The organism is Syntrophorhabdaceae bacterium (genome assembly GCA_036504895.1).
In the GTDB taxonomy this organism is placed as follows: domain Bacteria; phylum Desulfobacterota; class Syntrophorhabdia; order Syntrophorhabdales; family Syntrophorhabdaceae; genus PNOM01.
Map to the genome: position 1 here is coordinate 1 of DASXUJ010000048.1, position 57,671 is coordinate 57,671.

52 protein-coding genes (1 of these 52 running past the window's edge) are annotated in these 57,671 nt (G+C 57.3%); 28 read left to right on the plus strand and 24 right to left on the minus strand.

Features of this window, described 5'->3' with window-relative positions; all coding sequences use genetic code 11:
* From VGJ94_05805 to treY, 3 genes are all read left to right on the plus strand, one after another.
* A partial coding sequence (locus VGJ94_05805) for a hypothetical protein (protein ID HEY3276114.1) occupies positions 1-497 on the plus strand: 497 nt, incomplete at its 5' end.
* Positions 498-658: 161 nt separating this feature from the next.
* Complete coding sequence (gene treZ, locus VGJ94_05810) at positions 659-2,518, plus strand: malto-oligosyltrehalose trehalohydrolase (protein HEY3276115.1); 1,860 nt, start codon at positions 659-661, stop codon at positions 2,516-2,518.
* Between the two features lie 52 nt (positions 2,519-2,570).
* Positions 2,571-5,585 carry a malto-oligosyltrehalose synthase gene (gene treY, locus VGJ94_05815; GenBank protein ID HEY3276116.1) on the plus strand — a complete coding sequence of 1,005 codons (3,015 nt, stop codon included), beginning with the start codon at positions 2,571-2,573 and terminating at the stop codon, positions 5,583-5,585.
* 11 nt (positions 5,586-5,596) lie between these two features.
* Here the strand turns inward: treY and VGJ94_05820 are convergent, their stop codons facing one another.
* The 6 genes from VGJ94_05820 to egtD form a co-directional block, all read right to left on the minus strand.
* Entirely contained in the window at positions 5,597-6,355 is a 759-nt protein-coding gene (locus VGJ94_05820; protein HEY3276117.1) for a CoA-transferase, read from the minus strand.
* 9 nt (positions 6,356-6,364) lie between these two features.
* Positions 6,365-7,342 (minus strand): CoA-transferase, encoded by a 978-nt coding sequence (locus VGJ94_05825; GenBank protein ID HEY3276118.1) that lies wholly within the window; start codon positions 7,340-7,342, stop codon positions 6,365-6,367.
* Positions 7,343-7,595: 253 nt separating this feature from the next.
* Positions 7,596-8,519 (minus strand): alpha/beta hydrolase, encoded by a 924-nt coding sequence (locus tag VGJ94_05830; GenBank protein HEY3276119.1) that lies wholly within the window; start codon positions 8,517-8,519, stop codon positions 7,596-7,598.
* A 35-nt stretch (positions 8,520-8,554) separates the two neighbouring features.
* Positions 8,555-9,388: an alpha/beta hydrolase gene (locus VGJ94_05835; GenBank protein HEY3276120.1), complete on the minus strand. Its 834-nt coding sequence runs from the start codon at positions 9,386-9,388 to the stop codon at positions 8,555-8,557.
* An 83-nt stretch (positions 9,389-9,471) separates the two neighbouring features.
* A complete protein-coding gene (locus tag VGJ94_05840) occupies positions 9,472-12,855 on the minus strand; it encodes an aminotransferase class V-fold PLP-dependent enzyme (GenBank protein HEY3276121.1) in 3,384 nt (1,127 codons plus the stop codon).
* 9 nt (positions 12,856-12,864) lie between these two features.
* Entirely contained in the window at positions 12,865-13,902 is a 1,038-nt protein-coding gene (gene egtD / locus VGJ94_05845) for an L-histidine N(alpha)-methyltransferase (protein HEY3276122.1), read from the minus strand.
* A gap of 349 nt (positions 13,903-14,251) precedes the next feature.
* Here egtD and VGJ94_05850 point away from each other — a divergent pair, with 349 nt between their 5' ends.
* The 10 genes from VGJ94_05850 to VGJ94_05895 all read left to right on the plus strand — a co-directional run bounded on the left by VGJ94_05850 (position 14,252) and on the right by VGJ94_05895 (position 23,686).
* Positions 14,252-15,001, plus strand: a complete 750-nt coding sequence (locus tag VGJ94_05850) for a cytidylate kinase-like family protein (protein HEY3276123.1) — start codon at positions 14,252-14,254, stop codon at positions 14,999-15,001.
* A gap of 28 nt (positions 15,002-15,029) precedes the next feature.
* Positions 15,030-15,344: a hypothetical protein gene (locus tag VGJ94_05855; GenBank protein HEY3276124.1), complete on the plus strand. Its 315-nt coding sequence runs from the start codon at positions 15,030-15,032 to the stop codon at positions 15,342-15,344.
* Complete coding sequence (locus tag VGJ94_05860) at positions 15,323-16,429, plus strand: V-type ATPase subunit (GenBank protein HEY3276125.1); 1,107 nt, start codon at positions 15,323-15,325, stop codon at positions 16,427-16,429. The genes VGJ94_05855 and VGJ94_05860 overlap by 22 nt, the downstream gene beginning before the upstream one ends.
* Positions 16,422-18,380: a V-type ATPase 116kDa subunit family protein gene (locus VGJ94_05865; GenBank protein HEY3276126.1), complete on the plus strand. Its 1,959-nt coding sequence runs from the start codon at positions 16,422-16,424 to the stop codon at positions 18,378-18,380. The genes VGJ94_05860 and VGJ94_05865 overlap by 8 nt, the downstream gene beginning before the upstream one ends.
* 93 nt (positions 18,381-18,473) lie before the next feature.
* The gene (locus VGJ94_05870) at positions 18,474-18,818 is read left to right on the plus strand and encodes an ATP synthase subunit C (protein ID HEY3276127.1); all 345 of its coding nucleotides are present in this window, start codon (positions 18,474-18,476) and stop codon (positions 18,816-18,818) included.
* Between the two features lie 10 nt (positions 18,819-18,828).
* Positions 18,829-19,137, plus strand: a complete 309-nt coding sequence (locus VGJ94_05875; GenBank protein ID HEY3276128.1) for a V-type ATP synthase subunit F — start codon at positions 18,829-18,831, stop codon at positions 19,135-19,137.
* Between the two features lie 12 nt (positions 19,138-19,149).
* Positions 19,150-19,803: a V-type ATP synthase subunit E family protein gene (locus tag VGJ94_05880; GenBank protein HEY3276129.1), complete on the plus strand. Its 654-nt coding sequence runs from the start codon at positions 19,150-19,152 to the stop codon at positions 19,801-19,803.
* Entirely contained in the window at positions 19,800-21,587 is a 1,788-nt protein-coding gene (locus VGJ94_05885; protein ID HEY3276130.1) for a V-type ATP synthase subunit A, read from the plus strand. The genes VGJ94_05880 and VGJ94_05885 overlap by 4 nt, the downstream gene beginning before the upstream one ends.
* Before the next feature lies 1 nt (position 21,588).
* Positions 21,589-23,013, plus strand: a complete 1,425-nt coding sequence (locus VGJ94_05890; protein ID HEY3276131.1) for a V-type ATP synthase subunit B — start codon at positions 21,589-21,591, stop codon at positions 23,011-23,013.
* Between the two features lie 25 nt (positions 23,014-23,038).
* Positions 23,039-23,686 (plus strand): V-type ATP synthase subunit D, encoded by a 648-nt coding sequence (locus VGJ94_05895; protein ID HEY3276132.1) that lies wholly within the window; start codon positions 23,039-23,041, stop codon positions 23,684-23,686.
* Between the two features lie 45 nt (positions 23,687-23,731).
* On the opposite strand, the gene VGJ94_05900 is transcribed toward VGJ94_05895, so the two are convergent.
* On the minus strand, positions 23,732-24,580 hold the full coding sequence (locus VGJ94_05900) for a methyltransferase domain-containing protein (GenBank protein HEY3276133.1): 849 nt from the start codon (positions 24,578-24,580) through the stop codon (positions 23,732-23,734).
* Positions 24,581-25,031: 451 nt separating this feature from the next.
* Here VGJ94_05900 and VGJ94_05905 point away from each other — a divergent pair, with 451 nt between their 5' ends.
* Positions 25,032-26,006 (plus strand): amidohydrolase family protein, encoded by a 975-nt coding sequence (locus tag VGJ94_05905; protein HEY3276134.1) that lies wholly within the window; start codon positions 25,032-25,034, stop codon positions 26,004-26,006.
* Positions 26,007-26,126: 120 nt separating this feature from the next.
* Here the strand turns inward: VGJ94_05905 and VGJ94_05910 are convergent, their stop codons facing one another.
* From VGJ94_05910 to VGJ94_05925, 4 genes are all read right to left on the minus strand, one after another.
* Positions 26,127-28,691 (minus strand): PAS domain S-box protein, encoded by a 2,565-nt coding sequence (locus tag VGJ94_05910; protein ID HEY3276135.1) that lies wholly within the window; start codon positions 28,689-28,691, stop codon positions 26,127-26,129.
* Positions 28,692-28,851: 160 nt separating this feature from the next.
* A complete protein-coding gene (locus tag VGJ94_05915) occupies positions 28,852-29,562 on the minus strand; it encodes an ATP-binding protein (protein ID HEY3276136.1) in 711 nt (236 codons plus the stop codon).
* Positions 29,563-30,252: 690 nt separating this feature from the next.
* Positions 30,253-30,423: a hypothetical protein gene (locus tag VGJ94_05920; GenBank protein ID HEY3276137.1), complete on the minus strand. Its 171-nt coding sequence runs from the start codon at positions 30,421-30,423 to the stop codon at positions 30,253-30,255.
* 159 nt (positions 30,424-30,582) lie between these two features.
* Complete coding sequence (locus tag VGJ94_05925) at positions 30,583-31,131, minus strand: hypothetical protein (protein ID HEY3276138.1); 549 nt, start codon at positions 31,129-31,131, stop codon at positions 30,583-30,585.
* 220 nt (positions 31,132-31,351) lie between these two features.
* Here VGJ94_05925 and VGJ94_05930 point away from each other — a divergent pair, with 220 nt between their 5' ends.
* Positions 31,352-31,723, plus strand: a complete 372-nt coding sequence (locus tag VGJ94_05930) for a DUF4870 domain-containing protein (protein HEY3276139.1) — start codon at positions 31,352-31,354, stop codon at positions 31,721-31,723.
* Positions 31,724-32,042: 319 nt separating this feature from the next.
* Here VGJ94_05930 and VGJ94_05935 read toward each other — a convergent pair whose 3' ends face one another.
* Together VGJ94_05935 and VGJ94_05940 are read right to left on the minus strand one after the other, a co-directional pair.
* Complete coding sequence (locus VGJ94_05935; protein HEY3276140.1) at positions 32,043-33,215, minus strand: MFS transporter; 1,173 nt, start codon at positions 33,213-33,215, stop codon at positions 32,043-32,045.
* Positions 33,216-33,492: 277 nt separating this feature from the next.
* Positions 33,493-34,407 carry a transposase gene (locus VGJ94_05940; protein ID HEY3276141.1) on the minus strand — a complete coding sequence of 305 codons (915 nt, stop codon included), beginning with the start codon at positions 34,405-34,407 and terminating at the stop codon, positions 33,493-33,495.
* 520 nt (positions 34,408-34,927) lie between these two features.
* On the opposite strand from VGJ94_05940, the gene VGJ94_05945 reads away from it, so the two are divergent.
* Positions 34,928-36,856, plus strand: a complete 1,929-nt coding sequence (locus tag VGJ94_05945) for an NADH-ubiquinone oxidoreductase-F iron-sulfur binding region domain-containing protein (GenBank protein HEY3276142.1) — start codon at positions 34,928-34,930, stop codon at positions 36,854-36,856.
* Positions 36,853-37,452: a 2Fe-2S iron-sulfur cluster-binding protein gene (locus tag VGJ94_05950; GenBank protein HEY3276143.1), complete on the plus strand. Its 600-nt coding sequence runs from the start codon at positions 36,853-36,855 to the stop codon at positions 37,450-37,452. Before VGJ94_05945 ends, VGJ94_05950 begins: the two co-directional genes overlap by 4 nt.
* 200 nt (positions 37,453-37,652) lie before the next feature.
* On the opposite strand, the gene VGJ94_05955 is transcribed toward VGJ94_05950, so the two are convergent.
* Both VGJ94_05955 and VGJ94_05960 read right to left on the minus strand, forming a co-directional pair.
* Positions 37,653-38,057 (minus strand): hypothetical protein, encoded by a 405-nt coding sequence (locus tag VGJ94_05955; protein ID HEY3276144.1) that lies wholly within the window; start codon positions 38,055-38,057, stop codon positions 37,653-37,655.
* Between the two features lie 220 nt (positions 38,058-38,277).
* Positions 38,278-39,216, minus strand: a complete 939-nt coding sequence (locus tag VGJ94_05960) for a hypothetical protein (GenBank protein HEY3276145.1) — start codon at positions 39,214-39,216, stop codon at positions 38,278-38,280.
* A 228-nt stretch (positions 39,217-39,444) separates the two neighbouring features.
* On the opposite strand from VGJ94_05960, the gene VGJ94_05965 reads away from it, so the two are divergent.
* The gene (locus VGJ94_05965; protein ID HEY3276146.1) at positions 39,445-39,660 is read left to right on the plus strand and encodes a DUF2945 domain-containing protein; all 216 of its coding nucleotides are present in this window, start codon (positions 39,445-39,447) and stop codon (positions 39,658-39,660) included.
* Between the two features lie 25 nt (positions 39,661-39,685).
* Here the strand turns inward: VGJ94_05965 and VGJ94_05970 are convergent, their stop codons facing one another.
* A complete protein-coding gene (locus tag VGJ94_05970; GenBank protein HEY3276147.1) occupies positions 39,686-40,090 on the minus strand; it encodes a hypothetical protein in 405 nt (134 codons plus the stop codon).
* 488 nt (positions 40,091-40,578) lie between these two features.
* Between VGJ94_05970 and VGJ94_05975 the strand changes: the two genes are divergently transcribed.
* The 10 genes from VGJ94_05975 (at position 40,579) to VGJ94_06020 (ending at position 52,093) form a co-directional block, all read left to right on the plus strand.
* The gene (locus tag VGJ94_05975) at positions 40,579-41,760 is read left to right on the plus strand and encodes a glycerol dehydrogenase (protein HEY3276148.1); all 1,182 of its coding nucleotides are present in this window, start codon (positions 40,579-40,581) and stop codon (positions 41,758-41,760) included.
* A 184-nt stretch (positions 41,761-41,944) separates the two neighbouring features.
* Complete coding sequence (locus tag VGJ94_05980) at positions 41,945-42,934, plus strand: hypothetical protein (protein HEY3276149.1); 990 nt, start codon at positions 41,945-41,947, stop codon at positions 42,932-42,934.
* Positions 42,935-43,081: 147 nt separating this feature from the next.
* The gene (locus VGJ94_05985) at positions 43,082-44,377 is read left to right on the plus strand and encodes a hypothetical protein (protein HEY3276150.1); all 1,296 of its coding nucleotides are present in this window, start codon (positions 43,082-43,084) and stop codon (positions 44,375-44,377) included.
* A gap of 11 nt (positions 44,378-44,388) precedes the next feature.
* Positions 44,389-45,519, plus strand: a complete 1,131-nt coding sequence (gene hisC, locus VGJ94_05990; protein HEY3276151.1) for a histidinol-phosphate transaminase — start codon at positions 44,389-44,391, stop codon at positions 45,517-45,519.
* Positions 45,506-47,809 (plus strand): xanthine dehydrogenase family protein molybdopterin-binding subunit, encoded by a 2,304-nt coding sequence (locus tag VGJ94_05995; protein HEY3276152.1) that lies wholly within the window; start codon positions 45,506-45,508, stop codon positions 47,807-47,809. The genes hisC and VGJ94_05995 overlap by 14 nt, the downstream gene beginning before the upstream one ends.
* Positions 47,806-48,282, plus strand: coding sequence for a (2Fe-2S)-binding protein (locus tag VGJ94_06000; protein HEY3276153.1), 477 nt, complete (start codon positions 47,806-47,808; stop codon positions 48,280-48,282). Before VGJ94_05995 ends, VGJ94_06000 begins: the two co-directional genes overlap by 4 nt.
* The gene (locus VGJ94_06005; GenBank protein ID HEY3276154.1) at positions 48,282-49,160 is read left to right on the plus strand and encodes an FAD binding domain-containing protein; all 879 of its coding nucleotides are present in this window, start codon (positions 48,282-48,284) and stop codon (positions 49,158-49,160) included. Before VGJ94_06000 ends, VGJ94_06005 begins: the two co-directional genes overlap by 1 nt.
* On the plus strand, positions 49,157-50,338 hold the full coding sequence (locus VGJ94_06010) for an MFS transporter (GenBank protein ID HEY3276155.1): 1,182 nt from the start codon (positions 49,157-49,159) through the stop codon (positions 50,336-50,338). Before VGJ94_06005 ends, VGJ94_06010 begins: the two co-directional genes overlap by 4 nt.
* Entirely contained in the window at positions 50,335-51,354 is a 1,020-nt protein-coding gene (locus tag VGJ94_06015; GenBank protein HEY3276156.1) for a hypothetical protein, read from the plus strand. The genes VGJ94_06010 and VGJ94_06015 overlap by 4 nt, the downstream gene beginning before the upstream one ends.
* Positions 51,355-51,451: 97 nt before the next feature.
* The gene (locus VGJ94_06020) at positions 51,452-52,093 is read left to right on the plus strand and encodes a nucleoside deaminase (GenBank protein HEY3276157.1); all 642 of its coding nucleotides are present in this window, start codon (positions 51,452-51,454) and stop codon (positions 52,091-52,093) included.
* A 29-nt stretch (positions 52,094-52,122) separates the two neighbouring features.
* On the opposite strand, the gene VGJ94_06025 is transcribed toward VGJ94_06020, so the two are convergent.
* The 8 genes from VGJ94_06025 to VGJ94_06060 form a co-directional block, all read right to left on the minus strand.
* Positions 52,123-52,386 (minus strand): hypothetical protein, encoded by a 264-nt coding sequence (locus tag VGJ94_06025; GenBank protein ID HEY3276158.1) that lies wholly within the window; start codon positions 52,384-52,386, stop codon positions 52,123-52,125.
* Positions 52,379-52,645, minus strand: coding sequence for a hypothetical protein (locus VGJ94_06030; GenBank protein HEY3276159.1), 267 nt, complete (start codon positions 52,643-52,645; stop codon positions 52,379-52,381). The genes VGJ94_06025 and VGJ94_06030 overlap by 8 nt, the downstream gene beginning before the upstream one ends.
* A gap of 79 nt (positions 52,646-52,724) precedes the next feature.
* A complete protein-coding gene (locus VGJ94_06035) occupies positions 52,725-53,705 on the minus strand; it encodes a WYL domain-containing protein (GenBank protein ID HEY3276160.1) in 981 nt (326 codons plus the stop codon).
* 81 nt (positions 53,706-53,786) lie between these two features.
* Positions 53,787-54,797 carry an XdhC/CoxI family protein gene (locus tag VGJ94_06040; GenBank protein HEY3276161.1) on the minus strand — a complete coding sequence of 337 codons (1,011 nt, stop codon included), beginning with the start codon at positions 54,795-54,797 and terminating at the stop codon, positions 53,787-53,789.
* 444 nt (positions 54,798-55,241) lie between these two features.
* The gene (locus VGJ94_06045; GenBank protein HEY3276162.1) at positions 55,242-55,793 is read right to left on the minus strand and encodes an HPP family protein; all 552 of its coding nucleotides are present in this window, start codon (positions 55,791-55,793) and stop codon (positions 55,242-55,244) included.
* Between the two features lie 184 nt (positions 55,794-55,977).
* The gene (locus VGJ94_06050; GenBank protein HEY3276163.1) at positions 55,978-57,003 is read right to left on the minus strand and encodes a TRAP transporter substrate-binding protein; all 1,026 of its coding nucleotides are present in this window, start codon (positions 57,001-57,003) and stop codon (positions 55,978-55,980) included.
* A 46-nt stretch (positions 57,004-57,049) separates the two neighbouring features.
* On the minus strand, positions 57,050-57,202 hold the full coding sequence (locus tag VGJ94_06055; protein ID HEY3276164.1) for a hypothetical protein: 153 nt from the start codon (positions 57,200-57,202) through the stop codon (positions 57,050-57,052).
* A gap of 30 nt (positions 57,203-57,232) precedes the next feature.
* Positions 57,233-57,671 carry the 3' portion of a GntR family transcriptional regulator gene (locus VGJ94_06060; protein ID HEY3276165.1) on the minus strand. The gene runs 302 nt beyond the window's last position, so only the last 439 of its 741 coding nucleotides appear in the window; the start codon falls outside the window, past its right edge — the gene reads right to left on this strand; the stop codon is at positions 57,233-57,235.

Here is a 57,671-nt window from a genome sequence, read left to right on the forward strand (position 1 = left end):
GGATCAGAATCCACGGCGATTATCATCTCGGCCAGGTCCTTTACACGGGAAAGGATTTTCTGATCATAGATTTTGAAGGCGAGCCCGCGCGGGGGCTAGCGGAGAGGCGTCTCAAATACTCGCCTTTCAGAGATGTGGCGGGCATGGTGAGGTCTTTCCACTATGCCGTCTATACCGCGCTGAGAGAGGTATCCGTCAGGGAGGAGGATGCGCGCCTGCTGCAGCCGTGGGCGGACCTCTGGTACCGGTATACGGCGGGTATCTTCGTCCGTTTCTATCTGGTTACCGCGGGCAACGCATCGTTCATCCCGGAAAATAAAGACGACGTTAAAACCCTGCTCAACGCATACCTCCTCGAGAAAGCGGTGTATGAGCTCGGTTATGCGCTGAATAGTCGTCCCGAACGGGTCGATATCCCCCTGAGAGGCATTCAAGAGATGTTGGGGGAAGAAAAGTCATCCCCTGCTTTGCCGCCCAAGCCGGAGGCCGCAGGTTGACAACGCAATAGCAAGACATTACATGATGGGGAAGGGAGTTGACAGACGGGATACCTGTCTCGCCGCGGCATGAGCCCTTTGAAAATAAGAATGTGCCGGGACCGATTGGGTTTTGGTAAAGGGACTCTTCTCCCTTCTCCGGTTCCATAAGGAAGGTGCTTTTGAAGGAATATGAGTGGCAGCTTGATATAGGGGCATCCGTCGTGAACAAGGGCGTTCGCTTCAGGGTATGGGTCCCCGAGGCAAAGAAGGTGACCGTAAAGCTCTTCACCGAGGCCGGCCCAAGAGAGATTGACCTGTCCCGGGAAGAATGGGGGTATCATGGGGGGCTGGCCGAAGGCGTTCGTGAGCAGGACCGCTATTTTTATGTGATCGACGGTATTTCGGAGCGGCCCGACCCGGCATCGAGATTTCAGCCTGAAGGCGTGCACGGACCTTCGCAGGTGATCGATCCCTCGGCGTACCAATGGCAGGACAGGGATTGGAAGGGGAGGCAGCTCAAAGACTTTATCATTTACGAGATCCATATCGGGACCTTCACACAGGAGGGCACCTTTGAAGCCGCGATCGGCTATCTCGATTACATGAAGGAGCTCGGCATAACCGCGATTGAGATCATGCCGGTTACCCAGTTTCCCGGCGAAAGGAACTGGGGATATGACGGGGTATTCCCCTTTGCGCCGCAGAATAGCTACGGAGGGCCATGGGCGCTCAAAAAGCTCGTGGACGCCTGTCACCGCAAAGGATTGGCGGTGATTTTCGACGTGGTGTATAATCATCTCGGCCCGGAAGGCAACTACCTAAGAACCTTCGCCGTCGATTATTTCACCGACCGGTATAACACACCGTGGGGAGATGCGGTTAATTATGATGGTCCTCTAAGCGATCAGGTACGACACTATTTCATCAGCAACGCCCTTTACTGGCTCAGCGAGTACCATGGCGATGCCCTGAGGCTTGATGCGATACAGGGCATCTATGATCTGAGCGCACACCATGTTCTCATGGAACTCGCGGAAGCAGTTGACTGCTTTAAAAAGGCTTCCGGGAACGAGGTCGCTCTGATCGCGGAGAGCGATCTCAATGACGTGAGGGTGATAAACCCTTGGGAAAAGGGGGGATACGGGCTCGATGCGGTGTGGAATGACGATTTTCATCATTCCCTTCACACCTTGATTACCCATGATCAACGGACCTATTACAAGGATTTCGGGGCCCTCTCCCAAATGGCCAAGGCCCTGGAGGAAGGGTTCGTTTATTCCGGCCAGCACTCCCCACACCGGCGCCGCAGGCACGGAAATTCCTCAAAAGAAATGCCCGCCAATCAGTTTGTGGTCTGTTCCCAAAACCATGACCAGGTCGGCAACACCCAGGTGAGGCCCGGCGCCGTGGAATCGCTGGAAGAGCTGAAGCTGCGCGCGGCCATGGTCCTTCTCTCTCCCTATATCCCCCTTCTCTTCATGGGAGAAGAATATGGGGAGAAAGCGCCCTTTTATTATTTCACGAGCTTTTTCGATCCCGCTCTCTCCGAGGCGGTGCGGAAATCGAAGGATGAGGAGGTCGCCACCCTCTGGGGGATGGAGGCGCCCGATCCCGAAGCGGAGAAGACGTTCCTCGATGCAAAGATACACCTCGACGGGCCGAGATCGCCTTCCGAGAACAGGCTTTACGACTTCTACAGGACCCTTATCAAGCTGAGGAAGGAGGTCCCCGTCCTTGCCCGCCCCGTGAAAGAACAGGCCGAGATAAGGGTATTCGAAAAAGAGAAGACCCTTATAATGAGGAGATGGATCCGCGACTCGACTGCGTTCCTCGTCTTCAATTTCAACGAAGACAATGTTGCCGTCGAACTGACGCTCCCCCCGGGCAAGTGGGAAAAGATCCTCGACTCATCCGCGCCCGAGTGGGGCGGTGACGGATCCCGTGCCCCTAAAGTCCTCGATTTCGAAGACGGAAAGGCTTTGATTGAAGCGGGGCGGACCAGCGCCTCCCTTTACGTGCTTACAGACGTCCGGGTGTAGAAGCCCGGTTCTTTCCAGATTACCATGAAGTTTCACCCATAGCGGAGCCGAAATGGAAGAGCATTCCAGCCTGAGAATTCCGGTTGCCACCTACAGACTGCAGATGAGCCATAGGTTCACCTTCACCGACGGCCAAAAGCTCGTCCCCTACCTTAATGATCTCGGCATTACCGACGTCTACTCGTCGCCGTGCTTCAAGACCGGAAAAGGCAGCATCAGCGGGTATGACATCGTGGACCCGAACATGCTGGGTCCGGAAATGGGCGGAGAGCCGGCCTTCGACCGGTTTATCAAAGAGCTTAAGGCCCATGACATGGGATTCATCCTCGATATCGTTCCCAACCACATGAATGTGGAGAGCGACGAGAATATGTGGTGGATGGGCGTTCTCGAGAATGGGCCAAGCTCCCCTTACGCGGGTTTCTTCGATATAGACTGGCACCCCACGAAACGGGAGCTTGAAAACAGGGTCCTCATCCCCATTCTGGGAGACCAGTACGGAGCGATCCTCGAGAACCAGGAGCTGAGGCTCGGCTTCGAAAAGGGGGCGTTCTTTCTCAGCTATTTCGACCACAGGCTCCCCATTCTGCCCGAGACCTATAAAGACATATTGAGTCACCGGATCGACGAGGCCCAGACCCTGCCCGGCCGGGACCACCCTGACCTCGCGGAGTTGATGAGCATCATCACCGCCCTCACCTGTCTGCCGTCGTATACGGACAAAGACCCGGAAAAGGTCGTCGAGAGGCACCGGGAGAAGGAGATCATCAAGAGGCGGCTCCAAACCCTTTGCGATCGGAATCCCGCCATACGCGCCTACATAGAAGGGAACGTGGCCATATATAACGGAACGAAAGGAGATGCGAAAAGCTTCAATCTCCTCGACGACCTTCTCGGCAAACAGGTATGGAGGCTCTCCTTCTGGAGTGTGGCTACCGAAGAGATCAACTACCGGAGGTTTTTCGACATCAACGGCCTGGCCGCGACACGCATGGAGAATCCGGAAGTATTCACAAAATGCAATGACCTTCTCTCCCGCCTGATCCGTGAAGGTAAGGTCACGGGCCTGAGGATCGATCATCCTGACGGCCTTTACGACCCTGCGCGGTATTTCAGGGAGCTGCAGGGACTCTGCTTCGTTGAAACCCGTCGGGGCCGGGCCGGGGGCCAAAGCGGGTCCGCGGCACCCGGAGACGACCCGGAAACAAGGGTCCGGAAGGAGTATGAGGACGCTGTCTCATCCGATCCGCGATTCAAACCATTCTATATCGTGGGCGAGAAGATCCTCGCCCGGGACGAAAAGGTGCCGGAGGACTGGGCGATCTTCAGCACCATCGGATATGTATTTCTGAACCCCTTGAACGGCATCTTCATCGAAACCGGCCACGGCAGGGCATTCGATCGGATCTACGAGCGGTTCATCGGCGAAAAGACCAAGTATGCGGACCTGGTATATGAAAAGAAGAAGCTGATCACCCTCACCTCCCTGTCGGCAGAGATCAATGCCCTGGGCCAATTTCTCAACAGGCTTTCCGAAAAGAACCGGCACACGAGGGATTTTACCTTGAACAGCCTAAGGACCGTGATCATGGAGGTGATCTCCTGCTTCCCCGTGTACAGGACCTATGTGACGGCGGCAGGGGTCGAGGAAAGGGACCGGCGTTACATCGCCCAGGCCGTCCGGGAAGGGAAGCGGAAGAACCCTGCCCTTAATGCGAGTATCTTCGATTTCCTCCACAGGGTGCTCCTGCTTAAACACCCCGCGGATATGAGCGAGGCTGATCGCGCCCAATTGATCGATTTTGTGATGAGATTTCAGCAGGTCACGGGTCCCGTCACGGCAAAAGGGATCGAGGATACGGTCTTTTATGTATACAATAAATTCGTCTCCCTCAATGAAGTGGGGGGAAGCCCCGACAAATTCGGTACGACCCTCGATGCCTTTCACCGGCAAAATATGGAGACCTCCATCGAGAGGCCCTACTCGCTCGTGACCACCTCAACCCACGATACGAAGCGCGGCGAGGATGCGAGGGCGCGCATAAACGTCCTCTCTGAGATCCCCGATGAATGGCGCACCCGTGTCACCAGATGGAGCAGGCTCAACAGGAAAAAGAAGCGTATGGCCGATGACCGGCCCGTCCCCGATTCCAATGAGGAGTACCTGCTCTATCAGACGCTCCTGGCCATATGGCCTCCGGGTGCCGAATTGCCCGGCAGCGAGGAGTATGCCCAATTCATACAGAGGATCAAGGAATACATGCTCAAGGCGATAAGAGAGGCGAAGATCAACAGCAGCTGGATCAGCCAGGAGCCTTCCTACGAGGAGGGGGTGCTTGGATTTGTGGAGGATATCCTCTCCCGTGCCTCTGCGAATCCTTTTGTGAAAGACCTGGTAGAATTTCAGGAGAAGATCTCCTATATGGGGATGTTCAATTCCCTCTCCCAGGCCCTCATCAAGATCACGTCACCCGGGGTACCCGATTTCTATCAGGGGTCCGAGCTGTGGGATCTGAACCTCGTGGACCCGGATAACCGGAAACCCGTAGATTTCAAAATAAGAAAAAACATGCTTTCACGGCTGAAAAGGCAGGCGGCACTCCATGGGGAGGACCGTTCACGCATGATAAAAAGCCTCCTCTCCACCTGGCCCACGGGCGCCATAAAACTGTACCTCACTTACACGGCGTTGGGCTTCCGGAAGGAGAAAGCCTCCCTTTTCAGGGACGGGGCCTATGTCTCTCTCTCATCCGAGGGCACCAGAAGCGAGAATGTGTGCGCCTTTGCACGATTCAAAGAGAAGAATGCCGTCATTACCGTCGTGCCCAGGTTCCTTACCCACCTCATCGATTCGCCCAGGGACCTGCCTCTCGGAAGAGTCTGGGAAGGGTCATGGATCACCCTTTCGGACGAGGTGACCGCCAATCTGTTCCGGGACGTTTTTACGGGCAGAGAAATTTTCGCAGTCGAGGAAGGGGGCCGCCGCGTCCTGGCCCTCGATCAGGTATTCGCCGGTTTTCCCGTCGCCCTGCTTGAAGGCATGGAAGGTGCGACCCGGGCCGGATAGAGGGGTTCAGATTAAAGCATGAGCCGCTGGGGGTCCACCTCTTCCCTGAGAATCCGGAGTTCCTCAGGCGAAGGGGGCCGCGCTTCCACTGCCCGCGATACGTCGAGGGGGAACCCCGTATTTTCTATAATTTTCTCTATCGGGACTCCAGGGTAGTACTCGGCGAGATAGGCCTCCTTTGTCTCGTCGTCGAACCTGAGGACGCCGAGGTCGGTCACCACTGCGAGGGCCCCTCCGCGCTCGAGTCCGAGGCGTTTTCTCGAATCGCCCCCTTCGTGCCATCCCACGCTCGTCCGGTAGTCAAGCCGATCGACGAACCTCCTGCGTTCATGCCGGATAAAGGTGACGACGCCCGAGGCAAAGGACGATACGTCACAGGCGCCGCCGCTTCCCGGGAACCGGGCGGAGGGCCTGAGATAATCGCCAAGGCTTGTGGTATTCAGATTTCCGAACCTGTCGATCTGGGCGGCGCCCAGGAAGGCGATGGTGTGGAGCCGCCTGTGGCCGACGATTGAAAAGGCTTCGATAAGGCCGGAATTGAGCGCGGTCCCGCTCATGACCCTGAGATCGGAGACCGCCATCGGGATTTCGTCGAGCAAGGGATCGATGCCGCCGGTCTCGAAGAAGATCACTGCCCGGGGGGAATAGATCCTTTTCGCCGCGGTGGCGGCGAGCATGGAGACCCCCGTGCCCGCGAAGAGAATATCACCGTTTTTTGTGAGCCGCCCTGCGCTCAAGGCCATCATCTCGTTGTCCGTATAATCTTTCATTCTTTCCCCTCATTTCCTGTCGAGGCCTACTGCGTAGCCCACAATGGGATTCGCCCGTATCCTCATGAGCTCTTTAGCCCCGGCCTTTTCAAGGTACGCCTCGTGAGAGGAGACGCCGTAGACCCAGTCGTCGAGGTATCTCTTCCACCCTGCGTTCTCATGTGCCATGGCCTTATAGAGCTTGAGGTGGGTCGGGTCGTAATCGTAAAACCCGTAACAGGCAGTTGGATGGGCGCCGTATTGCACCCGGACGATGGCGTCCACAAAGAAAGAAGGGAGTGAATTCTGGTCCGGGTCGAGGCGTATGAACGAGCGGGGGACGATCTCCTCGCAGGTGACGATCACCCTGTCCGCCGATTTCGCCTGCTCCACGTCGGCGAAGGTGAGGCCCTTTATCCTCACCGTCCCGTCTTCCCCCACGTACTGGGCGTGCATGAGGGCCACATCCGGGTTGGCGGCAGGCAGGAGCACCACGTTATCCTCCTTGTCGCTGAAAGGGTCCTCGGCGACAAGGCACTTCCTCCGGGCCACCTTCCTCTGCCTTCTCGTCTCGGGAGAGAAACCTTCCTTTGTGATGATATCGGAGCCGAGGCCCGACTTCGTAGGTATGAAGGGGAGGCCCAGGGCGCCCGCGAGAAAGCGCAGGCTCATCTGATAGTTTGAGTAATCCTCGAACTCGATGAGGCCCTCTTCGATGGCCTTCCGGAAACGGATGCACGTAGGAGCGTACCTGCCGTTGCCCCCGTAGGCGATCTCCAGGCGCTTCACGCACCCTGCGCCTATAAGGAGATCGAGGGCCTGGCCGTGGGAATGGCATATGAGGTGGAGGTCGGTCACGCCCTGGCGCGCGATCTCGTATGCGAGCGCCATGGGGTTCCGGTTGACGGTGAACCCCCCGAGGGTAATCTGGGAACCCTTCTCCACGAACCTCTTTACCGCCTCTTCGAGGCTCATCAGCTTGTCGGCTATTTCAGGATATTTGTTCATGTGAGTCGAATCCTCCCGCGGATGCCGTGACCCGGTCGGCAGGGCTATCCTGCTTGGTCCGGAAGACAGCGCTCCTTTCATTTTAGCGGTACACCTCCTTATTTCATATCAAAACCCTGATTGTCAAGAACAATGTAGTTTTACAGAAAGGGAGGCGCGGGGCAGTGAGGGGAGAAGGCTTCGGACAACAGTAACAGGCGCCCCTGCCGGATCGAACCGGAGAGCGCGCCCTGATTTCTTTGATGGGCGGCGCCTACTTTTCCTCGCCGAAGAAGGCGAGGATCTGGGCGGTAAGGGAAGCCGGCTGCTCGTCGGCTATCCAGTGGCCGCAGCGCTCGACCGATCCGCCCCGCACGTTGAGGGCCACTTCCTTCACTGTATCGACCATTACCGGGCCCAGGCTCTGCGCCCCTCCCAAGGCAAGGACCGGCATTGCCAGCTTCCGGGCAAAATAGATCTTATTGTCAGCCTTGTCCCTGGAAAAGGCACGAAAATATTCGAAACCGGCCCTCATTCCTCCGGGCGAGGAATAGGAGCGCACGTACTCGTCGATATCTGCTTCGGTAAAGGCCGCCGGATTATACGAAAGGGCGCGGAAGAAGCCCTCCGTCAGATAAGTCCGCTCCCGTCCCGCCACGAGCACCTCAGGCAGGTTCGGGACATTGTGGAAGGCAAAATGCCAGGCCCGCCCGCTTTTTTCGAATTCTTCGAAGATACTTGTCCCCGGAATGGGCGCGTCGAGGAGCACGAGACGACGGACCTGGGCGGGATGGGCCGCGGCATAGGCATAGGCGACCATGAGGCCGATGTCGTGGCCCACGAGCGATATCTTTTCATGCCCGAGGGAGCGCACCAGCTGATAGATGTCCTCCGCGAGGGTCCGCTTGTCGTAGCCGGCGGAGGGTTTGTCGGAGTCCCCCGCGCCCCGTAGATCGGGAACTATGACGGTGTGGTGCTTTGCAAGCCCGGGCATCACATGGCGCCACATATACCAGGTCTCGGCGAACCCGTGGAGCAGGACCACCGGCTCGTCCTGCCCGCCGGTCACATAGTGGAGGCGCACGTTGTTCGCCGTTGCCGTGTGGTGGGTGAAGATGCGGTTAAATTCCGCCCCGGCGGGGGGTTGGGCCGTGGAGGGAAAGGCGGCGGCCGCGATCGATTTTATGAACTTTATCATTTATCCTCCTTCCTTGCCACAATGCCGGGCATGCCTCAGGCCCTGATGAACTCCAGCAGGTCCGCGTTGATCCGGTCTTTGTGGGTGGAGCAGACCCCGTGGGGCGCCCCGGGGTAGATCTGAAGCTTCGCGCCCTCGATGATTTTGGACGAAAGGACCGCCGAAGAGCCGATGGGCACGATCTGATCGTCGTCACCATGGATAATCAGGGTCGGCAGGTGAAATTTCTTCAGGTCGGCGGTGAAATCCGTCTCGGAGAAGGCGCGGATGCAGTCGAGCACCCCTTTGTAACCCGCCTGCATGCCCTGGAGCCAAAAGGAGTCCCTTAAGCCCTGGGAGACCTTGGCGCCCGGTCTGTTGGCCCCGTAAAAGGGGACGGCGAGGTCGTGAAAGTACTGGGAACGGTCGGCAATGACCCCCGCCCGTATCGAATCGAAGGTCTCCATGGGCACCCCGCCGGGGTTGGCGGAAGTTTTGAGCATGAGGGGCGTCACCGCGCCGATCAGTACTGCTTTGGCCACGCGTTTCGTGCCGTGGCGGCCGATGTACCGGGCCACCTCACCGCCGCCCGTGGAATGGCCGACAAGGGTCACCCCTTTCAGGTCGAGGGCCTCCATAAGCGTGGCCAGGTCGTCGGCATAGGTATCCATGTCATTGCCGTTCCAGGGCTGGCTCGACCTGCCGTGGCTCCGGCGGTCGTGGGCGATCACGCGAAATCCATGGGCGCCCAGAAAGAGCATCTGGTCTTCCCATGCATCCGCCGAAAGGGGCCAGCCGTGGCTGAAGACCACGGGTTGTCCCTCTCCCCAGTCCTTGTAGTAGATTTTGATGGGGTTCGTCTTTTCTTTGCCTACGTCTATAAAGTTCATAAATCCTCCTTATCTCACGTGCCTCCGGTCGAGTACGCGTGGGCACGGGTTATTGCATCAAATTCCGGGATTATCACGGTCCCTTACCTGCACGAGACGAAGCGCACGTTGGCGAGGGAAGTCTCTATTGTCTCTTCCAGCAGGCGGACCACCTCCGCCACCTCATCTTCCTTATTTTCGATGCCGAGGGAAAACCTGAGGGAGCAGTGGGCCTCTTCTTTGGAGAGCCCCATGGCGAGCAGCGCCTGGGAGGGCTCGGGCGAGCCCGACTTGCAGGCCGATCCCGAGGAAAAGTAGACGCCTTGCGAATCGAGGGCATAGACCACCGACTCTCCCCGCAGGCCGGGAAGGGTCACATTGAGCGTATTGGGGAGCCTTTTTTCCGGATGGCCGTTTACACGGGCGCTCGGTATTATACGGCAGATCCCTTCACAGAGGAGGTCGCGCATAGTGCGCACCCGGCCCTCCATCTCCGGCAGGTCCTGGAGTGCGAGCCCTGCCGCCACTCCCATGCCCGCGATACCTGCCGTATTCTCCGTCCCTCCCCTTAAGCCGCCCTCCTGCTTTCCCCCGTGGATGAGGGGCGGGATCTCCATTCCCTTGCGGATATAGACGGCGCCCGTCCCCTTGGGTCCGCCGAATTTGTGGGCCGAAAGGGTGAGGAAGTCAACGCCCCATTCGTCAGCGTGTATTACCATCCTGCCTGCCGCCTGGACTGCGTCCGTGTGGAAAGGGACGCCCCGCTCCCGGGCAATGCGCGCAAGCTCGGAGATCGGCTGGAGAGAGCCTGTTTCGTTATTTGCGGTCATGACGCTCACGAGACAGGTGCGCTCCGTGATCGCCTGGGACAGCTCTTCCGGGTTGATTACTCCGTAATGATCGACCGGAAGATAGGTCACGGAAAAGCCCCGGGTTTCAAGCCATTGGCAGATGCCGGTCACGGAGGGGTGCTCGATCGTGCTCGTGATGATATGGGTCTTCTCCGGGGCGGACACACGGGCTATGCCGTGGATGACGAAATTGTTTCCCTCCGAGCCCCCGCTTGTAAAGACGAGGCGGCGCGGTGTGCAGCCCACGAGAAGGGAGAGGGCCTTCCTGGTTGCCTCGATCGCGTCATGGGCAACCCGGCCTGCCTTGTGGATGCTCGACGGATTTCCATAGGTCGTGAGGAATTCCGCCATGAACGTGCGCACCTGAGGGTGGAGGGGAGACGTGGCGTTGTGGTCGAAATATATGGACTTTCGGACGGTTTCAGGGACCTTTTCTTCGAGCATGTATTCGCCGGAGCCCGCCATTTCCCGTTTCTTCCCATCCCCGACCTTGAGCACATCGCACAGAAGTGCCTTATAGGTGGGGAACCCCGAGATAGGATCGTAGTTATTGAGGTCGGTGAGCTCATTGACCCATGCCTCCCGCCACTCGTGGGCATCGGGGGAGGCGCCCCCCGAGCCGCTTGCCTCCACCGCGCCCCGCACGATATCATCCGTTACGAGGGCGTACATGGAGACCTCTCCCCGGGTCGTACGTATGAGCACCTTTTCGCCGTGGACGATCCCCCGTTTTTCCGCATCGACCGTGTTTATCATTACCGTGGGCACGGGCTGCTCGCCGGCGAGAGACGGAATCGATTGATTGAGGGCGTGGAGGTCCACATTGTGGAAGGCGCCGGAATTGAAAACCAGGGGAAAGGTTTCCGCCAGCCGCGGGTCCGACGCGGGACTTTCGCGGGGCTCGACGTAGCGCGGAAGAGGCTCGTACCCGTACTCTTCGAGCACGGATGAGGCGATCTCGAATTTTCCCGAGGGCGTGGCGAAGCCCGGCTTCCCGTCATTGCGCAGCAGCCCCTTTTCCCATTTCCTGTACTCCATCATCTGCCCCTTGACCCGCACGAGCCCGCCGGCATTGCGTACATCTTCAGGGGTGAATCCCGAGCCGGAAAGCACGTAGGAGAGGAGCTCCTCTGCGGTTTGAGGGTAAAGCTCTCCGTAGCCGAGCCTGCGCGCCAGCTCGGCTTGAATGAAGAAGTCGTATCGGGCCTCCCCCACGGACTCGATCATCTTCTCCCTTATCCTGAAGGCCCCATCGTAGACCATGTACGATTCCGTCTCGTAATAGGTGGCCGCGGGAAGGACGATGTCCGCGTAGGCCATATCTCCGGTCCATTGGCGGTCCACGGACACGAAGAAATCGAGGGCGCCTAACGTCTTCTTCCAGAGGCTCGTGTGGGGCCACGAAGTGGTGAGCGACGCCCCGAGGCTCAGCAGGAACCGGATGGGGTAAGGGTCGTGTTCCAGTATGGCCTTCGGCAGCGCAATGGCATGGAACTCGCCGCGGTACTTGGTATAGAGGGGGAAGTCGTTATGGCCCGCCGCCTTTTCCACGCGCGGGTTCGCGAGCAGGTTCGCCCGGTTGATGGGAAACCTGGCGCCCTTCATCTTGAAACACTGGCCCCCCGGCATATCGAGCTGCCCTGCGAGGGCCCAGAGGGTGAGGACCGCACGTATGGTCTGAACCCCGTTGCCGTTATATTCGAGGCCCCTGTACATGACCGGGGCCGCGCCGTTGGCTCCGGCGATCCTCCGTGCCAGAGAGATCATCGTCTCCCCGTCCACCCCGGTAATCTGCTCCACGTAGTCAGGCCTGAAATGCTGGACGTAATCTCTGAATTCATCAAACCCATCGGTCCATTGCCGCGCGAAAGCCTCGTCATAAAGCTCCTCCTCTATGAGGACATTGCACATGCCGAGGGCAAGGGCGCCGTCCGTACCCGGCCTCAAGGGGACCCAGAGGGTATCCTGTTCGCGGGCAAGGGCGGTCCGCCGGGGATCGATCACCACGATCCCGGCCCCGCGGCCCCTGGCTGCCTGGATCCGAAGGAAATCGTCGGGCGGGCAGCTGGCGGCAGGGTTCTTCCCCCACACCACGATCAATTCCGCACGCTCGATGTCGGAGATCATATCTATGTATATGCTTCCGAAGGTCACATGGGGGGCGATCATGGCAAAGGCGACATAGCAAAGAGCTCCCACTCCCAGGGTATTGGGCGAACCGAAGGGGAAAAGCACGCTCGAAGCGGAGGAAACTGCGACCCCGGCGGGCTGAAACACGTCGCACAAAGCCCTGTCGAAACTCCCGCTTCCCGTGTAAATGGCGGCTGCCTCAGGGCCCGATTCCGCCCTTACCTGCATGAGTCTTGCGACGATCTCGTCGTATGCCTCATCCCAAGAGATCCTCTTGAAATCGTACGTTCCTTTGGGACCGGTCCTTCGCAGGGGATGGGGGATCCTCTGAGGGCTGTATACGATCTCCGGGGAGTGCTCGCCGATCCTGCAGATCATTCCGAAGGGGGAGGTCTCGTCAGCCCTCACCGCCCTCATGCGGCCCTGCGGATCATAGGTGACGATAACCCCGCATCCTGCCGAGCAGATCCCGCAGAGGCCCGCCTTTTCGTTCTGCCCCAATCCCATGCTATCTCTCTATGCCCCTTCCGGTCCGGACGCCATGGAAGAGTGCCGCCGGTACAGGGCGACGGCGAAAAACGCGTCTTCATCGGTCCACAGGCCGATTGGCTCGAGGCCCGCACTACGGGCCATCCCGTCAAAGCCGGGGATCGTATGTTTATAAGAGTTTTCAGTATGAATACGCTCCCGGGCCCGGAAACCGATTGTCTCTCCGGCAACCCTCACCTTTTGGGGTACAAGACTCTCCAGATGCATCTCGATCCGTCCCCTCGAGTCGTTGTAGAAGGCGATGTGCCTGAAGGCGGTCACGTCGAAATCCGCCCCCAGCTCGCGGTTAAGGCGGGTAAGGAGGTTCAGGTTGAAAGCCGACGTAACCCCTGCCGCATCATTATAGGCGCGCTCCAAAAAATGAGGGTGTTTTTGAAGGTCGTACCCGATCAACAGCATGCCCTCCTCTTCCAGGAGATCCGCGAATTCGGCGAGCAGGCGGAATGTGGCCGCCGGCTCGAAGTTCCCTATACTGGAGCCGGGATAGAAGATTAGCCGCGTGCCGTTACCGGGCAGCGCCTTCCTGAGCTGCGCCAACTCCGCGAGGAAGTCCATTGCCACGGCGTTCACCGATACCTCCGGAAACGCGAGGGCCACCCCTGTGGCCGCGTCGATAAGATGGCGCGACGAGATGTCGACAGGGACGAAGGTGGAGACCGCCCCCGTCCCGAGCATGAGCCTTGCCTTACGGCACGCGCCCGCGCCGGGTTCTATGAGACAGAGGTCGCCGCCGGTCCGACTGAGTATCTCATCGACATGGCGAGTGAGGATCGCCATCTCCGTGCGGAAGAGGTAGTACTCGGGGGTTTCGCATATTTGCTCGAAAAGGGCTGACCCCTTTTCGTCATAGAGGTATTTGGGGCTGATGGTCTTGGGTGTTGACCGCAGCCCTTCCAGAACCTCCCTTGCCATGGACCCTGAAATCCCCGGCATGCGGGCTGCCGTGAAATTGTCGGATCCATTCCCGTGCCTGCCCATTTGCTTAACCATAAATACGCCTTCCATACCTTCTCCTGTCCGTCATAAAGTCTAAGGGTCCGCCACAGGCAAGGACCATGGGGGAACCTAATCACCGGTGTCGGGCAAAACAAGTCGCACTTTGTCAAGACAAAAATAATTGGAATAGCCCTATTGCAGGTCCTTGACAAACACCGGCAGAGGAACTATAAGGAAGGCAAAAGCCTTAATAGCCGGCAGCCGGGAGTCGGTCGTGCCGGATGAGGTGGGGATTGCACGGTCACGAATGGGCATGCGGTACCCAGATAAGATGTCGTGAAGGATTCGCCCGTAGATTGAACATGGGTTCACTCCGCGATGGGGCACGGGTGAGAACCTGAAAGACAGGGAGGTCGCCATGTGGACCAATATTGACCTCAGGAAATGTGTCTCCTTCATCGAATGTGGTTTCCAGGTAAAGAGCGAGGAGGGCACCTCCTCGCGAGTAAGACCGGCTATCACGATTTCGCGCATGACCGGCGCCGGCGGCCATGCAATCGCCTCCAAACTGGCTGACTACCTGCACTCCCGTTTTCCCCGGCAGGAGGAATGGACCGTCTTCGACCGCAACCTGGTCGGGAAGATCCTGGAAGATCACCACCACAACAAGCATATTGCAGAATTCATGCAAGAAGGCCATAAGACGATGCTCACCGACGTGGTGGAGGAATGGATGGGCTTGCACCCCGGCACGTGGACACTCGTGCAGCAAACGAATGCCACCTTGCTGAAGCTCGCTCAGATGGGCCGTGTGATACTGGTCGGTCGTGGTGCGAGCGTGGTTGCCGGAAAACTGGCCAACGCATTCCATGTGCGCCTGGTGGGGTCCCTGGAAAAGAGAATCAACCATCTGCAGCGGGTCCACAATCTCGATCAAAAATCGGCTCTGCGCCTCCTGAAAAAAGAGGACGAAGACCGCAGACGCTATCTCAAGGACAATTTCGACAAAGACATCGACGACCCCCTTCTCTACCACGTGATCATCAATACAGATCGTGTCGATCATGACCAAGCCGCCGGGCTTATCGGCGACGAGGTGATCAAGCGATTTAAACTCGCAAGCCAGGAAAAGTCGGCGGGAATCGCACGCACCAGGATTCAACATTAGGAGCTGATTTTCTGAGGGAGGCGCTGCCATGCGCGATATCATCCAGAAGATCATGGCGACCGAAAATGAGGCGAGGCTCATTGTCGAAGAGGCGGGGGCCGAAGCCGAGCGTATCCTGTCAGACGCCCGCAAGCAAGGGCAGGCGCTCATAGAAGCGGCCCGCCGCGAAGGGCTTGCTCAGGCCGAAAGGACCGTGGGGACAGCAATAGAAGAGGCGGAGAAAGAAAAGGAGCGCCGCCTTTCCCGGGCCGCGGAAGAGATCGACCGGGAGGTCCGGCTCGAGAAAGACAGGAAGGAGTCGGTCATCGAGGGGGTGGTGCGATGCGTATGCCGACTGCCATAGCCGACTCAGGCTCCGCGTGGGAACGACACGCGCCCCTGAACCTCGATTTTCTTGCGGTAAGCCTCCACGCACGGCGCAGCCGTATGGCCGAGGGGAAACGACTTGACGACATTAGCCGTATACGCAGCATGCCCGACCTTGTCCATGCCTTATTTCCGAAGACGGAGCTGAGTCGCCCTTCCGAGTTTCAGCGTCTCCTGGTCGACGAGCTGGTCCGTGAGCTGTCCGGTTTCACTATCCATCTTTTCGGGCCGGGAGCTCACCTGTTCAACTGGCTCCTCCTCCGGTTTCAGATGGAGAACCTCAAGGTACTGTTGAGGGCCGTCCTTACGGAGAAGCCTTTGATCGACCCGGAGGAGTACCTTATCGGCCTTCCTAAGGGCCTGGCAATCGACACCCGCGGCCTGGCAACGGCCCGGTCGCTTCAGGATTTTGTGCGGCTCATACCGAGGGGGCCGATTCGGGCTTATCTCGAAAAAGTAATTGCTCTCTACGATGATCATCCGCGCCCCTTCTTCCCGGAAGCAGCCCTGGATCAATTTTATCTCAAGGGATTGATGGCTAGGGTAGAGGCGCTCGCATGGGAAGACCGGGCGATTATCATGCCCATGATGCGTCAGGAAGCAGATATCTTTCTTCTCATGCTCGTGGTCCGGGGGAAATTTCACTATGGCCTGACGCCGGATATCCTCCTGCCCCTCCATATCCCGGCTGCGAGAATTTCGCGAACCCTCTTCACCCAAATGACCGCTGATAGCGACTTGAACACCGCGGTCATGCGTGCGGCGGGGAAGGTCCTCGATGAGATGCCCCCGGAGTGCGCTGCAGACGGCGGTTCGGTGGCAGAGACAATAGAAAGCGCGATTGTGGAGCGTCTCGCCTGGAGGCGATTCCTCCGCCTGTCCAACCTTGCCTTCCGCCGGAGCCACATCGGGCTTGGGACCGTGATGGGATATACCGGCCTGCGTCGCATGGAAGTGGCCAATCTCACCACGATTTCAGAAGGAATCGGGGGCGGGCTCTCCCCGGAGGCGATCCGGGTGCGCCTCATATCCCCGGCCGGGACGGAGGCGGCTCATGTTTAGACCTGTCTCCATGGTGAGGCTCGACGCAATCGTCCTTGAGCGGGATCAGTCAAAAGTGTTGAGGGACCTGGGAAATCTCGGGGTAATTCAGCTTACACGCACAAGGCCGGAACCCGACTGCGCGTCCCTTGCCGCCCGCGACCTTGCCCAATGGGACCGCGTGAGGGCTCGCGCCGCGGATCTCCGCCAGTCTTTGGGCATTGCCCCGTTGCCTGAAGAGCCGGAGGTGAAAGAGATCAGCCTGGCCCGCGCCGAAGAGGGGCTTCAATCAATCGAGGAAAAGGCTTCAGCCCTCCTGGAGCATCGCCGCCGCCTCGTCCAGCGACAAAAGGAGCTGACCGCACTCTGCGATCAGGTATCCTGCTATAGCGGTCTCGACCTTCCGCTCGGAGCGTCCGACCGGTTCCGGTTTCTCCATTTCGTCACAGGAAGCCTGCCGGAGGAGAAGCTCGCAGGGCTGGAAAAAGAAGCGGGAGAGAAGGTGGCGCTCCTTCCCGCCGCCCTTCGGAAAGGACGGCGCTCCCTCGTGGCGATCACCACCCTCGAGGACGCATCCGCCCTTCAACAGGTGCTTGAGCGGGCCGGTTTTCAGCACGAGGCCCTCCCCGCAGAGCCGGAGACCACGGTAGAGAGCTTCTCCGAGGAAAAAGCCGGCGAGCGGGAGGAGACGGCAGTCGAGCTGGAGCGCGTGGCAGGAAGCCTTCGGGAGCTCACGGAGGAGGCAGCGGGTGCGCTCCACGAGCTCGAACGGGGGGCTGACGTCGAATGCCGGCTCCTGGAGGAGGCACGAAAATGTTCGCGCACTGAAGCGGCGGTCATGCTCTCGGGCTGGCTCCCGGCAGATAACATGGCCCATCTCGAGGAGCGGATCAGGGAAAAGACGGGCGGCAGGTATGCGGTCCGGGCGACCCCTCCCGATGCCTCATCAGAGGAGGAGGTGCCGGTATTACTGCGCCATTCGCGGCTCCTGCGCCCCTTCGAGATGCTGGTCTCCAACTATGGCTTCCCCAGCTATGGTGAGCTGGAGCCGACGCTCTTCGTGGCCCTGAGCTATATCGTCATGTTCGGCATGATGTTCGGCGATGCGGGTCACGGCGCGGTCCTCGCCGCATGCGGTCTTTTCGCGCTCCTGAAAAGCCCTTCTGCAAAAGTACGGGATTTCGGCCTCCTCCTTCTCTTCGGGGGCTCGTCGAGCATCATCTTCGGGGCCATATACGGGAGCGTCTTCGGCATCGCCTTCTTCAAGCATTACGCCCTCTGGCACGATCCCCTGGAGGGCGACCCCATGCAGCTCATGTACCTCGCCATCGGGTTCGGAATGGTAATGATAAGCCTCGGCCTCGTGCTCAATATGGTGAACAGATTTCAGCGGGGCGATGTGATCGGCGGCCTTCTCGGCAGGTTCGGTGTCATGGGCCTCATATTCTACTGGGGAGCCCTTTTTCTGGTCATCGCGGGACCTGCCGTCCGGTCGCGGGGTCTTATGCTCATCGCCGTCCTGCTCCTCCTGGGGGTTCCCATCCTGGCATGGGCGATAAAAGAACCCCTCGAGCATATCCTCCGCCGAAAGGCTTCCCATGAAGGCGCAGAAGGAGGGATGGCTGCCGCACTGATAGAATCCCTCGTGGGCGCATTTGAAGGGGTGCTTGGCTACCTTGCCAATACGATAAGCTTCGTCCGTCTTGCGGCATACGCCATGAGCCATGCGGCCTTACTGGTTGCGGCGTTCGTTCTTGCCAAAGAGCTGGAGGGCCTTCCCCTTGGCAGCGTGTGGGGCGTCGTCGTAATCATTCTGGGCAATATGATCGCCATAGTTCTTGAAGGCATCATTGCCTCGGTGCAGGCGCTGCGTCTCGAGTATTACGAGTTCTTCGGCAAATTCTTTTCCGGCAGCGGCCAACCTTTCAAGCCTTTCAGGCTGTTCTCGGAGGACCGGTCCCCGGCGCCGTAGCCGAAGGATCACGCCGTCCGGAGGCCGGGACCCGGGCGGGCGGAAAAGAGAGTATGGGCCGGGCGCTTTAGCCCGCAAGAGGGGAGGTGTCATATGAGAAAGACGTCATACTGGCGAATAGGACCATGGGGAGCAATTCTCACGGGGGTAATCCTGCTCGGTACTGCCATGGCGGAGGAGGCCGCGAAGACAGGCGGTGCGTCGGCCGACCAGAATGGGGCGATCAGGAGCATCGGCTTTGCCGTGGGCGCCGCCCTCGCCATAGGTTTCAGCGTCCTCGGCGCGGGATACGCGGTGGGCCGCATCGGTTCCGCGGCGTTGGGGTTGGGGGCGGAGAAACCGGAGCTCCTCACCCGGTCCATCCTCTTTGTGGCCCTGGCTGAAGGATTGGCCGTGCTCGGCTTTGCTATTGCCATGATGCTGGTGCAGAAGATTTAGGAGGCATTGCGTGCAGTTTGTATGTATCGGCGATGAGGAGACGGCGCAGGGGTTCAGGCTGGCAGGCATCACGGTAATGGTGGTTTCCACCGCCGAGGAGGCTTCTACCGCGATGGAGGATAGTCTGGCACGTCCTGATTGCGGGATGGTGATCATTACCCAGACCGCGGCCTCCTTGATCCGGCCGAAGGTGGAGGAGATCCGTCTCGAGCGGGACCATCCGCTCATTGTGGAGATACCCGGTCCTGACGGACCATTGCCCGGACGGAGGAGTCTCCGTGAATTTGTGGCTGAGGCCGTGGGTGTGACGGTGGGATAGGAGGTATTCGGAATGGCGGTGAATCCGGATTCTGCGCATCTGTTATGCGAAGAGATCCTTGCCGTGGCGAGGACGCAGGCCGAAGAGATCCTTGCCGTGGCGAACAGGGAGGCGCGGGCCCTACTGGATCAGGCCGCTTTTCAGGCCAGCAAGGCCCGGGAGGAGGAGGATGACCGGGCGCGGACCGAGGCTGCCCGGCGAAGGGAGATCGTCGCGGCGACGATCGAGGTGGAGATCGGCAGGCTTCACTCGGAGAGGGTGGAAGTGATGCTTGAGTCCATCTATCACGAAGCGTACCGGCGGCTCGAGATGCGCGAAGGATTCGAATACAGGGAGACCCTCGTCGGACTTGCCTCTGCCGTGATAGGCAGGACAACAGGGGATCAGTTCGTGATAAAGATCTCGGAGGCCGACCGCGCCATATTCGGAGACGGAGCGCTCCGGGAGATCCTGGGGAGGGCCGAAAGGCCGGCAATCGAGGTGAGTGTCGCCTATGAGTCCGATTTTACGGGAGGCGGCATCGTGGTGGAAGACCGGGAGGCGCGCAGGGTCTGGGATAACCGTCTTATAAAGAGACTCGAGCGGATGTGGCCGGAGCTGCGGCGACTCATCGCGGCGAAGGTGTCCGTTATCCCGAACGCAGAATCAGGAGGGGACGGCCCATGACGGCATCGACACCGTTCGTTGAACCGACGGCGATCCGCATCAGCGGCCCCATCGTAACTGCCGAAGGGATGGCCGACGCGGGGATGTATGAAGTGGTGCAGGTGGGGAGTCTCGGACTCATAGGCGAGGTGGTGCGTCTCGTGGGGGACCGGGCCACCATCCAGGTCTATGAGGATACCACCATGCTCAAGCCCGGCGCGCCCATCCGGCGTACCGGTGCTCCCCTTACCGTGTGGCTCGGCCCGGGGCTTCTCGGGAATATCTATGACGGCATCCAGCGTCCCTTGCCCGGTATCCAGGCGCGAAGCGGCGCATGGATCCGCCGCGGCGAGAAAGTAGACCCCCTCGATCTGGAGAAATATTGGACCTTTGAGCCGTCGGTTTCGGCGGGTGACCTGGTGGGGGCGGGCAGGACCATAGGAACGGTCGAGGAGACGCCTCTCGTCTCCCACCGGATCATGATCCCGCCGGACATTTCGGGCGTGGTGAAATCGATAAAGGAAAGGGGAGAATACAGCCTGAAAGAGACCCTCGCCGTCATCGAGACCTCGACCGGCCCCAGGGAAGTGACCATGCTGCAGCGGTGGCCCTCCCGGCTGCCTCGCCCCATTTTCGAGCGGCTAAGGATCACGGAGCCGCTGATCACGGGGCAGCGCATCATCGACACCTTCTTCCCTATCGGCAAGGGCGGAGCCGCGGCCATCCCCGGCGGGTTCGGTACGGGAAAGACGATTACCCAGCACCAGCTCGCGAAATGGTCGAATGCCGAGATCATCGTCTTCATCGGATGCGGGGAGCGGGGGAATGAGATGACCGAGGTGCTCCGCGAATTTCCGGAGCTCAAGGACCCCCGCTCGGGAAGGCCCCTCATGGAGCGGACCATCCTGATCGCCAACACTTCGAACATGCCCGTGGCAGCGCGGGAGGTATCGATCTACACGGGCATCACCCTCGCCGAATACTACAGGGATATGGGGCTCAGCGTGGCGGTCTTCGCCGATTCGACCAGCCGCTGGGCGGAGGCCCTGAGAGAGCTGGCCGCGCGCCTCGAAGAGATGCCTGCGGAGGAGGGCTTCCCCGCTTCCCTGCCCACGCGGCTCGCCCAGTTCTACGAGCGGGGAGGAGCGGTTACCACCCTGGCGGGAGAGCGCGGCTCCGTGAGCATCGTGGGTGCGGTCAGCCCGCCCGGCGGGGACTTTTCGGAGCCCGTGACCCAGCATACGCGCCGGTTCATACGCTGCTTCTGGGCCCTCGACACCGAGCTGGCCAATGCGCGCCATTATCCCTCGATTCACTGGCTTCACTCCTACTCGGAGTACGTGGAGGACGTGGGCCCGTGGTGGAAGAAAGAAGATCCCGACTGGACAGAGCAGCGCACCGAGGCATTGACCCTCCTCCAGCGCGAGGAGCGCCTCCAGCAGATAGTGAAGCTTGTCGGACCCGATGTACTGCCCGATGCACAGCGCCTGATCCTTTTTGTGGCGGAGATCATGAAAGACGGCTTTCTGGCCCAGAGTGCCTTTGATCAGAACGACATGTATTGCGCCCCCGAGAAGCAGGTCGGACTGCTGCGCATCATTCTCACCCTCTATCGGAGGGCCCGGGACCTCATCCAGGAGGGCGTCCCCTTAAGCCGGATCAGGGGCCTGGGCTGTGTCTCCCATGTGCTCCGGGCAAAGGCCGCCTTCGGGAATGACGAGCCCGAAAGGATGAAAGGACTGGAGCAGGAAGTTCTCGCGGAAATCGAGACCCTTGCCAGGGAATACGGGAGGAAGGCCTCGTGATATGAAGACCCGGTTCGATGTAGATGACCTCGGATTGCAGTATGTGGGCGCCTCGCGCATCGAGGGACCGCTGGTCGTGGTGGAGCGGGTGCGGGACGTGGGCTACGACGAGACCGTGGAGATCCTCGACGGAACGGGCCGTCCCCGGCTCGGACGGGTGCTCGACATCTCCGGGACCCAGGCGGTGGTGCAGGTCCTCGAAGGCACCATGGGCCTCTCGAACCGGAGGCTCCGCACCCGGTTCCTGGGCGAGAGCTTTCGCCTTCCCGTGTCGCGCCGGATGCTGGGGCGCATATTCGATGGGCTCGGCCGTCCGATTGACGGGGGGCCTGCCGCCCTCTCTGCGGATAGGCGGGACGTGAACGGCATGCCCATCAACCCCTTCGCCAGGCTCTACCCCAGGGAATTCATACAGACAGGCCTTTCCGCCATCGACGGGATGAATGCCCTGGTGCGGGGCCAGAAGCTCCCGGTCTTTTCCGGCAACGGCCTGCCCCATGACCGCGTCTCCGCCCAGATCGTAAGGCAGGCGCGCCTCCTGGAGGAGGAGGTGGAGTTTTCCATGGTCTTTGCCGCCATGGGCGTGAAGCACGACGTGGCCGAGTTCTTCATCCGCAACTTCCGGGACTCGGGGGCCCTGGCCCGGGCCGTCATGTTCCTGTCGCTGGCCGACGCGCCGAGCGTGGAGCGTCTTATCACGCCCCGGGTGGCCCTCACCCTCGCGGAACACCTCGCCTTCGACTGCGGCCGCCACGTGCTCGTGCTCCTTACGGATATGACGAATTACTGCGAAAGCCTGCGCGAAGTGGGCACCGCCCGCGGCGAGATCCCCGGCCGCAAGGGCTACCCCGGGTACCTCTATTCGGACCTCGCCGGCATTTACGAGCGGGCGGGCAGGATCGAAGGCTCCCCGGGCTCCATCACCCAGATGGCCATTCTCACCATGCCCGCCGACGATATCAGCCACCCCGTGCCCGACCTCACGGGCTATATTACGGAAGGGCAGATCGTGCTCGACCGAGACCTCTTTCAGCGAGGGGTATATCCCCCCATCGCCGGTCTGCCGAGCCTGTCGCGCCTCATGAAGGACGGCGTGGGCAAAGGCTATACCCGCGAGGACCACCCGTCCCTCGCAAGCCAGCTTTTTGCATGTTACGCGTATGTGAAGCGGGTGCGCGGGCTCGCGGACGTGATCGGAGAGGAGGAGCTGAGCCCCGTCGACAAGCAGTACCTGAAATTCGGAGACGCCTTCGAGACGAGGTTTTTGAACCAGGGGGAATATGAGAACCGCTCCATAGAAACCACCCTGGAGCTGGGCTGGGACGTACTCTCCGCTCTCCCTCGGGACGAGCTGCATCGCGTGAGCGACGCCTTGCTCGAGAAGCACTACCGTCACGAGAAGGGAGAATCCGCCGGGATGGCGTGAAGGACGGACCCGGGCAGGAGGGGATATGGCAAAACTGAACATTGCCCCCACCAAATCGAACCTCCTCATGCTGAAACGGCAGCTCGAGTTCGCGGAGGAGGGCTATGACCTCCTCGAACAAAAGCGGCAGATCCTGATCACCGAGCTTATGAGCCGCGTGAGCCGTGCCTCCGAGACTGAGCAAAGCGCTGCTCACGCGCTTCACGAGGCCTTTGCTGCGCTGCGTGACGCCCGACTCGACCGGGGCGCCGGGGCAATCGATCGTGCCGCCCTCGGCGTGCGGATGGACCACCAGGTGGAGTTGTCGGAGCAGCACCTCATGGGCATGAGGGTCCCCCGCGTGACGGTGCGCACGGAGCCGGTGAGCGTCCAGTTCGGCCTCGAAGGGACCTCGCCCAATGCCGACACGGCCATGAGCCGTTTCATAGAAGTCCTTCCCCTCCTTGCCCGCCTGGCGGAGCTCGAAAACGCAGTGATGCGCATTGCCCGCGAGCTCAAGAAGACCCAGCGTCGCTGCAACGCCCTCTCCAAGATCTTCATGCCCGTCTATCGCGAGACCATCGCCTATATCACGGGCTCCCTCGAAGAAAGAGAGCGGGAATCGTTCATTATCCTCAAGATGATCCGGGACCGCCTGGAGCACGCCTCCTCTGAAAGCGACGGCAGGAGCTGACCGGAAGGAAGGCACATCCTTTCGGCGAGCACATATTGTGGCATCTCAAATCTCTTGAATCTTTCTCCCCACGATCCACGCCTCGATAATTTTCAGATCTTCTCGTTCATATCCGGCGAATTCAGGGTGGAGCCTCACCGTATCGAACACCGCGTCGCTCTCCGATCTGGGATTAGCTTCGACTATCTCGAAGCCTGCCTCTTCAAAAATCTTCAGATAGTCACTATGTCTCAACCTGTTTTGATACTGAAAGGAGGGGGAATATTTTCCCCATTCTTTTTCGGAATATTGGAGAAAATTATAGGGTGTGATGCTTCCGTCGAAGTAGTGCCAGTGGTCGGCGTAGCCGATGAAGCAGGAGACGATGCCGCGGGGGCGCAAGATCCTCCTGCACTCTGCAAGGAGAGGGAGAAGATCCTTCCTGGGCACATGCTCGAGGACCGTATGGGAATATATGAGGTCGAAAAAGTCCGAAGGGTAGGGTGTTTGCGTGAAATAGAGGGGCGCCGCATAATGGATTTTGGCCATATCGGGGTATTCGTGCCACAGGCGTTCATATTGACGACGGGCATGATTTACAAGGTCCTCTCTCCGTAAGGGGAGCACATCGGCGCAATGGATCTCACGGAAACCGTGGAGGCTCATCTTCATAGCCATGGAGAGCTCGCGCCCGCACCCGACTTCGTAGCAGAAGTCGCCTTCCGAACGATATCGGTGATAGTAGCCGAGGTGGGTTAAGGCAGCGCTTCGTTTTTCCCGGAATTGAGCATCCGACATAGGAAGGCTGTGGACGATGCGGCGCTGGAAAAAATAATTGAGGGCCCCGCCGCAGGGGAGGCGGCTGAAAGCTGCCTGAAGGAGCCACTTCAACTTCCACTTCATAGCGCAAAGCATACATTATCTTATTCGGTCACGCAAAAGTTTTCTTAACGAGGACGCCGCGAAGGCCCACATAGCCAACGAGCCCCCGTTGACACCCAACCGGCCCTCCCGCGGCCGATCGCAAAGGGTCCATTCAGCGTTACGTAGCTCGCACAGCGAGCGAGAGGGTGAGGCTCAGACGGCTTTGCCGTCTGAGCCTCAGTAGGCGCCTGAAGCGGGGGGCGACGTGAGCCCCTTGAACGCTCCGGAAGCTTGACGTAACTGTCATAATGATGAATAACTATAACCGCAGCTTCCATGGGTCCCCTTAACTGGGGGGCACCCATGGCGGGCACGGCGGAGAATACCCCCGGGAGATCCTGCGGCAGCTCGGACGCGAGACCCTTCCCTTCCCTGCCCGTCCCGGAACAATACAGGAATTGCGGGCCCTTGGGGCATCATGGGCCGTGAAAGGCGGAAGATCATGAAAATAGATATGCACAGCCACATCGAGATACGGGAGGCCCTCGACTTTCTCTCCGAAAGGCCGGTAAATCCCATGGCCCCCAAGCCCGGCCATATGGCCTATGACTATACGATGGAGCAGATAAGGAAAATGGGCCCCCAGCTCCAGGACCCGGCAAGAAGGATCGCCGACCTCGATCAAATGGGCCTCGACATGGCAGTCCTCTCCATCGCGCCTACCGACTTCTTCTATGCCCTTCCGGCAGAGCAGACCTTCAGGATCTGCCGTTTCGAAAACGACCGGCTCGCGGCACTCGTGCACGAATATCCGGAGAGGCTCGCGGCCATGGCGACCGTGCCTTTGCAGGATGTGGGATTAGCCGGGAAAGAGCTCGAGAGGTCGGTCCAAAAGCTCGGCCTCAAGGGGGTGGAGATAGGTACCAATGTGAACGGGGCATTCCTGGGGGAGGAGCAGTTCCTCCCCTTCTTCGAGACGGCAGCGGCCCTCGGGGTACCTGTCTATATCCATCCCCACAACCCCGCGGGAGCGGACAGGATGAAGGATTACTACTTCTTCAACGTCCTGGGATTTCCCATGGATACGACCCTGGCGGCGGGGTCGCTGATCTACAGCGGGATCTTCGACAAGCTCCCGGGACTTAAGCTGATCCTCTCCCATGCGGGAGGCGCGCTTCCTTATGTGGTAGGAAGGATGAACCACGCAAGAAAGATCAGGCCGGAGTGCACGGCGCCGAAAAAGCCGCCGGAAGAGTACGTAAAAATGTTCCACTACGACACCATCTCCCACGGAGCGGATCAGCTCCGGTTCCTTATCTCCGCGGTTGGCGCGGACCATGTGCTGCTGGGCACGGATTACCCCTACGACATGGGCGACGCGGACCCTCTGGCATCCATCGAGGCGATAGTAGGTCTGTCGGCGGAAGAGAGGGCGAAGATCGAGGGTGAAAACGCGACAAAGCTTTTCAAGCTATAGAAAAGAAGCGAAGGAAGCAGGGGCCGGGAGGGCCGGATGAAGCCATTCACCAAAAATGAGCCGGCAACGTCGGTCAAGCGGATTTTGGACGTGAAGGAAGATCGGAAAGGACGGGAGAGGCTAGTTGGGGTGAAGACTCCCCTTCTCTCTTTTAGATAACCGTTTTTCATCGAGGGCATGTCTCACCGCATAGGCCAGCTCCTGAGTGGACAGGGGCTTCATCAGGAATCCCCGGATTCCCGCTTCCTTTGCCTTTTTTGCCGAAACCGAATCGCTGTGGCCGGTAATGAGGATAATCGGGAGGTCTCTTCGTATTTCCAGAAGCTGCCGCGCCAGCTCATACCCGGTAATCCCGGGCATCGTCTGGTCGGTAAGGACCAGGTCGTAATCAGTGGGATTTTGTGAGAATATCTTCAACGCCTTTTGGCCGTCCGTCGCGGCAGTAACGGTGTAGCCGAGTTTTTCAAGCACGCCTTTCCCTAGTTCGGATAAAAGCTCTTCATCATCCACGAAAAGAACGCGTTCCATGCCTCCGGGAGTCTCTCCGGTAGCCTGTTGACAGGCGGCATCTTCAATTCTCGGCAGGAATACCCTGAAGGTCGATCCCTTCCCGGCCGCACTTTGCACAGTGATCTCGCCGCCCAAGCCCTTAACAATACCATAGACCACCGCGAGCCCCATGCCGGTGCCTTTGCCTATGCCTTTAGTGGTGAAGAAAGGCTCGAATATCCTTTTCATCACCTTTTCTTCCATACCCGTCCCCGCGTCTTTGATTACAATCTCCACATACGGCCCCGGCGCAAGCTGAACGCCGGAGCCGGGACCGATCTCCTTATTTGCGAGCGTAACCTCCAGGTTTCCCCCTTTTTCACGCATCGAATGAGCGGCGTTTGTCACGAGGTTCATTATGATCTGCTGCAGCTCCGAAGGGTTTGCAAAGACCCTATCCGATCCGGCGTCCATATTGACTTTGATTTGAATGGTAGTGGGCAGGGAGGCCCTAAGGAGCTTCAGAGTCTCCGCGACCACGGGAGACAGGGGGACAGGTTCTCTTTCATGATCCGTCTTGCGGCTGAAGGCGAGGATCTGCCTGACGAGATCCCGTCCCCTGATCCCGCTCTTCAGTACAAGCTCCAAATGCCGATGTATGGGAGTATCAGGCGGGACATCGTCGAGGACCATTTCGGTAAAGCCGATGATACCCGCCAGAATATTATTGAAATCATGGGCTATCCCGCCGGAGAGGGTGCCGATCGCCTCCATCTTTTGCGCCTGGAGGAGTTCTGATTCGGCCTTCTCCCTTTGAACTATCTCCTCCTGAAGCCTTAGATTCGCCTTCTTAAGCTCCCGGGTCCGCTCACGGACACGTTGCTCCAGTTCGTCGCGCGCCCTCTGCAGGCTTTCCTCCATCTCCTTTCGATCGGTGATATCCCTGAAATAGACCGTAAGACCCTCAGGTTCCGGATAACAATGGGATTCAAACCAGCAGTTGAGGGGAGGGCCATAATACTCTTCGAAATGGACCGGCTTGCCCTCTTCAAGTATGCGCATGAAACGTCTATAAAATGCTTGACTGGGGAATTCCGGGAAGACTTCATCCGGCCTGCGCCCTAACAGCTCGTCCCGCGTGCGGCCCACAAACCTCGTAGCCGCTTCGTTTACATAAGTATAGCGGAATTCCCTGTCGAGAGAGACGAAGCCGTCGGTAATACTCTCGAGGGTCATCCTGAACCTCTCGTTCACCCGTTTCAGGGATTCTTCGGCCCACTTCTGCTCGGTCACGTCATTGCCGATCACAAGCATTTCGACCACATTGCCGCCATCATCGAAAATAGCCTTGTTTGTCCACCTCACCCACGCGCGCTTGCCGTTGCGGCGAATGTTCTCATTTACCGAAACCGCATAATGCTCGGGTTTTTGAATTATATCCCTGGTTAACGCGGATAGATCGCGGCCGAAAGAATCCTTTTCAGGGACGAGGATCATGACGTTCTTCCCGATAATCTCCTCTTCGGAATATCCGAAAAAAGATTGGGCGAACTTATTGAAGAAGGTAATCTCTCCGTTCGGTTTCCATTTCAGAATGATACTATTGGAATGTTCGACAAGGTCACGATAATTCTTTTGAAGCTCTTCCTCGTAGCGTTTATGCTCCGTAATATTGGTAATGACCGTGCGGACCAGGGGCGTCCCCTTTACGGGCGCCCGCATGCTCTGTAATTGCGCGGTAAAGGCGGCACCATCCTTCCTCTTCACGACGATTTCGCAACTCTCTTCTTTACGGGATTTGAACGCCTCCTGGATATGTCCGGAAAAGACCTGCCTCGAAGGGGGTGCGATAAAAGGGGAGAAAGGTTTGTTAATCAAGGATTTTTTCACAGCCCCCAGGAGCCGGGAGGCAATGATATTCACTTCCTTGACGACCCCATGCTCGTCAAATGTCAGATAGCCGACAGGAGCCGATTCGTAAAGATCGGCGTACCGGGACCGTGACTCTTCGCAAATTGTCCAGGCATCGACGAGCTCCCTATTTTTCATCTCGAGGGACGCCTGGTGCTCCTGAAGCTCATGAAGCACCTCATCGATATTGTGAGGCCTGATCTTTCCGGGTGTTACCGGTGTAAGCCCTTCCGTACTTTTCCGGGAATCATTGCCGTCCTTTATATGGGATATCTCTTTAGACACAATACCTCCTTCCATTATTCACTCCCCATGGAAGTAGTATTCACAATATGGGTTGAACATGCCTGGCCGTCAAGAACGATCGGCAGTCTTCTTTTCTCCGGATGTACAGAATATGGACGGGAAAGGGGGGCACGCGCCACCGTGTCCCCCTTTGAAAATTCTAATTTGTGTGCCCGGCTGCGCTCACGGGCCGTTCGCATTTGAGGCTCCGGGAGATAGAGGCCGATACTTTGAGGGATTCGCTGATCAGGGGCAGATAAACTTCTACCTTTGTGCCCTTTCCGGGCTCGCTCTCTATATTCACGCTGCCGACGTGGCTTCTGATGATCGCGGAAGCCAGGGTAAGGCCGAGTCCGGTATTCCTGCCCGGTTCGGTGGTAAAGAAAGGCTTAAAGGCGAGGCGTTTTGTTTCCCCATCCATGCCTTTGCCTGTATCGGAAACGGAAAAGAGGGCACAAGAGCTGTAAAGGTGTTCATATGCCCCATCGACAGGGTATGTGCCGTTGCTGAAATGAACCTGGCCGGTGCAGAGCGTAAGAATTCCGCCTGAAGTCATGGCGTCCCCGGCATTTCTTATGAGACCCAAAAAGGCCTCTTCCAGCCTGGAAGCGTCGGCCATAACCATAATTTCATATTCCGCCGGCTTGAATTCAACTTTTATATCGCGACCCTTGAGGAAGGTGAGCCGATCCCTTAATTTCAGCATCGTTTCGTTAAGGTCGTGAGGCTGTAATCTGATTCCGCCACTAAGATTCAGAATGGGGTCAGGGCGGTGAAAAAGGGTTTCACCTTTCTCCGTCCCGACCCGGATGCCTTCGGGCCTGCAGCTTTTTTCTTTCACAATATTTTTGATGGAGACTTCTTTGCCCATGCCGCTCCTCCTGATTGAAACAAAAATTTATTGTTCTGCTCTTTTGACGCGGATCCGGTCAGCTCAACAGGAGATAATCCTTGATCGTATTACCCGTCTGTATTCAAATTTGTACAAGGTCATCTTTATATAATACAAACTGCATGCCATGACCCGGCTGGAAGAGTGAAACCTCATAACCCTAATTACCGTGCTGTGTTACATATTATCAGCGGAAGAAGGACAATTCCTTTTTCCGTCTTGCACGGCAAGACTGTTTCTTTTAATGCAATAATTATATTGCAGGCCAAGACCTTCTTTCTTCCTTAAAAGGCACGAGACGGTCATCGAGGCATGAAGGAGGGAATCATGACAGTGGTGATCGAGGACGGCAGCAGGGTATGTCGGGTGCGGGTGAACGCCTTGGCTTCCGACAGGCTTTCCAGCTCTTTTTAAGGCGCCTGAAAGAGGCTTGCGAGAACTGTTATTTTACTATGGTTTATATTTACTTGGGTGGGCCACGATGAACCTGCTGATGCGGAGTTTCCCGCCGATCTCATCATTGGTGAGGCCAAGGTGGAGGTCCGCAAATGGATTATGCGAGCAAATACAATATAGGAAAAGCCGCCCATGCCTCGATGCCCTTTAACCTACGGGCGCCCAGCCTTTCTTTTTGAGACAACGACTTGTCACTTCACCTATCTTCTTCGGTCACGTATCCGGAACGCCTTTCGCGGTCAGGTTCGCCCTGGAGATGCGCTCACATTCCTGCCTGTCCTGCTCGAGCGCACTTCCGCTTTTTACGGGATGGCGGTATACCGTGGCGCAGCCGCTCAAAAAGAGGGAGAAAGAGCAAGCAATAATATTATTTTCATTATTCACCGACAGCGTTTATTTTAGTAAGGGCGAGCCTATGGAACAAGGCGGAGGAAAAAATGTGTCCCCAAGACCGGGATTTGTACCGGAACAACCTGGGCAGAATTGCCGGATATGACTTCTGCGGTGAATCCTGCGTATGCCTTAATTCGCTCAGGCCGGAATTTACTGGGGCAAAAGGGCACGCCCTTGAATGCCTTTCGATAACAATCTGTATTGCCAGTAGGTCCCCCTTCGCAGATTCGATGAGGCACGTGAATAGAGGAGGTTTGCCATGATCCTCTTTTCCAGTGTTTTAGCCCTGGCTGCCCGGATCATCCGGCACAGGGGAAAAAAGATGGTCCATACAAAAGCCGCCAAAAGCATCAGACTTCCGATACCCAATCTCCATGATGGTTCCACATTTCCCTCCCCGGCATAGGTAATAGCTCCCGCGCTCGTGACAATACTCGTAATGGTGAGGACTACTCCGGTAAGCGCTGAGGCAATGAAATAAGCAGGTGAAAATTCCCTGCTCCTTCTCTGCAAATTCAGGAAACCCAGTAAAGATATTAAAATAGCGGGGACCCATAGCAAATAGAGGGTCGACAGGTTGAGGTATATATCGGGAAAAAGGTTCCTCATATCGAGGAGAGGCGTCATGGTGCCGAGAAAGGCCAGCGTGCCGGCAATGATGTAGGAAATCCCGCAATATACGTTCTCCCTGTGAGTCATAAAGCCTGCCCGAAGTTATTTGATTTTTAATGAAACTAATTACCCCTATCCGTTTTTGCAACGGGGCCCGCTCATTTTTTCAGGGTAGCATGAATGTCGCCGTCTTACTGCCGTCCCGCGCCGGGCGGTTTTGCAGGGAAAGAAGGGCTTTAATTTGTATTGACAAGACCGATACGGTTTACTACCCTCTCAACTATAGATTCACGAAAAAGGAGAACCGATGGAGGACGAGAGGGAGCAGGAGACGTCGCTTGGAATGGATGAGAGCTTCGAGGCACTGCTTTGCTACACACTCGGCTGGGTAACGGGCATCGTATTTATCGTCATGGAGAAGCGCAGCGCCTTCGTGCGGTTTCACGCCATGCAATCACTGGCGACGTTTCTCCTGTTGTCTGTTGCGATGGCTTTTGTGCTTTCCATACCGCGTTTCGGATTTCTCCTCGCATCTTTTCTGTGGCTGGCCGGTGTCGCCCTCTGGGTCATCCTGATTTGGAAGGCATACCGGGGGCTATGGTTCCGGCTGCCCGTGATCGGTAATTTCGCAGATAATTTCGCGAATAAAGGACCGAGGCGCGGTTCGCCACAGGAATAAGTGGTTAATTCCCGCTTAAGGCAACGCTCCCCGAGACCGCCTTTTTATCAACCGTTTAATTTTTGATCCCCACTGTGCTGCCGTCCATGCTAAAAAGAGCGGGGTCTTCCGGCGCAACATTCCTGGTAAAGCTGCCCTTTTCAATATTAATAACCCATTTCCTATGTTCCGCCCAGGATCGTATACCTTCCTGTAATCGCGCTGTTCGCAGGAGGTCTCCGTGCCTGAAATCCCGCCTTAGAGGGCGACATTCTCCCAGCTCGAAGGATGGGTACGGTCGTACCGGGTAGAAATAGGAACTCTCCTTTGGATTCCTCTCTTACGCGACTGCCTTCTTCCCGTGCAAGAAATGATAAAGAACCATAGTTGCGAGTATCATGAGGGCCACCAACATGTAGAGCCCCCGATATCCCGTAAAGGGGACCAGCGCTCCGAGGAGGTATGGTCCCACGCCGAACCCCAGATCAAGGCAGATGAAATAGGTGGAAGTTGCCAGTCCCAACCGGTGAGGCGGGACTGTTTTTATAGAAATTGCCTGGGCGCATGATAAAAAGTTCCCATAGCCCAGGCCGATTATCACTGCCGCGAGCAATAGGAAGAGTCCATGACCGGCCCGGCTGAAGAAAAGCATGCCGATTGCAAAGAGGGAAAGACAAGGATAGACCACAAAATTTGCCCCTTTCGTATCGAGTAGGCGACCGGAGAAAGGCCTTGAGATCAGGACCGTAGCAGCATATACGAGGAAAAAGAGGCTCGCCGCTTCTTCAAGGTGGATGTGCCTGGCATACAATGACAAAAAAACGAGCAAAACCGAATAACCGGCACCGATGACCAGTATGATGATCGATATGGGTAAGGCCTCGAATTCAAGAAAGGTCGAAATATGAAATCTTGTCACCCCTTTTCCATGATCCCGGCGCAATGGATGATCGGGCTCACCTACCACAAAAGACGTACCCAGACCGATGACGGGTATCAGGGAGGTAATAATAAAGATCATCCTGAAATCGGTGTGTTGCATCAGGAGCATTCCCGCGAAGGGACCTATCGCCGCTGCCAGAATGGTGCTCATGCTGTAATAGCCGATACCCTCGCCGCGCCTGTCAGGGGGGATTACATGGGCGACTATCGTTCCCGTGGCCGTGCTCGCGATCCCGAAAGTCAGACCGTGGAGCAGCCGGATAATGATCAACAGGGGGAGGCTGACCGCGGCAAAATATAGCGCGGAAGTGATGATAAGCGATATGGTGCCCAGAATTAAGACCCTCTTCCTGCCAATATCTTCAATAACGTGCCCGGTCCCCAACCGGCCGACCAGGATGCCGATAATGAAGATGCTCGATACGAGCCCGGCGATGCTGGTGGAAGCATGGAATTTATCTACCGCATAAGGAGCGGTAACGACCATCAATAAATAGAAGATGAGACAAAATAAAAAATTGATGACCCCTACCGTGATAAAATCCTTTGTCCACAGCCTTTCCTTGTTCACCCTCAAACCTTCCCGAATCATAGATTAATCGTGCGATAGAGTACGCCGCCTTGACCTCTTGCTCAGTACGAGAATCGCCATCCCGGTCGTGTGCGTTTTTTGGAGTATGGGCCCTTAAATAATACACGAAACTGCCGGCATACTAATATCATACTGCAGCCGGGATTCTCAATCCAAAACAGGATGAGCCACTTTCGGAGAGGGTGCATACCTGGAGAAAAGATGAGGGGATTTCAGGCAGTAGCGGGTCAAGGTGCGGCAATTACCGGGGCCGGTTTCAGGACCGTCTCAGCCCCCGCTCTTTCACGATTGCTTCTCCGCGCTCCACGGCGATACTGACGGCAGGTTGACCCAGCCCGAGCCTCTGAGCGACCGCGGTTGCAGTCATACCGAGCTCCCGTACGAGAAAATAGCAGAGGACGCTTCGGGCCGCCACGCGGGTGGGGTATTTCCCCGGAAGAAGGATCTCTTCCGAGTTGAGGTGAAAGATCCTGGCCACGTGCTTCTGCATGGAAACGAAATCGGTACCGCTAATCTTGCGTGCATAGGTACGCTCCCATTGCTCCTTGGCGGCCTCCATCACCTCTGCGACAAACCTGCTGCTTCCCAATATGCGTTCGTCACTTCTCAGATGGCCCGAGTCCCGTGAAGGCATCCATCCCCTGTTGCTCCGGATGAAACCGCCTCCCGTGAGATCGCCCCTGCGTCCCTCCGCGATACCCTCTTCGAGGAATTTGCGATAAATGCTGCGGGCAGGCTCTGAGTCCTGATCGAACTGCATGAGGATATAGGTGCTGTCCAGCCATGGCCTGATACATCGCTCCATTATGACCGAGTGGCCCGAGTAGGGATAGGAATCGAGGGAGTCCAGGTCCGGCACTACCTCAGCCCTTAAAGGATTGAGATGGATATACCGTACCAATTGAAGCAGATAGGGCTCTTCTTCGCAAAGGATAGATTTATACCGGTTCAGAAAAAGAGGGCCCAATCTCTTATGCCGCTTGTTGAACGAGACGGAGTAGCCCGTGAGGAGCCGTCTCATGATAGTCGATATGGGGGTCATCCCGGCACGAAGGAGGAGATGGACGTGGTTCGGGAGCAGGGAAAAGGCGTAGCAACTGGTTTTCCCTGCGGTGAATACCTTACCGGCGCGATTGACAAAGCTCTCACGGTCGATATCGTCGTAAAACATGGTGCCCCACCCCCTGAGAATCAGGTGATGAAGTGCACCCGGAGCGTCGATGCGGCTCTGTCGTGTCATGAAGAGAAGGGTAACAACAGAAAATGACCATGTCAACAGAAAAATTAAAATTTGATAATTTAATGAGTGTCCCTAGTGGATACAATTAAAAACAACATATTTACCTCCTATCTTGATTTTCATAATTTAATGGATGTCCCTAAAAAGGCACTTTAAGTTTGAGAAATAGCTTGACATATATAGGTATTGTTTCTAGTATTGTATACAAAAGACAATGTTCAAGGATGCTGCTATGTAGGTTTGTGAAAGGTCTTTAAGCAGGGAATTATGAGTTATGCAACGGGAAGCTACTGTATTGAATTTAGTACAGTAGCAGAGCTTGAAAAATGCTTTTCGAGGCCAAAAAGTTTTTTTCAGGTAATTATGAAATCGATGGAAGCATCAACGCACGATGCTGCCGGTTAACGGGAGCTTAAGACATAAACCTTTCTGGGGGTGAATCATGGAAAAGATGTGCTCACATCAGGATCTGGAAACAGTAAGACAAGAAATTCTGTCCAAAAGGGACTCGAAGAAGCCCTGCATTTCAATCTGCACCGGTACCGGTTGCCTTGCCTCAGGGGCCGGAGAAGTTATGGCTGCCTTTACTGCGGAGATCGAAAGCCAGGGGCTTAAAGCGGATGTAGATGCCAAGGGCACCGGGTGTCCCGGGTTTTGCGAGAAAGGACCGATCGTCGTCATTTACCCCGAAGAGATCTGTTACCTTGAGGTAAAGCCCGAAGACGTTGCCGAGATCGTAAGTCAAACCGTAAAGGAGAATAAGGTCATCGAGCGTCTCCTTTATGTCGACTCCGCCACGGGTGAAAAAGCGATCCATGAATCGGATATACCCTTTTACAAGAACCAGGAGCGAACCATTATCGGGAATAACATCAAGATCGACTCCAAGAGCATCGACGACTATATCGCGTTCGGTGGTTACACCGGTTTGGCGAAGGCCCTTCTGAAGATGACGCCCGAGGAGGTGCTGGACGAGGTCAAGAAATCGAACCTGAGAGGACGGGGAGGTGGTGGTTTTCCCACGGGCAGGAAGTGGGAAGAGGCCCGTCATGCTGCCGGCGATATAAAATATGTAATCGTCAACGCCGACGAAGGCGATCCGGGCGCATTCATGGACAGGGCTGTTCTCGAGGGAAACCCTCACTCGGTCCTCGAAGGGTTGACAATCGGGGCCTATGCGGTCGGCTCCCATGAGGGCTTCCTCTACGTGCGTAATGAATATCCCCTGGCAATAGAAAATGTGCTTATCGCCATCGAGAAGGCCGAGGAATACGGTCTCCTCGGCAAGAACATTCTGGGATCGGGTTTTGACTTTTCCGTGAAGGTCCACAGGGGTGCGGGCGCCTTCGTCTGTGGTGAATCGAGCGCCCTCATGACGGCACTCGAAGGCAAGGCAGGGGAGCCCAGGCCGAAATACGTCCATACCGTCGTAAAGGGCGTGTGGGACAGGCCCAGTGTTCTCAATAACGTCGAAACCTGGGCAAATGTGCCGCCCATCATCGAGAAAGGCTCCGACTGGTTTACCCGGTACGGAACGGAAAAAAGCAAAGGTACGAAAATCTTCTCCCTCGTGGGAAAGATCACCAACACAGGTCTTGTGGAAGTGCCCATGGGCATTACGCTGAATGACATTATCTATAAGATCGGCGGCGGAATCCCCGACGGCAAGAAGTTCAAGGCGGTCCAGACCGGAGGGCCCTCCGGTGGATGTATCCCCGAGCGGCTCCTCGACCTCCAGGTCGGCTTCGATGAATTGACCAAGGCCGGCTCCATGATGGGATCGGGTGGAATGATTGTGCTCGATGAAGATACGTGCATGGTCGACGTGGCCAGGTACTTCCTGGAATTCCTTACCGATGAATCGTGCGGTAAATGCGTTCCGTGCCGTGAGGGGATCAGGCAGATGCTCAAGATCCTCACGAAGATCACCAAAGGAAAAGGGAAACCGGGCGACATCGAGCTTTTGCAGGAATTAGCCGAAGTGGCAAGCGAGGCTGCCCTTTGCGCTCTGGGAAGAAGCGCTGCCAACCCGTTTCTCAGCACCCTCCAGTATTTCAGGGATGAGTACGAGGCCCATATCAACGAAAAACGGTGCCCGGCCCTTGCCTGTAAAGAACTGATCAATTATTACATCGAGCCCGAGAAATGCAAGGCATGCACCACCTGCGCGAGGAAGTGTCCTGCCGATGCCATCATAGGGGGAAAGAACCTTATACACATGGTGGACCAGGACAAATGCACCAAGTGCGGGACCTGCTTCGAAGTCTGCCCCGACCGTTTCGCCGCGGTGACGAAGCTGTCCGGCGTGCCCGTCCCGGCGAACCTTTCCGAAGACCAAAGGGTGATAGTGAGAGAAGTGAGAGAGGCCAAGGCATCGTGAAAGGGATAACCCTCAAGATCGATGGGGAAGAAGTAAAGGCGAGAGAGGGGATGACGGTCCTGAAAGCCGCTCAGAACGCGCACATCCGCATCCCCACCCTCTGCTACCATAAAAAGCTGGAGCCCTACGGGGGGTGCCGGCTCTGCATGGTGGAGGTAGAAAGCCGCGGCTCGGCCCCCCGTCTTGTCGTCTCCTGTCTTTATCCTGCACAGAATAATATCATCGTCCGGACCAGGTCGCCCAAGGTGGACCGGGTCCGCAAGACCGTCCTGGAGCTCCTCCTCGCCCATGCCCCCAATTCCTTCGAGCTTAAGGAGCTCGGGAAAGAGTACGGCGCAGACGAGAGCCGCACCGGACAGGAACCCTCCTTCTGTATCCACTGCGGGCTCTGCGTGAGGTACTGCGCCGAAGTAAAGAAGAAAGACGCGATAGGGTTCGTGGACAGGGGCATCCACAAAGAGATCGGCTTCGTTCCGGAAATCGCGTCAAAAGAGTGCGGGAAATGCAAAGAATGTTTCCCCCTCTGTCCCACCGAGGCGCTCCAGGCGGCCTATATCTTTGTCGAGGCCCTGGCGTTCCCCGGCCAGGGGCATTGAGAGAATAGTTTCCCGACAATCTACCCGACCGGCTTCGAGCATGGAGCCGGTTTTTTATAAAGAAGGGTGCGAGAGTGCCCAAGGGGGATGGAGAGGGGCGGACGGAGGGGAGTATGAGCTTCTCTACCCAATCCCTGGCACATCAGGTAATAACCGGCGGGAAAATCATAATAATTATCTCGGGAAGAATCGCGTATTCGTTACGGGGAGTTGGGATTGGCATCCGTTATTTCCGAAAGCCAGTCGATGGCATCTTCAAACCTCGTAAAAATCTCATAACGAAATCCTTTGATGTCCAGGCATGCTTTAAACTGATTTGCCAAAGAAAGTTGCTTTTCATCATCCGGTACGACATTTGCTATTTTTCCTTTGAAGAGTAATTTGTACTTGGCCATTTCAACGGCCAGTTGCAACATCGTTCCGATGCTGTCCTCATTGTCGATTGTTGTTTCCCTCATATCGATAAGAATATTATGATTTTCATGAAAAGAGGCCGCAGCCGCAAGCTCGTGAATGATTTTCAACGACCGGTCGAAATCGATGTTTCCTGCTTCGGTCTTTCGAATGAAATCCTTCACTTTATATATTTTTACTGTATCAGACATATGAGCCCCCTCCTTTCGTATCAACCGGTTACCTCCTCTCTTTCACGCCCCCGGGCGGCATCACTTTCCTTCTGTCCCGAGGGAAGAATCCGGGGCTTCCCGATAAATATGAGCAGTTCTCTATTACCGCGGAGGGCATTCACTTTAATAATCGTTTATAAAGCTCATAACACTGAAAGTCAAGTATCGAGCCCGGCCCAAGTTTATGGCCTATTTCCCCTCATTCTTTCAGAGGAATATCCTTTTTCAACAGGCTGATTACGTTCGATCCCGCGGCCGGAACGCCCTGGGGAGGTTCCGAGCAGTATTCGTTATACAGGGAGTTAAAATCTTTGTATAGCCGTGTGGCGACTTTTTTCGTCCCGTCGGGACTTATCCTTATTTCGTTCTTTTTGCACAATTGGGCAGCCCTGTAGTACCGGTAGTCCGCCTCTTTGAAAATTGTCAGGAAGGTCTCGGGCGATATCTTCAACGCGTCGAATGTGGTATGGAGCCATTTCAGGTTTTTTCTGCGGATTACCTCTTCAGTGGCGAAGATATCTGCCTGCCGGACCTCGGCCCTTCTCCGTATCCCATCTTTCTCTACCCAATCCTCCTCGTCTTCATAGGTCAGGCAAAGGCTGCTTTCCAGGTGCACATTGACGAAATGGCCTATTTCTTCGACAACCGAATCAAGATGGCGGGAAAGGACCTGGAGAAACAGCCGGCCCGGTTCTGTAAGGGGTTTTCTCAGGGGACCTATCATGGTCCACATGTCCCGTACGGTAACGATTCGGTTCATGGGCGGCTTTGGTGAGGTGCGGGACCAGGATTTGAAATCCGTCTCGGTCATGGGGTATTCGTCCGCGGGCGGCCAATCGGGATACCACTCAAGGATGAGATTTCCTTTATCGGTGAGACCGACCGAGAGGTGGGCCTTTGGTTTCCGGATGCCGTCGATCGTCAACACCCGGTCGATGTTCCAGTTTTGTACACCCGCCAGATCATGGACGCGAACGGGCCACCCTGCAATCGAGGCGATGAGGTCCTTTATCTTCGTGGCATGGGGATAGGGAAGGCCTGCCGGAAAGCTGTCCTTTCCTCCCCTCGCGTTTATTCTTTTCCTCTTTTCGAGGACCTCGAAAATGCCGTATACCGGGTTGTGCATCATGGAACCCATGAAGCTCCTCCTTTTTTTCTCGCAGATTCAGGAGTGACGCAGGTTTGGGCTTTGGCACAACCCCGATGGCCGCGTTACTCCTTCCGCTAGTTATAGTTCTTTTATCTATATAATACAAATAAGAAATCCGCACCCTGCTTCATGGAAAGATTATAATTACCCTATGGGTGTCAGCACCCATTTTCGCCGCACCGCGATAGACGATAAATCAAGGGGATAGGAGCCATCATGACACATAAATTCAAAGTGGGCGACCATGTAGCCTGGAACTCGGAGGCAGGGCACGCCAGCGGCAGGATCATCAAGGTGCATACGCAAAATGTCGATTACAAAGGTTATACGCATCACGCCGGCGAGAATGATCCCCAGTATGAGATCAAGAGCGACAAAACCGACCATATTGCGATGCATAAAGGAGCGGCCTTGAGAAAGATAGACGACTGACGGCCGGGATGCCGCATATACCCCGCTAGAGAGGGGTAGGACTCATCTCCTTGATTTCCGAAGGCCAGTTGATCGCATCTTCAAAACTTGTGAAAACCTCATACTGAAATCCCTTCAAGTCGAGACAGGCTTTAAACTGCATTGCCACCGCCAGCCGCTTTTCTTCATGCGGCACGACGGTCGCGATTTTTCCTTTGAAGAGCGATTTATAACGGGCCATCTCAACGGCCAACTGTAACATCATTCCAATGCTGTCGTCATCGGCAATCGTTGTTTCCCGCATATCGACAAGAATATTGTGACCTGTATGAAAAGTGGCTGCAGCGGCAAGCTCGTGAATGATCTCCATCGACCGGTCCAAATCGATATTTCCCGCTTCAGTCTTCCGAATGAAATCCTTCACTTTATATATCTTTACCATGGCAGGCATACCAACTCCCTCCCCTTCGCTTTAACCCCTTCCTCTTCGCTGCTGCCGGTCCCGAGAGGCATAAGAATCCGCCTTGTGAAAGGGCGGAAGTCAGGCCCTTTCCCCTGTAGCCCCGATGATGGCTCGGAATTGGCGGGCTCCTCAATCCTGCGGGGCACTCGTCTCGATAAATGGTTTATAAAGCTCAACCGCTGAAAGTCAAGGGTGGGGCAATTGCTTTCCTATCATCCCAATTCCCTGCTCCGGCTTCGCGGATACGTCTTAAAGGGGGTGACAGTACCCCGGCCCTGACGGCCGGACCAAACCCCATCCCGGGAAGGGCACGGCTCAAGGGGCCATCATTAGATCACAGATGGAGGCCCGTATAGTATATAATAGGGCATCCCGCAAAGGGGGTCCGGAATGAATAGCCGGCCCCACGGCATGGACGGGACGGATAATTATCGGCTGCGGCGGATTGCAGCCCTTTGAAGACAGGAGGAAAATGGATGAAAAACCCGAGCGCCCGTGACCCCAATCCGACATACCAAAGGCTCCCGGATCGCGGGCGGCCCATAGAGCTTTTCGTGTCTCCTTCTCAATACATTCAGGGGCAGGGAGTCATCGGCCTCCTCGGAGAGTATCTGTCCCTGTGCGTCTCGGGCTGCGCGGGCGTGCTCATTACCCCGGGGCGGGACCGTGCCCTTGGGGACAGGGTGGAAAATAGCCTCAGGGCCGCCGGCTTTACCGTAAGAAAGGCTATCTTTCAGGGCGAATCATCCCTGGCGGAGGCGGGAAGGGTCGCCGAATTCTTCGAAGGTCCCGGTCCCCGAATAGATGTCCTTATCGGCATCGGCGGGGGCAAGTGCCTCGATGCTGCGAGAATGGCGGCCTCGAGGCTCGGCGTGCGGGCCGTTACAATCCCCACCACGGCTTCGACCGATGCACCGACATCGGCCCATTCCGTTGTCTACGACGGGAACGGGGTTTTTGCCGATGTCGAATTCAGCTCAACCAATCCCTTATTGGTGCTGGTCGATCTCGATGTGGTTGCCGCTGCCCCGACCCGCTTTCTCGTGGCCGGTATGGGGGATGCCTTTTCCACATTCTATGAAGCGCGCTGCTGCATGGAAAACCAGGAAGCCCGGACCGCACGGGGCGCCAGGCCGACCATGGCGGCCCTGGCTATTGCGCGTCAGTGCCGTGACCTGCTCCTCGAATACGGCACCGCGGCCCTGGAAGAGATCGGGAACCGGGAAACGGGCGAGGCCCTCGAACGTATCGTAGAGGCCAATATTCTTCTTAGCGGGCTCGGGTTCGAGAGCGGCGGCCTTGCGGGGGCGCACGGCGTGGCCCAGGGATTGACCGCCTGCAGGGATTTGCATACAAACTGCCTTCATGGAGAGCTGGTAGCCATCGGCACGATGACACAATTGATCATGGAAAAACGAATGGACGAGGCGGAGCAGGCCGCCCGCTTCTTTAAGGACGTGGGCCTGCCGTTGCACCTCGCTCAAATCGGTTTCGACCCGCTCGAGAGGGGGCCGGAGCTGGACGAGATCGTGAAGCAGAGCCTCAACGTATTCTTCATCCACTACGAGCCGTTTGAAATAAGCCATGATTTCCTGAAGGCATCGATTCTCGAGGCGAGCGAGTTCGGAAAGACCATGGGGAAAACCCTGACAAAATAAGGGCAGGGGATGCTCCATGGCCGGAGCCTCACCACGCACGTGAGAAGCTAACCGTTCAAAGCTAAGTTCGACGGCATGGTTATCAAAGATAGGGCGAAGGTCAATCCGATTATTGCACAAGACCCGCAGCGGAGAAGGTGGATAAAAATAAAAGCCCCGGTGCGGGCAATGAAAGGAGTCCTTTATGAGCGGCGATGGATTGACCGTCGGTTTTTTTGGACCTGAAGATGCGGAAGGGGTGGCGAGGCTTTTTACGGAAGTCTATGGAGACGAATATCCGGCGAAGATAGTCTATCACCCCGACCAGCTTGTCGCCGCATTCGAAACACGGGAGCAGATACCGATCGTGGTCCGTACTTCCCGAAAGGTGGTCGTGGGGTATAGCTCTCTGTTCCGCGCTGCCCCGGACAAAGGGGTATACGAGAAGGGGAATGGGGCGGTCTCGCCGGCCTTCCGGAACGCGGGCATTATGAGGATGATCTTCCGCCACGTGAGAGAGACATTGCCCGGCATTCGCGATATCACGGTGCTTTTCGGGGAGCCGGTCTGCAATCACATCTATATCCAGAAAGCTGCCCTTGCCGAAATACCCTTCATAGAGACGGCCCTCGAGGTCGGCCTCATGCCTGCCGAGGCATATGAAAAGGAACAGAGCGCACCGGGGCGGGTATCGACGCTCCTCATGTTCATTACCGCGCGCCCGAAGCCGCACGTGGTCCATGTCCCTGAGATATATGAGGAGTACTTCCAATATATTTACCGCGGCCTCGATGACGGACGGTCATTCTCCCGGTCGGGAGAGGGGCTTCCCGCCTCGGAAACGACCCGGATCGAGACGGAGATATTTGCCTCCGCCCGGGTTGCCCGCCTGACTGTCCATGCCGCAGGATCGGAATTTGAACGGGCTTTTTCTGCCGAGGAGGAGCGTATTCCGGGCGGGCATGGGGAGGTAATCCAGGTGTGGCTGAAATTGTCATGGCCATGGATCGGAAGGGCGGTCGCTCTGTTGAAGGATACGGGCTACTCCTTTGGCGGCATATTGCCTCAATGGTTCGGTGAGGACGGGCTTCTCATGCAGAAAACCCTCACCCAGCCGGACTGGGAGGCGATTCACCTCTTTTCCGACCGGGCGAAGCAGATCCTGGAGTTTATCAGGACCGATTGGCAACAATAATTTTGCGATACGCCTTTTGGCGGAACGATCCGATCTCCCGGTCCTGCATCCGCGGGAAAAGGGTCAATAGATTCGGTTTTGTTGACGGGTTTCATGCTTCCTGATATAAGTTAGAACCGACCCGTAATCATTACTATGGAGACATCCTTGGAACGAGCGCACAGAGAGACTCGCCTTGCCACGCACCTCGACATGACCTACTTCTCTCTCACCATGTCTTTTATCGAGGAATCGGCCGCCGCATTCGGAATGGAGGCTCAGGATGCGGGGAGGCTGCGGCTCGCGAGCGAGGAGATATTTACGTACCTCGCAGAATATCGGAAAGGCGAGGCCCTTTCAGTGGAGACGGAGGACGGCTGTTACTATGTGGGAGTGAAATTCCTCCTCCATGCCGACCCGGACTCTCCGCCTCCTCATCTCCCGGAAAGGGGACCCGGGCCCCTCGAGCCCGGAGACGATCTTGCGTCCATGGGCCTCATTATCGCGTCCAGGTTCGTGGACCGTCTTCACATGCTCGAAGACGGCGGAGTGGGTCTCGTGAAAGAAAAAACCTATCCCGAGGCAGGTACGTTGGTCAGGACGCCGGTTCCCGCCCTGGCCCGGTTCCATGTGGCCGCGCCCGAAAACGAAGCCCTCAAGCATTTTGTCCGGCAGGTTGCCGCCTATTATGGGCCTCAATTTTTCCCCGTCGACTTTTGCTTTCCCGGTAAGGTAGTCGATATGGTTGCCCAGGGTCAGTACCGCGTCCTGGTGGCAACGGGCGGCGGGGCCGAGGTGGCGGGAGGGATAATGTGGCGCACGGAAGGCGCGCGCCTGATTGAGGCCTTCGGTCCCTATCTTTTCGATCAGCCCCCTCAATACGGCATGTCCGAGGCCCTGGTGGATGGGCTTCTCATGGAGATCGCAAAGACAGAGGCCTTTTGCGTGACCGACATATACCCGACTCCCGAGCTCCCTCACGGCTATTTCGAATTATTGGGGTCTATCGACCGCATAAAACCTGACGGACTGAGAGAGGCCCGCCTTTTTTATTACCGCCAGCTGAAGGAAGACCCCGGGCTTAGCGTCTGGGCCCATCCTGACCTCGTATCGTTCCTGGAACAGGAATATGAGCGCCTCTTTCTTGCCCGCCATATCCGCGTCACCACCGGCGGAGGTGAGGCACGGCCCGCCCATGCCTTTTTTTCTCTCCGCTTCGATCGTGTCCTGAGCTCGGCAATTCTCCGCCTCCTCTGGGACGGCGCCGACGCCCGGGAGGTCCTCGAAAATCATGTGAAATCATTGAGAGCCGAAGGGTTTTCGGACATTTTTTTTGAAATGGACCTCGCCCATACCCGGGAGGTCGATCTGACCCCTCTTCTGTTCCGGCAAGGGTTTGCGCCCCGTCTCGTCTTTCCTCACGGGGGTGGTGCGGATATGGTTGCCTTCCAGTACCAGGGGTAATAATAAAGGCCATGCCCCTTCCTGACCTCGCCTCTCTCGTCCCGGCCCACATAAGGAAATTCGAGCCCTACATCCCCAGCAATCCCGACCGCGTGCTCATGAACCTCTACGGGTGCGACCACCTGTGGCGGCTTAACAACAATGAGAACCCCTTCGGGCCTCCCCCTTCCGCCCGTGAGGTGATACGGCGGTTCGAGCCGGCGGAGGCGGGCCTTTACCCGAGCGGCGACTCATACTACCTGCGTCAAAAGCTCGCGGAAAAATACTCGCTCCACCCGGACCAGTTTCTGGTGGGCAACGGCGCAAACGAGGTAATCGCTTTTGTGATAAAAGCCTTTTGCCGGGAAGGGGACAATATCATTACCGCTGATAAGACCTTTGCCGTCTATGAATGGGTGGCCGCCTTTTCCGGGTTCCGGGCGCGGCTCACCCCGCTTAAGGACTTCGGCTTCGATGGGGAGGCCATGCTCGGCCAGGTGGACGAACGGACCAAGATACTCTTCGTCTGCAATCCCAATAATCCCACGGGAACTTATTGGAGCGAGGAGAAACTGCGCCGGTTTCTCACCCGCACGGAAGGGCGCCGGATTGTAGTGGTGGATGAGGCTTATTGCGAATTTGTAGAGGGCCCCGATTTTCCCGACTCCATGAGCCTCCTCAAAGAGTTCCCGAACCTGGTCGTCTTCAGGACTTTTTCGAAAATGTACGGCCTCGCGGGACTGCGCATAGGGTATCTGGCGGGAAGTCGGGAAGTGGTGGATATTATCAGGCGCACGCGCGTCGTCTATTCGGTGAACAGGCTGGCCCAGGATGCTGCCCTGGCCGCCATGGGCGATCACGGGCATATCGAGCGCACTCGCGAGCTGGTGCGGGTGGAAAAAGGGTATCTCACCGCGGAGCTGGCATCCATGGGTCTCACTACCCAGTCCGGGGAAGGGTGCTTCATCATGGTGAAGCTGCCCATGAGCGATACCCTTGCATACCGCAGGCTCATGAGTCGGGGTGTCATGATCCGCAGCATGACGGGGTTCAGGTTCCCCAACTGGATACGGGTAAGCATAGCCCAACATGAGGCCATGGAGGCATTTATCGGGGCCCTGCGCTACATCCTCGGGGAAAGACCGGGCCATGAAGGTCGATAGAATTCCTTTTGAGATCGGGAAAGCAACGCCCCGCGCGGACGGCAGCGCCAAGGTTTCGGGGAAAGAGAAATATGCCGCCGACTATTACGAGGGCGACTTCCTCTGGGCAGGCGTAAAACGGGCAGGCGTGCCCCACGCGACGATCAAGGGCATTCACACGGAGGCTGCGGAGGCCCTGCCCGGGGTCATTGCGGTGCTTACCTGGAAGGATATCCCCGGGGAGAACAGGTTAGGGATAATCCGAAGGAACCAGCCGGTTCTTGCCGAGACCGTGGTCCGCCACTCAGGCGAGGCAGTGGCCCTTATCCTCGCAGAGAGCCGGGGCGCCCTCAAAGGGGCAATCGATTCTATTCTCCTCGAGTATGCGCCCCTGCCCGGGGTCTTTTCCGCGCAGGAGGCCTTGAAAGAATCCTCTCCCCTCGTGCACGAGGACAACCCCGAAGGGAACGTGATAAAAGCCGTGTCAGTGGAGACCGGCGCATGCGCTTCTGCCATGGGCGAGTGCGACGTGGTGGTGGGGGGCGTGTACGAGACGCCCGTCCAGGAACATGCCTTTCTCGAGACCGAGGCAGGGTGGGCCTATCGCGCGGAGAACGGGGCCTGCGTGATCGTCGCCTCTACCCAGACGCCTTTCCGTGACTGTTTCGAGATAGCCCCGGTTCTGGGAATGGACCCGGGGAGCATCCGGGTCATCGCGCCCTATCTCGGCGGCGCCTTCGGCGGCAAGGACGGCATCACGGTCCAGTGCCTCCTCGCCCTTGCCCTGCTCCATGCAGGGGGCAGGCCTGTAAAGATTTGGTGGGACAGGGAGGAGAGTTTCCTTGCCGGGGTGAAGCGCATGAACGCAACGATGCATTACCGGCTGGGCGCGAAGCAGGACGGAACGTTCCACGCCCTCGAATGCAGGCTTTATTACGACGGAGGCGCCTATTCGCCCCTCGGCGGGGAGATCATGACCTTGGGGGCCGAGCATGCCGGCTCGGCATACCGTATCCCGAACGTGAGCGTAAAAGGGTGGGCCCTCTATACGAACAACCCCGTGGGCGGACCCTTCCGCGGGTTCGGCGTGCCCCAGGTGACGGCTGCCATGGAGCAGATGGTCGATATGGCAGCCCGAAAGCTCGGCATGGACCCCCTCTCGATCCGCCTTCAAAACGTGGTGCGGAAAGGGGACAGGAATTGTGTGGGAGTGATCCTCACCCACTCCACCGGGGCTGCGGAGTGTCTTGAAACAATCTTAGGCCACCCTCTCTGGAAGACCCGGGATGAGTGGAAAAAGGGGGCGGGCCTATTTAAAGTCCGGGGCGTAGGGCTCGCGTGTATGGCCCATGCCATGGGTTACCCGCCTATGGTGCCCGACGAGGCCCGGGCAAAGATCGAGCTTACCGCGGAGGGGAAGATCCGGGTCTATGCGGGTGTGGTTGACATGGGACAGGGGAATGCAAGCACCTATCAGCAGATTGCAGGCCATATTCTCGTCCAGGACGGCCCCGCAATGGAGCTGGTCCTGCCCGATACGGCGCGCACCCTGCCGTCCGGCTCCTCGTCGGCAAGCCGGACCACCTATACCTATGGCAATGCCCTCATCGAGGCAGCCACTGATCTCAAAAAAGCTATCCTGAAGGCCGCCTCCGCCCAAACCGGCGGAACCCGGCCGGAGGAGTTCGTCCTTGTGCCGGACCGGGTTCGCCATATCCCCACAGGGAACGAGATCTCTCTCGGGGAATTGGCCGGCTCCATGGACGGGCCGGCAAGGACGGCCACGGGATATTTCAGGATGCCCGTGACCCGGGAAAGGCTCGACGCCATTTACATGGGACCTCACCTCATCTTTTCCTACGGCGCCCACCTCGTCTATGCGGAGATCGACGAGCTCACCGGGCAGGTGGAGATCGCGCGCTACCTCGCAATCACGGACGCGGGCAAGGTGATGAGCCCCCGGGTGTACGAACAGCAGATCGAGGGCGCAACCGCCATGGGCATCGGGTACGCCCTGACCGAAGATTTCAAGGTCGCGAACGGTTCTATCGTCACACAAGACCTTGCCACCTATATCATCCCTACATCCATGGATATCCCCCGGATAGAGTCCATACCCGTTGAAATAGCCGAGGAGACGGGGCCCTTCGGAATGAAGGGGGCGGGAGAAATAGGCATGAGCGGACCCATGCCCGCCATAGGAAACGCCATCTGCGATGCGTGCGGGATCAGGATCCTTCGTGCGCCCTTCATTGGCGAAGCCGTGCATGAGGCCCTCTTGTCCGGGAACGCAGAGGAGGCCGACCTGTGAAGATACGCTTCACTCTCAATGGAGAGGCCAGGGAAATGGAGACGGATGAGAGACGAAGGGTGATCGATCTACTCCGGGAGGACCTCACGATGACGGGCACGAAAGAGGGGTGCGGCACAGGGGAATGCGGGGCCTGCACGATCCTCGTCAACTCGGAGAGCAGGCTCGCCTGCCTCATGGTCGCGCCTCAGCTCGACGGGGCCGAGGTCATGACCATCGAGGGGCTGGCACGGAATGGAGAGCTCCACCCCCTTCAGAAGGCCTTCATAGAATATGGCGCAATCCAGTGCGGCTTTTGCACCCCCGGCATGGTGATGGCATCCCTCGACCTTCTCACGCGAAACCCGAGCCCGACGGAGGCTGAAATCAGGGAAGGCATAAGCGGGAACCTGTGCCGGTGCACGGGCTATCAGAAGATCGTGGAGGCGGTGTCGGCCGCGGCGTCTGCACGCAAGTTGGGTGGGCGCCCGTAATGAACGTCTATCTGCCCGGGTCCTTAAGCGAGCTGTGGAGCAGGCAGGAGGAGTGCGGCATGGCCCAATTCTTTGCCGGCGGCACCGACCTTTTCGTAAAGCTGCGCGCCTCGGCTCAATACCCCCGGGCCCTCATAGGGCTTGAAGCCGTAAGGGAGCTTCGATCGATCGAGGAAAGGGAGGGCGCCATATTTGTCGGGGCCGGCGCGAGCCACACGCGCCTCTTGTCCCACCCGCTCATTCAGGCCCATTTCCCGTTGCTTGCGAAGGCCCTGCGCGTGCTCGGCTCGCCGCCCGTAAGGAACATGGGCACCATAGGGGGCAACATCTGCACTGCTTCACCTGCGGGCGACGCGCTGCCGCCCCTTTACGCCCTGGGCGCGGAAGTGGAGCTGAGGAGGAGGGACCGGTCCCGCCGGCTCCCGATTCACGAATTTATCCTGGGACCGGGGAAGACCGCCCTTGCGGAGAATGAGCTGCTCTACGGGGTGTGGCTTAAGAAGGATGACTCCCCTGCGCTTTTTCACTTTGAGAAGGTGGGACCGCGGAAAGCCCTGGCCATCGCGATCGCCAGTTTTGCGGCCCTCATAAATTCCACGGACGCGGGGATCGTGAAAAAGGCCCGGTTTGCCTGGGGGAGTGTGGGCCCTGTGGTGGTGACCTCACGCGAGGCCGAGGAGTCCCTTGTCGGCTTTCCCCTCACACGGGAGAGCCTTCAAAGGATCGTGCCCATCGTCGATAAGATCGTCTCCCCCATCGATGACGTAAGGGCGAGTGCATCCTACAGGAGGGCCTTGGCCGGAAACCTCGTGCTGCGCCTTGCGGAGTACGGACCCCGGGAAATGGGCGGGAAGGGGGAGGGGCTTACCCGAACATGACCACATTGCAACCGGACAGGCTTTTTACCAGGGAATTCACGGCCCTCAATCTCATCTTCTTCTTTGCCGCGGCCGTGATGGCCCTCTTCTTTCAGTTCCAGCACTATCTTCAGGCCCTGTCCATCCCCTCCGGGTGGTTCGGGTTCCTTATAGGGGCCGACTCTCTTGCATGCTTCGTTCTCCAGCCCATGCTCGCGGTGCGCCTCAATAGCGGGAACGGCCGGAAATGGATCGTGGTCTCCCTCTTCGGAATGGCGCTCGCTCTATTCGCCTACAGCTTCGCCTTGGATCTCGTGACCCTCGCAATAGTCCGCGTAATCCACGGCGCTGCCTTTGTCTGCCTCGTCTCCGCCATAATGGCAATGATCACGGTGTGGATACCCCGTGAGAAAAGCGGCAGGGCCTTCGGCCTCATATCCGTGGTCAGGCTCCTCCCTTACTCCATGATTCCCCCTCTCGTCGGTCTGATCGGGGAAAGACCGGCGGATTTCCGCCATATCCTGATCCTCGGGGGCCTGGTCATGCTCCTCTCTTCCCTTGCGGTTTTAGCCGTGAAGCCCGCGCCGCCGGCAGGGATTACAGGCCCCGCAGATATCCGTCCCACCCAGACCCGGGACCTGTGGACGGATATTAAGGACCGGAAGGTGGCAACCCTCCTCGTGGTACAGCTCCTGCTCTATAGCTCCTACACCATCGTTTTTTTCTTTCTCAAGGAGTATGCCCACGGGCAGGGGATAGAAAACCCCGGCTTTTTCTTCACCATCGCCACCGCGGCCATGATAGGCGTGAGGGTCGCGGGATCTGCCTTCTTCGACCGTTTCAACAAGGCCCCCGTCGCCGGCCTCTCCCTGGCCGGGCTTGCCGCCTCTTACTATGCCCTCGGCGCGCTCTGCCGCCCTGAGACGTTTTATATTCTGGCCCTTATCATGGGCCTCGGGTGGGGGATCGCAATGCCCGTGGTTCTCGCCCTCATATTCGATGTTTCCGAGCCCCCTTTCAGGAGCATGAACCTCAACCTCTCCCTCCTTATGATGCAGGGGGGCTTCTTTTTGGGCCCCTTTGGAGGAGGGGTTATCATATCCCGCGGGGGCTATGGTCCGCTCTTCATCTTCACCGCCTTCATAGGTCTCGCTGCCGCAGGCCTTATATGGACAATTTCCCCAAGGAGGAACGCGTGAGAGAGCAGGGACCGGGGATCGAGGCAGGGCAGAAATTCGAGGTGGACGCCTTTCGCCCTGAAGACGCGGCCGGAGTGGCGCGCCTCTTCAGAGAGGTATACGGCGACGCCTATCCCATGAAACTGGTCTACGATCCCCTTCGGTTGAGGGATGCCTGCGAAAGAGGGGACAACATATCTCTCGTGGCCAGGACCGAAAGAGGCGATGTGGTCGGCCATGAGGCGTTTTACCGCTCCGCCCCCAGCCCTAGGGCCTATGAGCTTGGCCAGGGCCTCGTCTTGTCTTCCTACAGGGGTCTCGCAATACTGGGAAACCTGCAGGAATATGCCTTCGAAGTAATGGCCCCTTCCATGGACCTCGACGTAGTCTTCGGAGAAGGCGTCTGCAACCATATTTTTATGCAGAAAGCATTGACCGCATCCCGGACCGTGCCGATGGCCCTCGAAATAGACCTCATGCCCGTCGAGGCCTACGAGAAGGAAGGGAGCGCCGGGGGCCGGGTCGCTGCCCTCCTCATTTTCCGGACCTACCACCCGAGACCGCAGACGATATATATGCCCGGACGGTATCAGGACGCCCTTACGTTTGTATATGAAGCCCTGGACGATGAGCGGACCCTCCTGCAATCTCCAAACGAGGCAAACCCGCCGGGACTGCCCACCACCATTACGACCCGGGTCTTCGATTTTGCCCGGGTAGCCCGCATGGCGGTCCACGAGGGGGGAGAGGATTTCCCGGGGGCTTTCGAGGTCGAGGAACGTAAGGCCCTCGCCAGGGGAACGATGGTCGTGCAGGTATGGCTCAAGCTCTCGTGGCCATGGATCGGGGCCATAGTGGAACACCTGAAGACGAAGGGGTATTTCTTCGGCGGAGCCCTTGCCCAATGGTTCGGCGGCGACGGCCTCCTCATGCAGAAAGTCTTCGCCACCCCCTCATGGGAGGGGATTCTACTCCATTCGGACCGGGCAAAAAAGATCATGGAATATGCCAGGGAAGACTGGGCGAACGGCGTATGACGCCTCACGCCATGAAAGGCACGGGTCCGCAATTGGCCCCCTGTTCCTGATAAAGGAGAAAAATGGAAATTAAATATATCCGAAAGGGGCTGCTTGCATGAAAGGACTCACCCTTACCGCCATTTTGTCAGCCCTGCTCCTCGCCCTGTCCCTTGCCCCGGTCATGGCCGGCAATGGGGCAGTTGGCCCCAATCAGGCCGAGACCGCTGCAAAAGATCACGAACGATTCATCCGGCAGGCCTATGACCTGGCGATCAGTGCCGGAAAAAAAGGCAACCACACCTTCGGGGCCCTCCTGGTCCATGAGGGCAAAGTTATGCTGACGACGGAGAATACGGTCTATACCGACAAAGACAGTACCCGTCACGCGGAGATAAACCTCATAGTCAGGGCGAGACGAGAGATTTCGCCCAAAGTGCTGGGGGAGAGCACTTTGTACACCAGCGCCGCACCCTGCATGCTCTGCTGCGCGGCAATGTGGTACTCAGGCTTCAAGAGAGTCGTCTATGGCGTCTCCTACGACGCCCTGGCGGAATTGACGGGATTTAAGGATAAGAGCATTCCCTGTGACAAACTCCATGAACAGACCGATAAACCCCTTGAATGGATCGGGCCTGTCCTCGAAAAGGAAGGCCTGAAGGTCTTCTGCTGTTGGCCCCGGGATTCGTTTCAATCTTCCATTCTGAAGAAACTGGACTGTGCGGACATGGGGAGCCGCTGCAATGGCGAGCCTCGATAAGGGTTAGGGGCCGATGGGGGCTATGCCTCTTATCCTCCGCGGCCGCCCGACACGGGACGGAGCTTCTTCCCCTCCATGACGACATATTGTTCGTTCCACATGGTGTCATATATCGTATCTCCATGAAACCACCCTTTCATGGCGCCGTCCCTGTCGATGATGGCGCCGTTCTCCGCGATGCGATATGCCTCGTAGCCGGATAGATCGCGCTCGGTAATCTCGGGGGCCTGCAAATCAGGCACCGCGACCAGGAAAGCCAGGATATAGAGTGCCGGAATAAGGGTCTTATTCATCCCTTTTACCCCGTAACGCAGCCCGCTCCGTGCGTCGTCCCTCCTTATGCAGGCAGAGCGCCATGAGGAGAATGCCCTCGCGGGCCAATTGCCCATCGCCTGATAGAGCCGATTGAAGGCACCTCGCTTCAAAACCTTCCGCCTCCATGAGCTCGTAGCCATCTCGGTCTCCCATGACGGCCTCCTCCATGGCATCCGCCGGATTAAAGGTATCAACGGTTCCGTATGTGTGGTTTATCCTGAACGTGTGTAGCGCCATCTTCGCCCTCCTGTATTGACTGTAGAATTGTATCAGGGGGGAGTGACAACAGTATGTCAGCGGATTTTAGGAGAATTTTTTAAGAATGTTTTCGGGCGGACCGGGAGAGTTCTTCCTCGATCTGTTTCCTTAGCCATTTCGGCTTCGTAACTTCCACATTGGGGAGCCAGGAGTAGATCCATCGCCTGATTTCATCCACGCCCGAAACGGTAAAGGAGAGCTCCGCATCACCATTGGGGAGGATCGTCCTTTTTTCAGAGGGATGCCACTTATCTTTTCTCAGGATGTAATCCGAGACCACCTTTTCGAACCTGACGGTGACTTTCGCCATCTTGCCGTCAATGATGCCCCAGGGGCCGGACAGGTAGGCCTTCAGGTCGAAATCGGGTCGATGAGTGAAATAGAGGTTGCGCTCCTCTATATCGATTATCCTGTCGAGGGCAAAACTGCGGATGCCCTTTCTCAGGTGACAGAAGCCGACGAGGATCCATATACCCTCATAGAGGACCACCACATAAGGGTCTACAGTGCGCCCCGTCTTCTCTTTGGAGAGGCGGGCCTTGTAGGTGATATCGACCGACCGCTTCTCCTGGACGGAGATGAGGAGTATCCTCAAGATGGCCTCCATCTTTTCGTTGAAGATCGTATCGGGGGTCTTGATGACGATGGGGGAACCCTCTCCCGGCGAAATCTTTGCGCCGGGCGTGAACATCCTCGTCACGAGGCTCTGGAAATTCAGGGTGAAGGGCTTGCCGAGATGAGAGATTGACTCCCCTGCTGCGAGCAGGGTCTGGAACTCCTCATCCGAGAGCATGGGCTTCTTGATGCGGTCGCCATTGGTGAATTTGTAGCCGCCCCGGTCCCGGTCATACTCGATGGGATCGATGATGTTAATGAGCTCGAGATAACGGAACACGGTCCTTCTGGCGACCTGGAAACGTTCCATCATGGAGTCTATGGAAGGGAACTTACTCTGGGCAATGAGGGTGTAGACCTCGAGGAGACGGATGACTTTTTCCGAGATGCCCGCGGGACTCGCCCCTTTTTTCATTGGTTTCATAGGTTCGAGATTATACCATAAGTGGACCCGCAACCCCGCGGGAAAGGCAGATAATTCCAGCCGGCTGAAAAGAAGTCCGCCTCAGCCTTGCCTTTTTCGTGCCGCCCTTACCTTGACCAGTTCGGCCGCAATGCTCACGGCGATCTCCTGCGGTGTTTCCCCATCGATATCGAGACCGATGGGGGCATGAACATTTTCGAACAACCGCGGGTCCACGCCGCGACCCGCCAGGTGGTCGTAGATTATCTTCGTCTTACGCCTGCTGCCTATCATGCCCACGTATGCCGAAGGCTGGGCGAGGACCGATTCGAGCACTTCCGCATCGTTCTTGTGGCCTCTCGTGACGATGACATGGTAATCCTCCGGCGTCCGCTCGAGGTTTCTCAAGACCTCGTCAAAAAATCCGGCGATCACGCGTTCGGCTTCGGGAAAACGATCCCTGTTGGCAAAGGACATACGGTCGTCGATCACCGTGATGTCGAAATCGACCATTGCGGCAATCCTGGAGATGAATTGGGATATATGACCGGCGCCGTACAGATAGAGGCGGGGCTTGGGATTGATCGGCTCCACAAGGAAGCCGGCCTTCACCAGGGTTTTCCGCTCTCCAAAGGAGCCGCCGGTCACCTCATGGGGAAGGGCCTTCGGGTCGCCGCCCCACACTTCACCGTCTTCAGCTTGGACCATTTTGAAGAACCGTCCGTCGCCGACAGCCGTGATGATCCGGGCCCTTCGTCCTGATGTCACGCATGACCGGATCGCCGTATAGAGGTCCCTATGGACGGGAAGGACGGGCTCCAGGAAAATATCCACATTGCCCCCGCAGATCATCCCCTCTTCGGCCACTTCCGTTCCCGTCATGGTATAGTGAATTACTTTGGTGTCCCTGCCTCCCATGAGCCACCTGGCTTCCTTCGTCGCCTCGGCCTCCACGCAGCCTCCCCCGATAGTACCGTGAAGCCGGAAGTCTTCTCCCAAAAAAACCTTGGCCCCCGATCCTTGCGGAGTCGCCCCCAGTTTTCTTATGATCGTTGCGAGAACGCCGCCACGACCTTCTCCCAGGTACTGCTCGATTACGTCATATAGGTTCAAAGCGGTTCTCCTTTTCCCGTCTCACGCAAGTCCGGAATGGAAGGCTTTCCATTTCACCGGGTTTTAATATATCAATTCAAATATATATTGTCAACTTAGTCTATGATGGTACTAGAGTATATACTCCCCCCCACAAAGATTGCCCAGCTGTTTCACTTTTGCACCGGGATCATCATGTTTTACCGGAGAGAGGAGATTATGACCGTCCTGACGGTAAACGGAAAGACAGCAGTAATAAAAGCAAGTCCGGACACCCCCTTGCTCTACGTCCTTCGAAATGACCTCGGGCCGAAGGGGCCAAAATTAGGCTGCGGCCTTGGCCAATGCGGGGCGTGCATGGTTCTTATGGGTGGCTCCGCGATCGCCTCGTGCGTTTGCGGGAGGCGCCTCTCGTGCTATGGGAGCGGAAGGGACTACCCCCGCAGCGCGCCCGTCCCCCCACTTCTACTCTTCCCACCCTCCCCAGAACATCGCAGGCGGTGATTTCTCCAGCCACTTTACCGGATAGCGATTCATGCCGGGCAGGATGCGGCTCCAAAAGGTCGCTACTGAGAAGATGATGAGGATGCCCAGGCCCACGGGCTGCCAGAGGGCCAAGAAGCCGGCGTGGTTGTGGACCATTATGAGGGCGTTGGCTCCTGCGGGAGGGTGCAATGTTTTCGTCGCCAGCATGAAGATGAGGGAGAGGGCCACGGCGAGCATGGATACCCATAGGGCATCTCCGCAGATTTGATAGCAGAGAATGCCGATGAGGGCGCTGCTCAGGTGGCCGCCGAAGAAGGCCCTGGGCTGGACTGCGGGGGCGCGGGTGAGGCCGAAGAGGAATATGGTTGAGCCGCCGAGGGACGCTAAAAGAAAGGGCGAGGCGGGCAGGCCGGTGAATTTGAGCGCCAGGCCGATGGCGATGGCGGCCCCTGCCACGCACCAGGCGAGCCTTCCCGCATTTTGCCAGATATGATGCAGCTTTTTTTGGTGTTTATCCTTCTCTTTCATCATCGTGAGGCTAATCTCCTGCCCATTACATATTGAGTTCATTTTGTGGGGCGCGACGTACGACTTTCTTTTCTATGACCCGTCCGACGACAGGAGACAAAGGGGGCGGCCCATGTCGCCCTGATGGGCCGCCCCCGTTTGCTCTCCCCCCGGCTTCAGGGCGCATCTATCGGTTGTCCTTTTTCCCTCACTTCTGATGCGTCCTAAGATAGTCTTTACAGTATCCCAGGGCTTCCTCGCCGGGAAGGTTCTTTGCCTTCATCGATTTCACGTAGTCATCGATCATGGGGGCAACCTTCGAGGCCCACTTGGCATCTTCTTCTTTCGTAAGGGCGATGAATTTAATGCCCTTGCCCTGGGCGTAAACCCTGCCGTCCTTATCCATCTGGTCCCAGAGCTGGCCGGTCTTCTCTGCCCATTCCGCATTGATCTGGGTAATGATGTTCTGGATGTCCGGGGGAAGGCTCGCCCACTTGCTCTTGTTCATGATGCAGAAGCCCGCGGTGGTGTAGGCGGAGCCGTAATTCTCGGTGGTGAACTTGGTCCAATCGGCGAGCTTCCATTGCTGCAGCCCTTCCACGGGGATGAGGATGCCCTCGACCACTCCTGTCCTCATGGCGTCATAGGCCTCCGCGATCGGCATTCCGACCGGGGCGCCTCCCAATACCTGGACGATCTTCGCGCTCAATCCCGTGGAACGGATTTTCATGCCTTTCATGTCTTCGAGCTTATTGACCGGCTTCTTGGTCATGAGGATGCCGGGCCCGTGGGCGTGGAGGTACATGACCTTCGTATCGTCCATCTCTTTCGGTTTGAACTTCTTATAGAAATCATTGACGAGCTTTGTCGCCACGTAGCCGCTCTTATATCCCAGAGGGAGGTCGATCACTTCGAGGAGGGGGAACCTTCCTCTCGTGTAGCTCAGGAACGACCAGCCGACATCCGCAATCCCCTTGTTGACCGCGTCATAGATAAGGGGCGCGGGCGCCAGGGTGCCGCTCGAATAGAAGGAGACCTTTACCCTGTTGTTGGTCCTCTTCTCCACTTCTTTGCACCACTGTTCCGCAAGTTGGGCCTGGCGGGTCGAGATCGGCATGAAATGGGCGTAGTTGAGGGTGATCACCTTCTCCTGGGCCGGCGCCGGCGTGGGCAAAAAAGAAATTCCGAAGAGTATCATCAGAGCGAAACCGTAGATTAATCCGTAACGTCTCATACACATCCCCCTTTGTTCGATTTAAAAGAAGATGGCTCACATGGAGTCATCGGTCTCTTCCTGAATGGATTCGCCTGGGTCCGTGGGCCCCGGGACGGGAGATAGAATCACTCGGGATCTCGACCGAGCCGTCCCTGCCGAGAAATACGGGCGCTGCCTGGATCGCCGCTGCTTTGGACTTCGGAAGAAGATCACCCATCGAATGCTCCTCTATCTATGTTTTCCTGTGTCAGAGTTTTTCGGCTTCCCTCTCCATCGTCTTCCTCAGGGTCTCTTTGAGATAAAGCATATCCTTTTTGAACAGGTTCTTTACCGCGGCGGTCTTGCCCCGGGCCATCAGCTCTATGGTCTCTCGATGGATGCGGGAGAGCTCCTGCTCGAATTCGAGATCGAGGAAGTTGAAAGCCGTCTCCGCGAGGATCTCGAGGAGGGACTTGGTGAAGGTCGAGAGGATGGGATTGCGGGTAATACCGGCAACGATCACATGGAATTCGAAATTTCTGTTTTTTAGGTATACGGGGTCCTGAAAGTGGTCCTCCACGTCTATATAGAGGTCGCGAAGCCTTTGGATATCGTCCCCGGTGGCGTTTCTGGTGGCCTCGGCCATCACGAAGGGCTCGAACTGCATGCGGACGTCGAAGATATGGTCGATCGTGATGTCGCCGTTC

Excerpts from the sequence above, each read along its gene's own strand:
- treY (HEY3276116.1), top strand. The coding sequence starts at position 2,571 with ATGGAAGAGCATTCCAGCCTGAGAATTCCGGTTGCCACCTACAGACTG.
- VGJ94_05820 (HEY3276117.1), bottom strand. The coding sequence starts at position 6,355 with ATGAAAGATTATACGGACAACGAGATGATGGCCTTGAGCGCAGGGCGG.
- VGJ94_05825 (HEY3276118.1), bottom strand. The coding sequence starts at position 7,342 with ATGAACAAATATCCTGAAATAGCCGACAAGCTGATGAGCCTCGAAGAG.
- VGJ94_05830 (HEY3276119.1), bottom strand. The coding sequence starts at position 8,519 with ATGATAAAGTTCATAAAATCGATCGCGGCCGCCGCCTTTCCCTCCACG.
- VGJ94_05835 (HEY3276120.1), bottom strand. The coding sequence starts at position 9,388 with ATGAACTTTATAGACGTAGGCAAAGAAAAGACGAACCCCATCAAAATC.
- VGJ94_05840 (HEY3276121.1), bottom strand. The coding sequence starts at position 12,855 with ATGGGATTGGGGCAGAACGAAAAGGCGGGCCTCTGCGGGATCTGCTCG.
- egtD (HEY3276122.1), bottom strand. The coding sequence starts at position 13,902 with ATGGAAGGCGTATTTATGGTTAAGCAAATGGGCAGGCACGGGAATGGA.
- VGJ94_05850 (HEY3276123.1), top strand. The coding sequence starts at position 14,252 with ATGTGGACCAATATTGACCTCAGGAAATGTGTCTCCTTCATCGAATGT.
- VGJ94_05855 (HEY3276124.1), top strand. The coding sequence starts at position 15,030 with ATGCGCGATATCATCCAGAAGATCATGGCGACCGAAAATGAGGCGAGG.
- VGJ94_05860 (HEY3276125.1), top strand. The coding sequence starts at position 15,323 with ATGCGTATGCCGACTGCCATAGCCGACTCAGGCTCCGCGTGGGAACGA.
- VGJ94_05865 (HEY3276126.1), top strand. The coding sequence starts at position 16,422 with ATGTTTAGACCTGTCTCCATGGTGAGGCTCGACGCAATCGTCCTTGAG.
- VGJ94_05870 (HEY3276127.1), top strand. The coding sequence starts at position 18,474 with ATGAGAAAGACGTCATACTGGCGAATAGGACCATGGGGAGCAATTCTC.
- VGJ94_05880 (HEY3276129.1), top strand. The coding sequence starts at position 19,150 with ATGGCGGTGAATCCGGATTCTGCGCATCTGTTATGCGAAGAGATCCTT.
- VGJ94_05885 (HEY3276130.1), top strand. The coding sequence starts at position 19,800 with ATGACGGCATCGACACCGTTCGTTGAACCGACGGCGATCCGCATCAGC.
- VGJ94_05890 (HEY3276131.1), top strand. The coding sequence starts at position 21,589 with ATGAAGACCCGGTTCGATGTAGATGACCTCGGATTGCAGTATGTGGGC.
- VGJ94_05895 (HEY3276132.1), top strand. The coding sequence starts at position 23,039 with ATGGCAAAACTGAACATTGCCCCCACCAAATCGAACCTCCTCATGCTG.
- VGJ94_05900 (HEY3276133.1), bottom strand. The coding sequence starts at position 24,580 with ATGCTTTGCGCTATGAAGTGGAAGTTGAAGTGGCTCCTTCAGGCAGCT.
- VGJ94_05905 (HEY3276134.1), top strand. The coding sequence starts at position 25,032 with ATGAAAATAGATATGCACAGCCACATCGAGATACGGGAGGCCCTCGAC.
- VGJ94_05915 (HEY3276136.1), bottom strand. The coding sequence starts at position 29,562 with ATGGGCAAAGAAGTCTCCATCAAAAATATTGTGAAAGAAAAAAGCTGC.
- VGJ94_05925 (HEY3276138.1), bottom strand. The coding sequence starts at position 31,131 with ATGACTCACAGGGAGAACGTATATTGCGGGATTTCCTACATCATTGCC.
- VGJ94_05930 (HEY3276139.1), top strand. The coding sequence starts at position 31,352 with ATGGAGGACGAGAGGGAGCAGGAGACGTCGCTTGGAATGGATGAGAGC.
- VGJ94_05940 (HEY3276141.1), bottom strand. The coding sequence starts at position 34,407 with ATGTTTTACGACGATATCGACCGTGAGAGCTTTGTCAATCGCGCCGGT.
- VGJ94_05945 (HEY3276142.1), top strand. The coding sequence starts at position 34,928 with ATGTGCTCACATCAGGATCTGGAAACAGTAAGACAAGAAATTCTGTCC.
- VGJ94_05955 (HEY3276144.1), bottom strand. The coding sequence starts at position 38,057 with ATGTCTGATACAGTAAAAATATATAAAGTGAAGGATTTCATTCGAAAG.
- VGJ94_05960 (HEY3276145.1), bottom strand. The coding sequence starts at position 39,216 with ATGGGTTCCATGATGCACAACCCGGTATACGGCATTTTCGAGGTCCTC.
- VGJ94_05965 (HEY3276146.1), top strand. The coding sequence starts at position 39,445 with ATGACACATAAATTCAAAGTGGGCGACCATGTAGCCTGGAACTCGGAG.
- VGJ94_05970 (HEY3276147.1), bottom strand. The coding sequence starts at position 40,090 with ATGCCTGCCATGGTAAAGATATATAAAGTGAAGGATTTCATTCGGAAG.
- VGJ94_05975 (HEY3276148.1), top strand. The coding sequence starts at position 40,579 with ATGAAAAACCCGAGCGCCCGTGACCCCAATCCGACATACCAAAGGCTC.
- VGJ94_05980 (HEY3276149.1), top strand. The coding sequence starts at position 41,945 with ATGAGCGGCGATGGATTGACCGTCGGTTTTTTTGGACCTGAAGATGCG.
- hisC (HEY3276151.1), top strand. The coding sequence starts at position 44,389 with ATGCCCCTTCCTGACCTCGCCTCTCTCGTCCCGGCCCACATAAGGAAA.
- VGJ94_05995 (HEY3276152.1), top strand. The coding sequence starts at position 45,506 with ATGAAGGTCGATAGAATTCCTTTTGAGATCGGGAAAGCAACGCCCCGC.
- VGJ94_06005 (HEY3276154.1), top strand. The coding sequence starts at position 48,282 with ATGAACGTCTATCTGCCCGGGTCCTTAAGCGAGCTGTGGAGCAGGCAG.
- VGJ94_06010 (HEY3276155.1), top strand. The coding sequence starts at position 49,157 with ATGACCACATTGCAACCGGACAGGCTTTTTACCAGGGAATTCACGGCC.
- VGJ94_06020 (HEY3276157.1), top strand. The coding sequence starts at position 51,452 with ATGAAAGGACTCACCCTTACCGCCATTTTGTCAGCCCTGCTCCTCGCC.
- VGJ94_06025 (HEY3276158.1), bottom strand. The coding sequence starts at position 52,386 with ATGAATAAGACCCTTATTCCGGCACTCTATATCCTGGCTTTCCTGGTC.
- VGJ94_06030 (HEY3276159.1), bottom strand. The coding sequence starts at position 52,645 with ATGGCGCTACACACGTTCAGGATAAACCACACATACGGAACCGTTGAT.
- VGJ94_06035 (HEY3276160.1), bottom strand. The coding sequence starts at position 53,705 with ATGAAACCAATGAAAAAAGGGGCGAGTCCCGCGGGCATCTCGGAAAAA.
- VGJ94_06045 (HEY3276162.1), bottom strand. The coding sequence starts at position 55,793 with ATGATGAAAGAGAAGGATAAACACCAAAAAAAGCTGCATCATATCTGG.
- VGJ94_06050 (HEY3276163.1), bottom strand. The coding sequence starts at position 57,003 with ATGAGACGTTACGGATTAATCTACGGTTTCGCTCTGATGATACTCTTC.
- VGJ94_06055 (HEY3276164.1), bottom strand. The coding sequence starts at position 57,202 with ATGGGTGATCTTCTTCCGAAGTCCAAAGCAGCGGCGATCCAGGCAGCG.